We start from the raw sequence: 57,671 nt of genomic DNA on the forward strand, positions 1-57,671 counted from the left end.
GAAATAGCGACCGAGCCCGTTGTTCCCGGCCGGCGGCCATCTGGCCGCCGGCTTTTCTTCTTTTCCCGGCAGCGAAGGGACGACCGCGATGAACGGCGACTGGCGCCCCCACGAGATCACCGTCGAGGAGACGGGCACGCCCGATCTGGTCGGGTGGCTCGACGACCTCGGCCCCGAGAAGCTCGCCACCCTGCTCACCGAACGCCGGGGCCTGGTCTTCCGCGGCTTCGGCGTGACCCCCGGCTCGGTCGGCGCGGTGTTCGACCGGCTGGTGCCCGACCGGCTCGCGTACGTGCACGGGAACTCCCCGCGCACGCGCGTCGGCGGGAACGTCTACACCTCGACCGAGTATCCGCGGCAGTACACGATCTCCATGCACAACGAGCTCAGCTACGCCCACCGCTGGCCCACCCGGCTGGCGTTCTACTGCGAGAAGGCGGCCGAGCGCGGCGGCGCGACCCCGGTCGTCGACGGGGAGCGGTGGCTGGCCTCGCTGGACCCGCAGGTCAGGGAGGCGTTCGCGGGCGGGGTCCGATACGTGCAGAACCTCCACGACGGGTTCGGCTTCGGCAAGAGCTGGCAGGACACGTTCGAGACGGCCGACCGGGGCCTGGTCGAGGACTTCCTCCGCGAGTCGGGGGCCGAGTGGGAGTGGGGGCCCGACGGGCTGCGGGTGGTGCAGCTCCGCCCGGCGACCACGCGTCACCCGGTGACGGGCGCCGAGGTCTGGTTCAACCAGGCCGACCAGTGGCACCCGGCCGGCCTCGGCGACGAGACCTCGGCGGAGCTGTACGACATCCTCCCGCCGGAGGAGTTCCCTCAGTACGTGACCTTCGCCGACGGCACGCCGGTGCCGGACGCCCACGTCGAGCAGATCCAGGAGCGCGGGCTGGCCGCCGCCGTGGACGTCGACTGGCGTGATGGCGACGTGCTGCTCATCGACAACGTGCTGCTGGCGCACGGGCGGCGGCCGTTCGAGGGCACCCGCCGGGTGCTGGTGGCGATGTCGGGGGTCCCGGCCTAGACGGTCCGGGAGCCCGAGCCGTCGTCGACGCCGAAGGCCTGGGCGCGCAGCCGTTCCTCGGCGGTGTGCTCGATCCGGGACATCGCCGTGCGGAGGATCGGCGGGGCCATCAGCGAGGTCGCGATCGCCACCAGCACGATGATCGTGTACATCTCGGGCCCGAGCACGCCGAGCCGCAGACCCACCATCGCGATGATCACCTCGATGACGCCGCGGGCGTTCATGCCGGCGCCGAGCGCGAGCCCCTCCCAGTGGCTCAGCCTGCTGAGCCGGGCGCCCAGATAGGCGCCGGCGAACTTGCCCGCGACGGCGACGGCGAGCACCCCGAGCCCGGTGAGCAGCACGACCGGGTCGGCGAGCGCGGTGAGGTCCATCCGCAGCCCGGCGGTGGCGAAGAAGACCGGCGCCAGCACCGCGGCCACCATGGTCTGGAGCGGGGCGATGCGCTCCCGGTCGAGCGCGTCCGACCGGGAGATCACGATGCCGGCCACGAACGCGCCGAACACCGCCTCCAGGCCCATCGCGTGGGTGGCGGCGGCCGCCAGCAGCGTCATCAGCACGACGACGGTGACGAGCGTCCCGCTCCCCGGCGACCGCTGCGCGGCCCGCAGCAGGGCGGCGACGGGACGGCGGGCCAGCCCGGCGCCGAGCAGGACCACCACCAGCCAGACGGCCGGCAGCACGACGTCGCCCGCGCCCACGCCGGTCGTGGCCAGGGCCGCGACCACCGACAGCAGCATCCAGCCGACGATGTCGTCGACCATGACCGCGCAGAGGATGAGCTGGCCCACGTTGCGGTGCAGCAGCTTCATGTCCATCAGCGTCCGGGCGATCACCGGGATCGCGCTGACCCCCATCGCGACCCCCATGAACAGCGCGAACGTGAGCCGTTCCGCGGTGTCGGGGACGAGCGAGCCGGGCAGCGCCAGGCCGAGCCCCACCCCCGCCGCCAGCGGGACCGCGATCCCGGTCACCGAGATCCGCAGCGCGTCGCCGCCGCGCCGCCGCACCAGCGCGAAGTCCATGTGCACGCCGGTCAGCGCGATGAGCAGCAGCACGCCGAACTGGCCGACGGCGTCCAGCATGTACTGCTGGCCGGGGTCGTGCGGCAGCAGCCACTCGCTGACGGCCGGGGCGACGTGCAGCAGCACCGAGGGCCCGACGAGCACGCCGGCGCACAGTTCGCCGACCAGGGGCGGCAGCCCGACCCGCCGGGCGAGGCGGCCCAGCGCGAACGCGAGCAGCAGGAGGCCGCCGACCTGGAGGAGGAATAGCAGAAGCTGATGGGCGGGAATTGGCGGTATCGGCGCCGTCGGCATGGTCACCATTCCGTGGAAAAGGGCCGCGCATTTGGCGGACGAAGGAAGTGGAGAGCATTATCTTCATCGGCGATTGCCCAAATTCGGAAGGCGGCCGTGAATGAGCAGCTTAAATCACGAGGAATTCGATGTCGTCGTCGTGGGCGGCGGCCCCGGCGGTTCGACCCTGGCCACGCTCGTGGCAATGGCCGGGCATCGGGTGCTGATCCTCGAGAAGGAGTCGTTCCCGCGTTACCAGATCGGTGAGTCCCTGCTACCGTCGACGGTGCACGGCGTCTGCCGTCTCATCGGCGTCACCGACGAGCTGGCGAAGGCCGGATTCACTCACAAGCTCGGCGGCACATTCCGCTGGGGCGTACGCGACGAACCCTGGACTTTCTCGTTCTCCGTCTCCAGGAAAACCGCGGGCAGCACCTCCTACGCCTATCAGGTCGAGCGCATGAAGTTCGACCAGATCCTGCTCGACAACGCGCGGAGGAAGGGCGTCGAAGTCCGGGAGCGCTGCGCGGTGACCGACGTGACCGAGGACGACGGGAAGGTCGTCGGCGTCGCCTACACCGACGCCGACGGGACCGTCCGTCAGGTCGGCGCCCGCTACGTCGTGGACGCCTCGGGCAACACCGGCCGCCTCCACCGCCACGTCGGGGGCACCCGCGAGTACTCCGACTTCTTCCGCAGCCTGGCGCTGTTCGGCTACTTCGAGAACGGCAAGCGCCTGCCCGCCCCGCGGTCGGGCAACATCCTGTCGGTGGCGTTCGGCAGCGGCTGGTTCTGGTACATCCCGCTGAGCGACACGCTGACCAGCGTGGGCGCGGTCGTGCGCCGCGAGGACGCCGACAAGATCCAGGGCGACCCCGAGACCGCGCTGATGAAGCTCGTCGCCGAGTCGCCGCTGATCAGCGAGTACCTGAAGGACGCCACCCGGGTCACCACCGGCGAGTACGGCAAGCTGCGGGTCCGTAAGGACTACTCCTACTCGAACACCAAGTTCTGGAAGCCGGGCATGGTGCTCATCGGCGACGCGGCCTGCTTCGTCGACCCGGTCTTCTCCTCGGGCGTCCACCTGGCCACCTACAGCGCCCTGCTGGCGGCCCGCTCGATCAACAGCGTGCTGGCGGGCGAGGTCGGCGAGGCGCCGGCCTTCACCGAGTTCGAGAACCGCTACCGCCGCGAGTACAGCGTCTTCTACGAGTTCCTGATGTCGTTCTACGACATGCACGTCGACGAGGACTCCTACTTCTGGCAGGCGAAGAAGGTCACCTCCAGCACGCGCGGCGAGCTGGAGTCGTTCGTCGAGCTGGTCGCCGGGATCACGGCCGAGGAGTTCGACCTGAGCGACGCCGAGTCGGTGGCGCTGCGGTTCAAGAAGGGGTCGGCCGAGTTCGCCGAGGCGGTCGGCGAGTTGTCCGGCCGCGAGGAGGGCGCCGACATGAAGCCGCTGTTCAAGTCGTCGGTCGTGCGCCAGGCGATGGAGCAGGGCACGCAGGAGCAGACCCGGGCCATGCTCGGCGTGGGCGCCGACGCGCCGATGTTCCCCGGAGGGCTGGTGCCCTCGGACGACGGCCTGCGCTGGGCCGTCCCCGACACCGACTGACCCGGCCCGGCCGGATAAGGAGAGGGTTAACGTTGGCGGTCACCGTGCCGAAACCCCCCGTTCGCGATCCTCTAGGCATGAGGAGACTGATGCTCGCGGCGGCGGTCCTGGCCGTTTCCACGATCGGGCTCGCCGGCTGCGGAGACGAGCTCACCGGACGGTCGATGTCCCAGGCCGACCGCGACAAGATGGTGAAGTACGCCGAGTGCATGAAGGAGTACGGCGTCCAGGTGCCCGTGCCCGACCCCAACGGCGGACCGGCGATCGGCGGCGGCCAGACCGCCGACCCGAACGACCCGAAGGAACTCGCGGCCCGCGCGGCGTGTGAGCGGTTCGCCCCGCCCCTCGTCGCCGACCAGGCGCCGCCCGCCGGGGTGGTGGAACACGCGCTGAAGATGGCGGCGTGCCTGCGCGAGCAGGGTATTGCCGCGAAGGATCCCAAGCCGGGCGAGAACAACCTCACCCTTGAGGAGGGTGCCGCGGAGTCGCCCGACAAGCTGCGGGCCGCCTACGCCGCCTGCACCCAGAAGTATCCCGCCCCCGAGGCCTGACCAGCAGACGGAAGCCCGTCCCCCGATCGTGGGGGACGGGCTTTCGCGCGTCAGCGGGCGGGCTGGCGCATCGGCCGCAGCCGGGGCCGTTCGTCGGCCCGGTCGCCGGTCGCCAGCCACGCCGCGAGGGCGGCGGGGGTCGGCCGGTCGAACAGCTCCTGGATCGGGATCTCCTCGCCGAGCGTCACCCTGACCCGGCTGACCAGGCGAGTGGCCAGCAGCGAGTGGCCGCCGAGGACGAAGAAGTCGTCGTCGACGCCGACCGACGGCAGGCCCAGGATCTCCGCGAACGCGGCACACAGCGCCTCCTCGCGGGCGCCCGACGGGCGGGGGCCGGTGTCGGCCGTGACCCGTTCGGGCTCCGGCAGGGCGGCCCGGTCGAGCTTGCCGTTGCCGGTGAGGGGGAGGTGGTCCACCAGGACGACGGCGGCGGGCACCATGTGCCGGGGCAGGTTCTCGGCGGTGAAGTCCCGCAGGCCGCGCACGAGCCCGGGGTCGGCGCCGGCGGGCACCACGTACGCGACCAGGGACAGGTCCCCGGCCGGGTCGGGGCGGGCGACGACGGCCGCCTGCGCCACGGCGGGGTGGGCGGCGAGCACGGCCCGCACCTCGCCGGGCTCGACCCGGTGGCCGCGGATCTTGACCTGGTCGTCGGCCCGGCCCCGGTGCTCCAGCACTCCCCCGGTGGTCCAGCGGGCGCGGTCGCCGGTGCGGTAGACGCGGCCGCCCGACCCGAACGGGCTGGCCACGAAGCGTTCGGCGGTCAGGCCCGGCCGTCCGGCATAGCCGCGGGCGAGCTGCGCGCCGGCGACGTAGAGTTCGCCCTCGACGCCGGCCGGGACGGGACGCAGCGCGTCGTCGAGGACGTAGGCGGTCGTGTTGGGCACGGGGGTGCCGATCGGGACGGCGCCGTCGGCGGCGAGGCGGCCGGTGACGACTCCGATCGTGGTCTCGGTCGGGCCGTAGTGGTTGTGGACCGGCAGGTCCCCGGCCGCCTCCACCAGGCGCCGGGCCCAGCCGGGCTCGGCCGCCTCGCCGCCCAGGACGAGCGAGCTCTGCGGCAGCAGCCACGTCAGGTCGCCCGCCGCGCCGAGTGCGGCCAGGTGGGAGGGCACCATCTTCACGTGGTCGACCCGGTGGCGGGCCAGGTAGCCCGCGACCGCCACGGGGTCGGTGACGGTGCCGGGGTCCACGACGTGCAGCACCCCGCCCGTGGTCAGCGCCGCGAGGACCAGCGTGTTGCCCAGGTCGGTGACGAGCGGCTGGAGCAGCGCGTAGCGGGCGCCCTCGGCGCCCAGGCCCAGCCGGGGCGGCACGTGGGCGGCGTAGTTCGCCAGGTTGCCGTGGGTGACGGCGACACCCTTCGGGCGGCCGGTCGAGCCGGAGGTGTAGATCACGTAGGCCAGCCCTCCGAGGTCCGGGGCCAGGCCCAGCGGGGTGGCGGGCTGGGCGGCCACGGCGGGGTCGTCGACCGCGACCAGGCGGACCCGGCGGGTGACCGGCATCTCGTCGAGGACGTCGGCCGACCCCACGAGCACCACGGCCCGGCTGTCGGCGAGCACGGCGGCGGTCCGGGACACCGGGTGGGCCGGGTCGAGCGGCACGTAGGCGCCGCCCGCCTTCCACACGGCCAGCATCGCGGCGATCATGTCGAGGCCGCGCGGCAGGCACAGGCCCACCACCGACTCGGGGCCGACCCCGAGGGAGCGCAGGTGGCGGGCCAACCGGTTGGCGCGCTCGTCCAGGTCGCCGTAGCTCACCTGGTCGGGACCGCAGACGACGGCGACGGCGCCGGGGGTGCGGGCCGCCTGCGCCGCGAACGCCTCCGGCACGGTCGGCACGGGCCCGGCCGCGGCGGTCTGGTTCCAGTCGCCGACCACCCTTCGCCGCTCCTCGGGGTCGAGCACGTCCACGGAGAGGAACGGCGTGGCGGGGTCGGCGGCCAGCGCGCCGGTCAGGTTCTGGAGGCAGGTGCGCAGCAGGGCGTGGACGCGGGCCGGATCGGCCGGGGCGCGTGCGTCGACGGTCACCACGAAGTCGGCGCCGGTGTCGCGCACGATCAGCGTCACCGGATAGTTGGTGCGCTCGGTGGTGGCGCGGACGGTGACGCCGTCGAGGACGGGGACCGACTCCTTGATGAGCTGTTCGTGCTGGTAGTTGAGGATCGAGGTGAACAGCGGGCCGCCCGAGGCGATCCCGGCCGCCTTCTGGGCCAGCGCGAGCGGCGCGTGCTCGTGGTCGAGCAGGTCGGCCAGGCCGCTCCGGACCTCCGCCAGCGCCTCGGCCACGGTCCGGCCGCCGGCCCTGACCCGCAGCGGCAGCGTGTTGAGGAACAGGCCGGGCACCCGGTCGGCGCCCGCGCCGCCGTTGAGACGGCCGGTGAGCACGGTGCCGAACACGACGTCGTCGCGTCCCGCGAGGGTCGCCAGCACGCGCGCCCACGCCAGGTGGAAGACGGTCGCCGGGCTCGTGCCGAGACTTCTGGCGGCGGCCCGCACCCGGTCGGCCAGGGCGCCGTCGACCGGGCCGCCCGCCCGCGACAGGCCGCCGCCGTCGCCGCGCACGTCGACCAGCCCGTAGGGGGCGGTGGTCTCGGTGACGTCGCCGAGAAGGGCGGCGAAGTGGCGCTCGTGCTCGGCGGCGGGCGTCCCGAGCCGGGCCTGGGCGACCAGGTTGCGGAACGGCAGCGGCTCGGGCAGCGCGTCGCCCCGCCCTGCGAGGAAGGCGCGCACCTCGTCGAGCAGCAGGCCGACGGTGGTGTGGTCGCCCACCATGTGATGGATGCGCAGCAGGGCCCGCACCGGCCCCTCCCCGCCGGCCCGCACGCGCACGTGCATGAGCGGGGCCCGGTCGAGCGGCAGCCGCTCGGCCCGGCCGAGTTCGCCGGCGACCTCCTCGATCGGGATGACCGCCCGCCGCCAGACCACCTGGACCGGCTCGCGCAGCCCTTCGGAGACCACGGCGGTCCGGTAGACGTCGTGGCGGTCGACCACACGTTGCAGCGCGCCGAAGAAGGCGTCGAGCCGGTCCCGGGTGTCGAACTCCAGCACCACCGAACGGAGGTAGACGTCGGCGTCGTCGGTGAGGTGATGGAAGAGCATGCCCTCCTGGAGCGGGACGAGCGGGTAGACGTCCTGGACGTTGGCCGCGCCGCCGTCCACGGTGGCGACGACCCGGGCGATCTCATCCGGGTCGAGGTCGACGAGGGTGAGCATGCCGGGGGTGATCTCGCGAGCGCCCTCGGGGATGCGGTTGGGCGGCACCTCGACCGGTTCCGGCCCGGCGACCGCGGCGAGCTCGGCCGGGGTCGGGGTCAGGAACAGGGCGCGTACGGACACCGAGACACCGCGCACCCGCAGGTCCTCGACCAGGGTGACGGCCGTCAGGGAGTTGCCGCCCAGGGTGAAGAAGTCGTCGTCGGGCCCGACGGCGTCGAGGCGGAGCACCCGGGCGAAGGCGGCGCAGAGGATCTCCTCCTGCACGGTCGCCGGGCCCCGCCCCCCGCCCGGCCCGGTCGCGTGGCCGGGCGCGGGCAGCGCGGCGCGGTCGAGCTTCCCGTTGCCGGTCAGCGGCAGTTCGTCCAGCACGACGACGGCCGACGGGACCATGTGGGCGGGCAGGCGCGCGGACAGGTGGTCTCTGACCCTGTCGGCCAGGCCGTCGGGCTCGCCGCGTTCGCCCGGGGCGACGTAGGCGACCAGACGGGTCTCCCCCGGCGGGTCGTGGCGGGCGACGACGGCCGCCTGGCCGAGCTCGGGGTGGGTGGCGAGCGCGGCCTGCACCTCGGCGGGCTCGACCCGGTGGCCGCGGATCTTCACCTGGTCGTCGGCCCGGCCCGCGAAGGTCAGGCGTCCGTCGGCGCCCCAGCGGGCCCGGTCGCCGGTGCGGTACATGCGACCGGCGGGGGCGTACGGGCAGGCGACGAACCGTTCGGCGGTCAGGCCGGGCCGGTTCACGTAGCCCCGGGCCAGCCCCTCGCCCGCGACGTACAGTTCGCCGGTGACGCCGACGGGGACCGGGCGCAGGCGGTCGTCCAGGACGTAGACGCGCGCGCCGCCGATCGGGGAACCTATCGGGACCCGGCCCGCCGCCACGTCGTGGGAGGTGAGCCGGGTGGTCGTGACGCCGATCGTGGTCTCGGTCGGGCCGTAGTGGTTGTGCACCTCGCGGTCGCCCGCCTGGGCCAGCAGCCCGGCCACCCAGCCGGGCGCGGCCGCCTCGCCGCCGAGCACCAGCGTGCGGGCCGGGATCGCCGAGAGGGCGGCCAGGTGCGACGGCACCGCCTTGAGGTGGTCGATCCGGTGGTCGGCCAGGTAGCGGCGGACCTCGGCCGGGTCGAGCACGCTGTCGGGGTCGAGCACGTGCACCTCGCCCCCGGTGACCAGCGCGCCGAACAGCGTCGTGTTGCCCAGGTCGGTGACCTGCGGCTGGAGGAGGGCGTAGCGGTCGCCGGGGGCGGACCAGCCGAGCCGGTCGGGGACGGTCGCGAAGTAGGCCGCGAGCGCGCCGTGGGTGACGGCCACGCCCTTGGGCCTGCCGGTCGAGCCCGAGGTGTAGATGACGTACGCCAGCCCGCGCGGCTCCACCCCGGGGAAGGGCGCCGTGTCCGGTTCCGGCACGAGCAGGTCCTCCGCCGCGACGATCCGCGTGCGCCCCGCCGGGAGGTCGCTGATGTCCTTGCGCGGCGCGACGAGCAGCACGGCGCGGCTGTCGCGGAGCTGGAAGGCGACCCGGTCGACCGGCTGCCGCACGTCGAGGGGCAGGTAGGCCGCCCCGGCCCGCCACACGCCCAGGATGGCCGCGATCATGCCGGGTCCGGGCGGCAGGCCGAGCGCGACCACCGACTCGGCCCCGATCCCCCACTCGGTCAGACGGCGGGCCATGCCCTCGGCTCGGGCGGCCAGGGCGGCGTACGAGACGCGCTCGGCGCCGGAGACGACCGCGACGGCCTCCGGGGTCCGCGCGGCCCGGTCCCAGAACCGCTCGGGCACGCTCGCCGGGCCGGCGGGCAACGGGGTGTCGTTCCAGGTGACGAGGGTGCGCTCGCGCTCGGCGGCGTCGAGCGGATCGACCTCGCTCAGCCGGACGCCCGGCGTGGCGGTCACCGTGTCGAGCACCCGGAGGAACCGCTCGGTCAGCGACCGCGCCGTGGCGGGGTCGAACAGGTCGGCCGACGCGGTCACCGCGCCGGTCAGCCCAGCCGGGCGCGACCGCTCGTCGAAGGTCTCCGCCACCATGACGTCGAGGTCGAACTTCACCCCCGGTCGTGCTCCCGGCACCGTCTCCACGGCGATCCCGGGCAGGTCGAGCCGCACGTCACCGGCGTCCTGCATGGTGAGGACGACCTGGAAGAGCGGGTTGCGGGCGGCCGACCGGACCGGGGCGAGCTCCTCGACGAGCCGCTCGAACGGCACGTCCTGGTGGGCGAAGGCGCCCAGCGTCACCTCGCGCACGCGGGCCAGCACGTCGGTGAACGCCGGGTCGCCGCTCAGGTCGGTCCGGATCACCAGCGTGTTCACGAAGCACCCGACGAGGTCGTCGAGCGCGTCGTCGGCGCGGCCCGCCACGGCCGACCCGATCGGGACGTCCTCCCCGGCCCCCGATCGCGACAGCGCCACGGCCAGAGCGGCGTGCAGGACCATGAACGTGGTCACGCCCTCGGCGCGGGCCAGCCGGGCGATCCGCGCGTGCACCTCGGCGGGCACGTCGAGCGGCACGTCGTGGCCGCGGTGCCCGGCCACCTCGCCGCGCGGGCGGTCGACGGGCAGCGGCAGCTCCTCGGGCGCGCCCGCCAGCGCGTCGCGCCAGTGGGCGACCTGCTCGGCCAGCAGCCGTTCGCCGAGCAGGTCGTGCTGCCACAGGGTGTAGTCGGCGTACTGGACCTTGAGCGGGCGCCAGCGCGGCGCCCGTCCGAGGGCCCTGGCGGCGTAGGCCTCCGAGAGGTCCCGGGCGAGCGGGCCCATGGACCAGCCGTCGCCGGTGATGTGGTGCACCAGCACGACCAGCACGTGCTCCTGGGAGCCGACGCCGAACAACCACGTCCGCATCGCGGGCTCGGCCGACAGGTCGAAGGCGTAGGAGGCGGCCCGGGCGACGGCCTCGGCGACCCCGTCGGCCTCGACGCGCTCGAAGAGCGGTTCCCAGCGGGCGTCGGCCACGTCGAGCACCCGCTGCCACGGGTGGCCGTCCTCGACGGGGAAGACGGTCCGCAGGCTCTCGTGCCGGTCGACCACGTCGCGGAAGGCCAGGCGGAGGGCGTCGCGGTCGAGCTCGCCGGTCAGGCGGAGCACGATCGGCGCGTTGTACGTCGTCCCGCGCCCCTCCAGCCGTTCCAGGAACCAGAGCCGCCGCTGCGAGAAGGACAGCGGCAGCCGTTCGGGGCGCTCGCGGACGGCGAGCGGCGGCCGGGCGGGCGCGGCGGACGCGCCCAGCCGGGCGGCGAGCCCGGCCGGGGTGGGGGCGGCGAACAGGTCGCGGATCTCCAGGTGGACCCCGAACGCGGCGCGGACCCGCGAGATGACCCGGGTGGCCAGCAGCGAGTGGCCGCCGAGCTCGAAGAAGCCGTCGTCGGGACCGACCGGTTCGACGCCGAGCACCTCGGCGAAGACGCCGCAGAGCAGCTCCTCCTCCAGGGTCGCCGCCCGCCCCGGCCCGGCGCCGCGCACCGGCGCCGGCAGCGCGGCCCGGTCGACCTTGCCGCTGCGGGTCAGCGGGAACTCGGGCAGCACGACCACCACCGCGGGCACCATGTGCGCGGGCAGCCGCTCGGCCACGAACGCCCTCGGGTCGCCGGGGTCGTCACCGGTCACGTACGCGACCAGCTGCCGGTCGCCCGACTCGGCCTCCCTGGCGACCACCACGGCCTGGTCGACGCCGGGGTGGGCGGTCAGCGCCGCCTCGATCTCCCCCGGTTCGATCCGCAGGCCGCGGATCTTCAGCTGGTCGTCGGCCCGGCCCGCGAAGACCAGACCCGTCTCCGGGGTCCACCTGACCAGGTCGCCGGTCCGGTACATGCGCTCGCCGCCGGGCGCGGCGACGAACCGTTCGGCGGTCGGCCCGGGGGCCGCCAGGTAGCCGCGGGCCAGGCTGGTCCCGGCCACGTAGAGTTCGCCGGTCACCCCGGCCGCGACCGGTTCGAGGAAGTCGTCCAGGACGCGGAGGCGCGAACCGGCGACGGGGGTGCCGATGCGGGGCACGCCGCCCGCGGCCAGCGGCGCCGACATGGTGGCGCAGACGGTCGTCTCGGTCGGGCCGTACGCGTTGACGAGTTCCCGGCCGGGCGCCCACCGCGACAGCAGGTCGGGGGTGAGCGCCTCCCCGGCCGACACCAGCGTGCGCACGCCGGGCAGGTCGCCGGGGTCGAGCGCGGCCAGCACGGCCGGGGGCAGCGTCGCGTGGGTGACGGCGTGGCGGTCGAGGACCTCTTCGAGGCCGCGTCCGGGCAGCAGTTCGTCGGCGGGGGCCACCACGAGCGCCGCGCCGGTGCAGAGCGCCATCAGCGTCTCCCAGGTCGCCGCGTCGAAGCCGATCGAGGCGAACTGGAGCACCCGCGCTCCGGGGCCGGCGCCGAGCCGGGCGGCCTGGGTGGCGACCAGCCCGGCGACCCCGGTGTGCGACAGCGCCACGCCCTTGGGACGGCCGGTCGAGCCGGAGGTGAAGATCACGTACGCCAGGCCGGTCAGCTCGGCCGTGACGTCCGGCCGGTCCGCCGGGCGGGCCGCGATGGCCGCCGCCGTGGCCGGGTCGTCGAGGGCGATCGGGAGCACGCCGCGTACCGGCAGGTCGTCGAGGACGGCCGACTCGGTCAGCAGCACGACCGCGCCGCTGTCGGCGAGCATGCGCGCGGTGCGCTCCAGCGGCTGCCGGGGATCGATCGGCAGGTACGCCGCCCCCGCCTTCACCACCGCGAGCAGCGAGGTGACCAGGTCGGCGCCCCGGTTCATGACGACCGCCACGACCGACTCCCGGCGCACTCCGGAGGCCGACAGGTGGTGGGCGAGCCGGTTGGCGCGGGCGTCGAGGTCGGCGTAGGAGAGCGTGCCCGCGTCGGAGACGACCGCGGGGGCGTCCGGGGCGCGGTCGACCTGGGCGTGGAACAGCTCCGGCGCCGTCGCCCCCGGCACCGGGCGGGCCTCCTCCAGGGCGACCGCTCCCCCGTGGAGGCGGACGCGGCCGATCCGCTCCTCCGGCGCCGCGGCGCACAACCAGGTCAGCACCCGCACGAACCGGTCGAGGACGCGGTCGGGCGTGCCGGGCCCGAAGCGGCGGTCGTTGAGGTCGGCGCTGATCTCCAGACCGGCGCCGGGACCGCGGTCGTACACGTTGATCTGCTGGTTCCTGACCGGGCCGATGGTGTGGTTGCGGACCCTCGGCACGCTCGGGCCGAAGGCCGGGTAGTCGTAGCCGAGCATGTTGACGTTCAGGTCGAACAGCGCGGCGTGGCCGAGGTCCCTGGCCAGGTCCTCGTGGCGGTAGCGCTGGTGCCGCACCCCGGCCTTGATCGCCTCTCCGGTCCGCTGCACGAGTTCGGCCACCGTCAGGCCCGGTGCGAGGGCCAGCCGGAGCGGCATCACGTTCGTGGTGACCCCCGGGACCAGCCGCTCCTCCCGCCCGGCCCGGCCGAGCACGGGCAGCCCGAGCACGACGTCGCGGGCGCCGGTGTCCCGATGGTGGTAGAGGGCGGCGGCGGCCATGACCAGCCCGGCGAGGCTGGTCCTCAGCCGCCGGGCCGCGTCCCTGAGCCGCCCGGCCCTTTCGGAGTCGAGGTCGGTCGTGGCGCGCAGGCGGGTGCCGGGATGCGGCCGGTCGTCGGCGGGCCGCTCCTCGGCCCCGGCCAGGACGTCGAGCCAGAACCGCCGGTCGAGCGCCTGCTCGGGCGAGTCGCGGTAGGCCCGGTCGGCGGCGGCCAGCGCCGCCGCGGGCAGGGTGGGGAAGTCGGGCGGCTCCGCGCCGGCCAGCAGCGCGGTGTACGTCTCGGCGACCCGCCCGACCACGGCGGCGACCCCATGGCCGTCGAGGATGAGGTGATGCGGCCGGTGGTGCCAGATCACCCGGCCGTCGCCGAGGTCGAACACGGCGCAGCCGTACAGGGGGCCGTCCGCCAGGTCGACGGGGCGCTCGAGGTCGGCCCGCATCCACGCCGCCGCCGCCGCGAACGGGTCGGGCTCCCCCGACAGGTCGGCGACGTGGACCGGGATTCCGGCCGCGGGGTCGACCCGCTGGCGGGGTATCCCGTCGGCCACGTCGAACCGGAGCCGGTAGGCGTCGGTGCGGTCCATGACGTGGCGCAGCGCGGCCGCCAGCAGCCCGGCGTCCAGGCCGGCGAACTCCAGATATTCGCCGACATTGTAAAGTCCCGCGTCCCCCGCGACCTCCTGGGCGTACCAGAGACCTAATTGGGCGGACGTCAATTCCTGCGGCTCGGCGGTCATCGGCCCTCAGCTCTCTGCGCCGGCCGAGCGAAAATCGGCACGGCCCGTCCCGGGTCAAAAGAAAATATGCCGTACCCTATGGGCCGCCATCCTCGCCAGCGACGTTCTAGGACGTCAAGCGGCGTTCAACTGCCCCTGCGCTGTGGTTGAACATCGGCCTGCCACGAATAAGACTCCGGAAATACAATCCCGGAAAGCGCGAAAGCGAGGGGATATCACGTGGCCATGATGAATGGCCCGCGCATAGGCCCGATGCGGCTGGGCGCCGACGAGTCCATAGGTCGGCACAAGGTCAAACCCGGCACCGTCCGGCGAATTCTCTCTTACGCGTCGGCCTATCGGTGGTCGCTGGCCGTGGTGATGCTGGCGACCGCGGTGGACGCGGCGATCGTGGCGGCCGGGCCGGTGCTGCTGAAGACGATCATCGACGACGGCATCCTGCGGGGCCGCCACGACGTGGTCGTGGGAGTGGCGGCCCTCATCGCCGGGCTGGCGGCGGTGAACGCGCTGGCGATCTTCACGCAGACCCGGTTCTCCAGCCGGGTCGGCCAGGGCATCGTCTACGACCTGCGGTGCAAGGTGTTCGGCCATGTGCAGCGGCAGCCGCTCGCGTTCTTCACGCGGACCCAGACCGGCTCACTGGTCAGCCGGCTCAACACCGACGTCGTCGGCGCGCAGCAGGCGATCACCACGCTGCTGTCGCAGACCGTCTCGACCCTCCTGACGCTGGTCTTCGTGCTGAGCACGATGTTCTACCTGTCCTGGGAGATCACCGTCGCGGCGCTGGTGATGATCCCCGTCTTCCTGCTGCCCGCCAAGCTCATCGGGCGCAGGTTGCAGACGCTCACCCGTACGGGGATGGAGCTCAACGCCGACCTCGGCTCGATGATGAACGAGCGCTTCAACGTGTCGGGCGCGCTGCTCGCCAAGCTGTACGGCCGGACCGACCAGGAGCAGGGCGACTTCTCCGGGAAGGCGGCCCGGGTCCGCGACGTCGCCGTCTCGACCGCCGTCTACGGACGGCTGCTGTTCATCATCACCACCCTGATCACGGGCGTGACCACCGCCGTCGTCTACGGCCTCGGCGGGGTGCTGACCATCGGCGGCGCGTTCCAGATCGGCACGCTCGTCGCCATGGCCACCCTGCTGCTGCGCCTCTACGGCCCGGTCAACCAGCTCTCGAACATGCATGTCAGCGTGATGGTGGCGCTCGTCAGCTTCGACCGCGTCTTCGAGGTCCTGGACCTGCGGCCGCTGGTCGACGAACGGCCCGGCGCGCGGCCGCTGCCGGCCGACGCCGCTCCCGACGTCGCGTTCGAGGGGGTCTCGTTCGGCTACCCGGGCGCCGACGAGGTGTCGATCGCCTCCCTGGAGTCGGTCGCCCACCGGCAGCCCGAGCGGGCGGGCCGCCCGGTCCTCGACGAGGTCTCCTTCACCGCCCCCGCGGGCAGGATGACCGCGCTGGTCGGCCCCTCCGGCGCCGGCAAGACCACGATCACCCAGCTCGTCCCGCGCCTCTACGACGCCACCGAGGGCACGGTCCGCGTCGGCGGCCACGACGTGCGCGACCTGACGCTGCGCTCCCTGACCGACGCCATCGGCGTCGTCACCCAGGACGCGCACATGTTCCACGACACGATCAGGGCCAATCTCCTGTACGCCGCCCCGGACGCCACCGAGGAGGAACTGGTCGGCGCGTGCGAGGCCGCCAGGATCTGGCCCACGATCGCGGCGCTGCCCGACGGCCTCGACACCGTCGTCGGCGACCGCGGCTACCGCCTGTCGGGCGGGGAGAAGCAGCGGGTCGCGCTGGCCCGGCTGCTGCTCAAGTCGCCGCCGATCGTGGTCCTCGACGAGGCCACCGCCCATCTCGACTCCGAGTCGGAGGCCGCCATCCAGCGGGCGCTGAAGACCGCGCTGGCCGGCCGCACCTCGCTGGTCGTGGCGCACCGGTTGTCGACCATCCACGAGGCCGACCAGATCCTGGTGCTGAACGGCGGCCGGATCGAGGAGCGCGGCACCCACCGGGAGCTGCTCGCCGCCGGTGGGCTCTACGCCGAGCTCTACCGCACCCAGTTCGCGGCCGACCCCTCGATGAACGACACCAGCCGGGCGACGCCCTCGTCGATCTCGGCCGGGGACAGGTAGCTGGTCGACAACCGCAGCGCCCGCTCCCCGCCCCCCGCCGGGTAGAAGTACGACATGGGCGTCCAGATGACCCCGTACTCCTGCGCCGACCGGGTCAGCGCCGCGTTGTCGGCCGTGAACGGCACCTGGACGGTGAGGAAGAAGCCGCCCGAGGGCGTGTTCCAGCTGACCCCGAGCCGCTCGCGGCGGTCTTCCGGCAGGTGGCGGCCGAGGGCGGCGAGGGTGCGGGTCATGGTCTCGCCGTAGTAGGCGGCCGTCTCCGTGTTCAGGTCCGAGAGGCGGCCGCCGGTGGCCAGCAGCGCGCCGCCCACCGCGGCCTGGCTGAGCGGGGAGGTGTTCACGGTCACCATGCTCTTGATCTTCGCCAGCTCGTCGGCCAGCAGCCCGGTCGTGCCGTCGGGGCGCACCACCGGCTGGTCGGCCACGGCGAACCCGAGCCGGGCTCCGGGGAACAGGCTCTTCGCGTACGACCCCAGATGGACCACCCGCTGCTCGCGGTCGAGCGACTTGAGCGTGGGCTGCTGGGCGCCGGGGCTGACCAGCCGGTAGGGGCTGTCCTCCAGGACCAGGAGGCCGAGCCGTCCGGCCAGGGCGAGCAGCGCGTGCCGCTCCGCGAGCGACATGGTGACGCCGGACGGGTTGGAGTGGTCGGGGCAGACGTACACGGCCCTGACCCTGCGCCCGCGGGACCGCTCCTCCTCGGCGGCGGCCTCGATCGCGGCGACCGAGCCCTCCTCGACGGCGGTGAGCGCGACGTCCAGCAGCCGGGCCGCACCCGTGATGCCGACGTAGCAGGGGCTGACCACCAGCAGCACGTCGCGCGGGCCGGAGAACAGCGCCCGCAGCGCGAGGAACATCGCCTCCTGGCAGCCGACCGTCACGACGATCGACTCCGGCGGCACGTCGATGCCCTCGTCCACCCGGAGAGAGCCGGCGACGAGCTCCCGGATCCGCCCGGCGGTCGGGCCGTACTGGAAGATCGCGTCGCGCACCTGCGCCGGCGACCGCCCTTCGGCGGCCAGCTGGTCGAGGTAGCGCCGGATGTAGGTGAAGACCTGCTCGGTGTCGAAGAACCCGTCGTACGGGCGCCCCGGCGCGAACGACACGGCGTCGGGGTAGCGGAGCGTGACCTCGTTCAGGAAGTTCATCGTGTCCATGACCGGGTCGCCGACGCTGGCGTGCAGGTCCTCCCGGCGCAGCGGGCCGGTGAGCTGGACCGGCGCGGCGGGCTCGGCGGCGACCGGCCCGGCCGGGCCCGCGCGCACCAGTTCGGGCCCCACGTCGGCGATGGTGCGGACACCGGCGAGCGCCATCGTCTCGGTCACCTCGGCGAGCAGGACGGTCAGCACGTCGGTGACCCCCTCGGCCCCGCCGGTCGCGAGCCCGTGGAGGACCGGCCGGCCGAGGAGCACGCCGTCGGCGCCCAGCGCGAGCGCGGCCAGCACGTCACGGCCCCGCCGCACCCCTCCGTCGAGCAGGATCGGCACCCGCCCGGCGACCGCCGCCGCGACCTCCGGCAGCACGTCGAGCGTCCCGGGGGCGCCGTCGAGCTGCCGCCCGCCGTGGTTGGAGACGACGACGCCGTCCACGCCCGCCTCGACGGCGCACACCGCGTCGGCGTCGCAGAGCACGCCCTTGACCAGGATCGGCAGCGAGCTGACCGAACGCAGCCAGTCGATCACCGACCAGTCGAGGTCGGGCGCGAGTTCGGCCCGCGCGTGCGCGGCGGGGTCGGTGAACCCCGACCCCGGCAGGTTGGCGGGCCCGACCCCCTCGGGCAGCCGGAAGCCGTTGCGCAGATCGCGCAGCCGCCGCCCGAGGTGGGGGGTGTCGGCGGTCAGGACGAGCGCCTCGAACCCGGCGGCCTGGGCGCGTTCGACGACCGCACGCGTGACGGAGCGGTCGCGCAGGCAGTAGACCTGGAGCCACAGCGGCACGTCGGCCGCCGCGGCGATCTCCTCGAACGGGCGTCCGGCGAAGGTGCTCACCACGACGGGCACCCGGGCCGCCGCGGCGGTCCCCTGGGCGGTGGCGACCTCGCCCAGGGGGTGCGCGAGCGTCTGGAAGGCCAGCGGCGCGATCCCGACGGGCACGTCCCACGTACGGCCGAGGATCTTCACGGCCGTGTCGGGGTCACCGCCTCCGCGCAGGATGCGGGGGCGCAGCCGGACCCGTTCGAACGCCTCGACATTGGCCGCGACGGTCTTCTCCTCGCCCGCGCCGCCTTCGAGGAAATCCCATACCGGCGGTTCCAACCGGGCCCGCGCGGATTCCCGGAATTCACCGAGTGTCAATTTCATCGAAGTGTGCCTTTCGATTTCAGTCCGCCTCCTGCCGCCTGATGGCGTCATAAAGCGCGTGGATGTTGTTGCTGCCGAACGAGTTCGCGCCGCGGCGTTCGATCACCTCGTAGAAGAGGGTGCGTCTCGGGTGGGGCGACTGGGTGAAGATCTGGAGCATGATCCCGGCCTGGTCGCGGTCGGCCAGGATGTTGAGCTCGCGCAGCACCTCGACGGGCGTGCCGACGGGGCCGAGGCGGCCGGGCAGCATGTCGTAGTAGCCGCCGGGCGTCGACAGGAAGGTCACGCCCCGCTCCGCGCTGGTCCGCACGGCCGTCGCGATGTCCTCGGTCAGGAAGGCGACGTGCTGGACGCCGGCGCCGCCGTGCGCCTTCACGAACGCGTCGATCTGGCCGGGTTCGAGGTTCCCGTCGGGCTCCAGGATCGTCAGCGTCAGCCGGCCCGACGCGCTCTGCACGACGGTCGACTCCATGGCCTGCGTGCCCACCACGATCCGCTCCGCGTAGGTCTCCCCCAGACCGAAAACGCGCTGGTGGTAGTCGACGACGTCGGCCATCGTGCCGCCGGGGACGCAGATGGCGAAGTGGTCGACGGCCGAGAACAGCCCCATCCCCGAACGGCCGCAGCCGCTCTCGTCGACGAACGCCGCGAAGGCCCCGCCGGGCTGCTCGCGGGACACCAGCCGGTACGCCACGTCGCCGAACGCCGACACCGACGCGAACACCACCCGGGCGCCGGGCGGGCCCGACGTCTCCGGCGGCGACAGCGACGTGGCCCCCCGCCCGACCGCCTCGGCGTAGGCGGCCGCCGCGTCGGGCACCAGCAGGCCGATGACGCCCACGCCGTCGCCGTGGTCGCGGACGTACTCGGCGGCCCGGCCCTCGGTCCCGGCCGGGGAGGTGAGCAGCACCGCGATCCCGCGCTGGCGGAGCAGGATCGACTCCCCGCCGCCCGGATGGCCGCCGCCGCGGCCGCTGAGCGTGAATCCAAAACCCTCGCGAAGATAAGCCGCGGTTTTCTCCACGTCTTCCACGAAGAATTCGATGTGGTCAATCGCCTGAATGTCCATTCGCCGCCTCCGTCGGGCCGATTTAACTCGGGCCAAAACATTCAACGACAGGAATCGCGGCATCGTCCAACAATGCGAACGCGACGCTTGAACAGCGGAGATTTCCCGGCGGAATTCAGGCGGCCGGGAGGGTCACGGTGACCGCGAGCCCGCCCTCGGGTTGTGCCTGCGCCCTCACGACGCCGCCGTGGGCGTGCACCAGCGCGGCGACGATCGACAGGCCCAGCCCCGCGCCGTCGGCCGAGCCGGTCCGGTCGGCGTTGAGCCGCCGGAAGGGCTGGAACAGCTCGGCCACGCGCTCGGGCGGCACGCGCGGACCGCTGTTGCGGACGGTCAGCACGGCGTCAGAGGACAACTCGACCGTGACGTGGCCGCCGGGGTGGTTGTGCCTGATCGCGTTGTGCACCAGGTTGGCGGCCAGCCGCCCGAGCAGCACCTCGTCACCCGACACGACGACCGGTTTGGTGCGCACGTCGAGCGCCACGCCGTGGCGGACGGCCAGCGGCAGGTGGTCTTCGATGACCTGCTCGACAACGGTCTCCAGCTCGACCGGAAGGTGGGCGTCGAGGCCCCGCTCCCCCTGCGCGAGCACCAGCAGCCCCTCGATGAGCCGCTCGCTGCGGAGCGTGTTGCGCAGCAGTTCGGCGCGGATCCGGGCGACCTTCTCGGGAGTCGGGTCGGCCAGCCCGACCTCGATGGCGGTGCGCTGGATGGTCAGCGGCGTGCGCAGCTCGTGGGAGGCGTTGGCGACGAAGCGGCGCTGGCTGTCGACTGCCTGCTCCAGCCGGTCGAGCATCGCGTCGAAGGTGTCGGCCAGTTCCTTCAGCTCGTCGCGCGGACCGGTGAGCGCGATGCGCTCGTGGAGGGTCGACAACGAGAGGCGGCGGGCCGTGGTGGTGATGCGGTGGACCGGCCGCAGCAGCCGCCCGGTCAGCCAGAAGCAGACGGCGAAGGCGAGCACGGTGATGAGCACGAGGGTGACCACCGTGACGACGCGCTGCGAGTTGATCAGGGTGCGTTCGAGGTCGGCCTGGGCCTTGGCCAGCGCGGCCGGGTCGTGGAGCGGCGCGGTGCCGGGATTGCCCACGAAGGGCGAGTCCTGCACCTTCTGGCCGACGATGATCTGCTGGATCTGCTGGGCGGCGAGCAGCACCCCGAGTGCGACGGTCGTGAAGATGCCGCCGTACAGCAGCGTCATCCGGGCCCTGATCGACCCGCCCGGCCAGACGCGGCGCGCCTCCTTCACAGGCGGTACCCGCTTCCCGGGACGGTGGAGATGACGGGCGGGTCGCCGAGCTTGGCGCGGAGCTTGCTCATGGTCACCTTGACCACGGTGGTGAACGGGTCGGTGTGTTCGTCCCAGGCCCGTTCGAGGAGTTCCTCGGTGCTGACGACCGTGCCGCGCGCCTGCATCAGGACCTCCAGGACGGCGTACTCCTTGCGCGACAGCGGGAGGTAGCGGCCGGCGCGGTGGGCCTGCCGGCGGGCCATGTCGAGGGTGATGTCCTGCCACTGGAGGACCGGCGGCAGCGGCTGGCCCGCCCGGCGGGCCAGGGCGCACACGCGCGCCACCAGCTCGTCGAACGCGAACGGCTTGGCCAGGTAGTCGTCGGCGCCGAGGTTGAGGCCGCTGATGCGTTCGTGCACCGCGCCCGAGGCGGTCAGCATCAGGATGCGCACCGCCTCACCGCGCTGGGCCAGCTCGCGGCAGACGTCGTCGCCGTGCACCTCCGGCAGGTCACGGTCGAGGACGAGCACGTCGTACTCGTTCACCGACAGGCGCTCCAGCGCGGCGGCGCCGTCGTAGGCGACGTCGACCGCCATGGCCTGGTCGCGCAGTCCTTCGGCGATGAGGTCGGCCAGGACGTGCTCGTCTTCGGCCACGAGAATCCGCATGGCTTTCATTTCCCCACATCCGCGGTAAGACCGCGGTTAACGATCGGCTTCATTCGCCTCCGGGCGGGGGCTCGGTCGCCCGGTCCTCCAACCGGTCGGCGAACTCCGCCCACGCCGCCGCGCAGCCGTCGGCGAGCGTGGCCACGACGTTGGTCCAGTGGGGTGGCACCGCCGACAGGATGCGCTCCCAGGATCCCGCGTCGATGGTGTGCAGGTTGAGCAGGTTGAGGATGGCGCGCCCGTTCTCGCTGAACCGCAGCGCCGGGTCGGCCCGCAGCCGTGCCACCATGCGCGCGCGGTCGGGGGCGGTGAACTGCCCGAACAGGCTCGGCTCCGATGGAAGGGGCGGGGTCGGCGGCGGTGTGCGCTCCTGCGACCTGAGCAGGCCGTCTTCGCCGCGGGCGATCCGTTTTCGCACGTCGCGGGCGGTCTCCGGGGAGATGCCGGCGATCTTGGCCACCTGGCGCAGCGACATGTCGGGGTTGCTCCTGATGACCTCGCCCGCCCGCCGCCGCCCCTCCTCGGGGTCGGACCTGCGGACCCGGCCGTCCTGGCCGGTGCGGTCGAGCGTCACCACGTCGGCGTCGACCTGGAGCTGCGACCGTATCTTGGCGACCGTCGCGGGCGCGATGCCGGCGACCGAGGCGATCATGCGGTCGGACCAGTGGGGGTGGGTGAAGATGATGCGCTCGGCCGCCCGCTTGCGGTCCTGTTTCGACAGCGGCAGCCCGTGAGTGACGTTCGACTGCACGGCCAGGACGAACGCGTCGTCCTCGGCGCCGTCGAAGAAGACGACCGAGATCTTCTCCTCGCCACGCAGGCGTGCGGCCTTCAGCCGGTGGAAGCCGTCGATGACCCGCATCGTCGGGCCGTGCACCACGATCGGCGGCAGTGGGTTCTGCGCCTCGGCGAGCGTGTCGACGTGATCGAGGTCCTCCCCGCCCAGGCGCGGCGACCCCGTCGTCGTCAGGTCGTCGATCAGCACCTCGGTGACCGACGTCAGCTCCACGAGTCGTAAGTCCTGCTTCGTCACGCTTATCTCCCAGCATTCGCGTACTGGTCATCGGCGGGACTGCGAGGCATCAGCCCGAACTGCTGTGCCGGGGAGCTGACGTCGTGTCGTGCGCACGGCATGGTTGTCGCACACGACACGGCTGCTGACGATGGTTCCTGCGGCGGGACACGCGGCCGTGTCGGCCTGTCCCCAAGACGGTTCTGCCGCGTCGACAGAAGCTCGATCCTTGCTACCCCCGGCTTTCTCGAACCGCGCAGCGACGAACCAATCGCCCCGTCATTTGCGTCGCTTGGTGCAAATCCTCATGCATATTGTGCAGAGCCACACTACAAGTCAAGAGCCTCTTGACTACCGTGCGTGCGAGCGCCGCTACCTGGGCATACGACGCCGCGCTGTAATGCCGCGATCTGGCGCGTACGGAAAACCACTTGACTACGGTGTCCACGAGAGTGCCTGGACACTGTTCGATCGCACAACGACCGGGCGCCGCCGTCCAAGCGCGTGATTGCTCACTTGGACGTGAGGGGCAGGTTAGGGCGGTTTTGGCGGCCTTGATGACGGTCGCGACGGCTACTTATATTCGGCTGCGCGGCCGGCTCCCGACCGGCGAAATCACGCTTCCACACTCTCCGCGCTGGAGTGTCATTGGAGAATCCACGTCATCATCAGCTCGGTGTCATCGTCCACGACGACGCGGTGACGGTTCCGGTGGGCCTGCTCCGCCACGCCGACTCGCCCCGCCTCGACGGAGAGAACCACGACCACGTCCGCGCCCTCGCGGAGACCACCGGCGCGCTGCCGCCCATCCTCGTCCACCGCGCCACCATGCGGGTGATCGACGGGATGCACCGCCTGCGCGCCGCCATCCTGACCGGACGCCAGCACATCCCCGTCCGCTACGTCGACGGCGCCGAGGCCGACATCTTCCTGGCCGCCGTCCGCGCCAACGTCGAACATGGGCTGCCGCTCTCCCTCGCCGACCGCGAGGCGGCCGCCACCCGGATCCTGACCACCCACCCTCAGTGGTCCGACCGCGCCATCGCCGAGACCACCGGCCTGGCCTCCACCACGGTCGGCCGGATCCGGCAGCGCACCGCGACCACCCAGCCGGCCGCCCGCATCGGCAAGGACGGCCGGGCCCGGCCGGTCAACGCCGCCGCCGCCCGCCGCCACGCCGGGCGCCTCATCGAGGAGCAGCCGCACGCCTCGCTGCGCGACATCGCCGAACAGGCCGGCATCTCCCCTGCCACCGCCAAGGACGTGCGCGACCGCCTGCAGCGGGGCGACAGTCCCGTACCGGCGAAACTCACCCTGGCCGAGACCCGCGCGCCCGGCACCCACCCGCAGACCCCGACCGTCACCCGGCTCCTGCGCAGGGGCCGGATTCCCGACCCCGACCAGATCCTCCGCAAGCTGCTGCGCGACCCGTCGCTCAAGCTGACCGACAACGGGCGGCTGCTGCTGCGCTGGCTCAGCACCCACACGGTCAACACCCACGAATGGGAGCGCCTGGAGGACGAGCTCCCCACTCACTGCGTTCCGCTGGTCGCCGACCTCGCCGTGGGCCTGGCCTACGAATGGGCCCGGCTCGCCGAGACGCTGAAGGGCAGGGACCAGCGCGAGATGGCGTGACGGGACCTCGCGGACCCGTTCTGGCACTGCCAGGCATTGACAGGAGGAGAGCCGGCCCGACGGAATCGGACCGGCTCTCTTCTCATCGGTACGTCAGATCCGACGCCGAGTAGAAGCAGTTCGTCGAATCGGCTCCCGTGCCGACCTGGGTCGGCTCGTTGCCGCTGCTGTTGCCGTTGTACTTGCGGCAGATCACCATCGAGCGGCCCGAGTCGTTGACGATCGTCACCCCGGAGAACCGGGCCGTGTCGCCGTAGTTGACGTTGACGCCCGCCACGGTGCCGCCCGGCCGGGTCAGCGTGACGTTCCTGATGACGACGTCGCGCTGGTGCTGCGTGGAGCAGTTGCCGCACGAGCGGTAGAAGGTCCCGAAGTTGGTCGCCTGGAAGTTCTGGACCGTGAGGGTCCCGGCGCCGTTGTGCTGGAACACCTTGTCACCAGCGTACCGGGCGCCGCCGCCGTCCACGAGGAAGGCCGGGTCGCCGCTGCCCCGGAAGGTGGCGGCGTCCTCGCCGACGTCCTCCCACCAGACGTTCCGCAGCGTGCACGACCCGGAGCAGTGCACGCCGTCACCGGCGGGGGCGCCGATGATGACGTTCTGCAGGGTCGCGCCGTTGGCGAGCTGGAACACCGGGTCCTGGCTCTCCTCCTGCCCGCCGTCGCCGATGCAGCAGTAGCGCCGCATGCCGCCGTCGAGGGTGCCGGACACGGAGATGGTCCCGTTGACGCTGACCTGCCCCGTGGGGGTGGGCCAGCCGGTGGGCTGAGGTGTCGGGGTGGGGGTCGGCGTCGGGGTCGGGGTTCTCGTCGGAGTCGGGGTCGGGCTCGGGGTGCCGCCGCCGCAGGTCACGCCGTTGACGGCGAAGTTCGTCGGCGCCGGGTTGCCGCCGTTCCAGCTCGCGTTGAAGCCGAACTCGGCGGAGGCCCCGGTGGCGAGGGCACCGTTGTAACTCAGACTGGCCGCGGTCACCGTGCTCCCGCTCTGGGTCACGGTGGCGTTCCACGCCTGCGAGACGGTCTGACCCGCGGTGTACGACCAGGTCACCCGCCAACTCGAGAGCGGGTCGCCGGTGTTGGTCAGCGTGACGCCCGCGGTGAAGCCGCCGGGCCACTGCGACTGGACGGCGTAGGCCACCCGGCAGGCGACCGCCGCCTGCGCCGCCACCACCGTCAGGGGGACGACGGCCGCCGCGGCCGTCAGGACGAGTAGCGCCTTCTGGCGCCATGAGCGCAGCATGCTGCCTCCTGCTGCTCGGGAACGTAGGCGCCAGCATCCGCGCCCGGCCTCCCGTCACACCCGCAGCCCACGTCGTTCGCCCAGGTGGACGCTGAACGTTTCTGAAATCCGGTGCAGTCGCCGGCCGCGAGGCACTCGGTCAGCAGGTGCTCCTCGGCTCGAACCACGTCCGGGCCGGGTCCGTTCTGTCCAGAGGGAGCGTGAGGTCGCGGGGCGTCTCCGCGCACGCGGTGCCGGCGACGATCGCGGCAGCCGTCCACACTCCAAGTGATCGTTCTACTCGACGAACCTCAGGAGTGATCGTGGTGAAAGGTGGGGTGATCGCCGGTCTCGTTCTGCTGGTCGCCGCCGTGTGGTGGTTCGCCGGGGCGGACGAGCGCCGATTGCACGCTCAGATGGCGGAGGTCCTGGCACGCGGTGGACCGGCGGAGGAGCGGACCGAGAAGACCCGGCACGTCGAAACGGCCGTTCTGCTCCTGGACGGGCGGACGCTGCGGCTCTCGTTCGTTGGCGGAGCGCCGGAGGGCGAATGCGCCGAGGACTTCACGGGCAGGTCCGTCGAATCGCCCCGGGCCGTCGTGGTCGCCGTCGTCGACACGACGAGGTTCGGGTTCGGTGAACGCGCCTGCCCCGCCATCGGCTACCGCCGGACGCTGGACGTGACCCTCGACCGGCCCCTCGACGGTCGGGCGGTGCTCGACGGAGCGAGCGGACGCCCGATCGGCCTGCGCTCGTCCTCCCCGAGCCGAGATCTTGCTCCGACACCGTCATAACGGCTTTACTGGTGTTCATGATTATGCGGACCTGGCGCGGCTGGACCCGGAGAGAAGACGCCGACGCCTATGCGGACTACCTCATGGAGACCGGCCACCCCGGCTACGTCTCCACCCCCGGCAATCGGGGCGTCACCTTCACCCGCCGCGACGACGGCGACCGGACCGAGTTCTTCCTCGTCTCCCTCTGGGAGTCGTGGGAGGCCGTCCGCGCCTTCGCCGGGGACGAGCCGGGCGTGGCCGTCTTCTACCCGCAGGACGACCGTTACCTCGTCGACCGCGAGACGACCGTCGACCACTTCGACGTGTTCGCTCAGTAGATCGGCCGCCAGGGCACACCGATCGCGGCCCGGCGCCTTCGGCGGCGACGACTCGACTCTCTGGGGGTGACGAAAAAACCGGGCCCGCGCCGTCTGGCGCGGGCCCGGTCGGGTCGTACTGGGTCAGGCGGGAACGATGTTCTCGGCCTGCGGGCCCTTCTGGCCCTGCGTGACGTCGAAGCTCACGCGCTGGCCCTCCTGGAGCTCACGGAAGCCCGAGGCGGCGATGTTCGAGTAGTGCGCGAAGACGTCGGCGCCGCCGCCGTCCTGCTGGATGAAGCCGAAGCCCTTTTCCGAGTTGAACCACTTCACGGTACCGGTGGCCATATCAATTCTCCTTCGGGGTTGACCCGTGAGTCGCACGATTTGCGCGCCTCGCGTCGCCGTGATGATCACCCCGACCGGAAATTCGTCCGGAAATACAAAAGTGCCACCACCGATGCGTTTCATCGGTGAGGCACTTGAAGTCTTCGGGAACCACAACTGCAACTGAAAACGACAGTATCACGGTCCCCCCGGCCTTTATAACGGCGGTGCGGAAAAACCTGGGCCCCCGGTCGGCCAAACCGGATTGGGGGCGACTCCTGGCGAAAACCTGACTTTGCCCTGCGTGTCGCGGGGGCACGGCCCGGTGGAGCAGCCACTTTCCTGGCCGAGACGGGGGGATGGTGACGATGTCACCTGGGAACAGGAAGCCGGACGCGGCCCGCCGGGCGTTCTCCGAGCGCGACGACGGCTCCTACGCGACGTCCCTGCGCGGGCTCGAGCTGCTGCGCGAGCCGCTGCTGAACAAGGGCACCGCGTTCACGGCGGAGGAGCGCGGCGAACTGCTGCTCGACGGCCTGCTGCCGCCGGTGGTCGAATCGCTCGACCAGCAGGTGGCGCGCGTGTACGCGCAATACCGGGCGCAGCCGACCGACCTGCTCAAGAACGTCTATCTGGAGGCGCTGCGCGACCGGAACGAGACGCTCTACTACCGGCTGCTCGGCGACCACCTGCGCGAGATGCTCCCCATCGTCTACGACCCGACGGTGGCGCAGGCGATCGAGACGTACAGCCACGAATATCGCCGGCCCCGTGGGGTGTTCCTGTCGATCGACGACCCGGGCGGGATCGAGGGCGCCTTCGGCAACCTGGGGCTGGGCCCCGACGACGTCGACCTGATCGTCGCCTCCGACGCCGAGGAGATCCTCGGCATCGGCGACTGGGGCGTGGGCGGCGGCGCGGGCATCGCGGCCGGGAAGCTGGCCGTCTACACGGCGGCGGCGGGGGTCGACCCCGACCGCGTCATCCCGGTGGCGCTCGACGTCGGCACCGACAACGAGGGGCTGCTCAACGACCCCGCCTATGTGGGCAACCGGCATTCGCGGGTACGCGGGCGGCGCTACGACGACTTCGTCGACGCCTACGTGACGGCGGCGACCCGGATGTTCCCCGGAACGATGTTGCACTGGGAGGACTTCGGGCCGTCCAACGCCCGGCGGATCCTGGAGAGGTACACCGGCCGGATCTCCACCTTCAACGACGACATGCAGGGCACCGGCGCGATCGTGCTGGCCGCCATGCTGAGCGCGGTGAAGGTGTCGGGGCTGCCGATGCGCGACCAGCGGATCGTCGTCTTCGGCGCGGGCACGGCCGGGATCGGCATCGCCGACCAGCTCCGCGACGCGATGGTCCGTGACGGCCTCGACGAGGAGGAGGCCGTGCGCCGGATCTGGCCGGTCGACAAGCAGGGCCTGCTCACCGACGACATGTCGGGCCTGCGGGACTTCCAGGTCCCCTACGCCCGCCCGGCCGGCGAGGGCGGCGGCGGGCTCGAAGAGGTGGTGGCGCGGGTCAAGCCGACGATGCTGCTCGGCACGTCCACCGCCCACGGCGCGTTCACCGAGAAGATCGTCCGGACGATGGCCGCCGACGTCGAGCGGCCGGTCGTCTTCCCGATCTCCAACCCGACCGAGCGCATCGAGGCGATGCCGGCCGACCTGCTGCGCTGGACCGACGGCCGCGCGCTGGTCGCGACCGGGGTGCCGATCGACCCGATCACCCTGAACGGCGTCACCTACGTCGTCGGGCAGGCCAACAACGCGCTGCTCTACCCGGGCCTGGGGCTCGGCGTGATCGTGTCGCGGGCCCGGCGGGTCAGCAAGGGCATGCTCCAGGCCGCCGCCGAGGCGGTCGCCGGGCTGGTCGACCCGACCCTGCCGGGGGCGTCGCTGCTGCCGCAGGTCGACAACCTGCGCGAGATCTCCGCCACGGTCGCGGTCGCCGTCGCGAGGCAGGCCGAGCAGGAGCAGCTGGCCCGCACCACGCTGCGCGACCCGGTCCAGCAGGTGCAGGACACCATGTGGCACCCGCGTTACCGGCCGGTCCGGGCGAGGGAGCGGTGATGACGACGTACAAGGAGACCCGGACGGAGAGCGACTCGCTCGGCGAGATCCAGGTGCCGGCCGACCGGCTCTGGGGCGCGCAGACCCAGCGGTCGCTGATCCACTTCGACATCGGCGACGACCGCATGCCGAAGGCCGTCTACCACGCCTACGGCTACGTCAAGAAGGCCGCCGCGATCGTGAACGCCCGCGCGGGGCGGCTGCCGCAGTGGAAGGCCGACGCCATCGAGGAGGTCGCCGACGAGGTGATCGCCGGGAGACTCGACGAGGAGTTCCCCCTGTACGTCTGGCAGACCGGCTCCGGCACCCAGTCGAACATGAACGTCAACGAGGTGATCTCCAACCGGGCCATCCAGCTCCTCGGGGGCAGGCTGGGCACCAAGGACCCGATCCATCCCAACGACCACGTCAACATGGGCCAGTCGTCCAACGACACGTTCGTGACGGCGATGCACCTGGCCGCCGTGGAGGCGGTCGAGGGCGGCCTGCTCCCGGCGGTCCGCCGCCTGCGCGAGGCCGCCGCCGAGAAGAGCCGGCGGTGGGCCGACGTGGTCAAGATCGGCCGCACCCACCTGGAGGACGCGACCCCGCTGACGGTCGGCCAGGAGTGGTCGGGCTACGCCGCCCAGCTCGATGACGCCGCCGCCCACCTGGCGGCCACCGCGCGGGGCCTCTACCAGCTGGCGATCGGCGGCACCGCGGTCGGCACCGGCCTGAACGCGCCGCCGGGCTTCGCCGAGGAGGTCGCGGCCGAGATCGCCGAGCTGACCGGCCACCCGTTCACGGGCGCGGCCAACGCGTTCGCGGCGCAGGCGTCGTGCGACACGCTGGTGCGGGTGTCGGCGGCGATCAGGGCGCTGGCGGTGCCGCTGTTCAAGTTCGCCAACGACATGCGCTGGCTCGGCTCGGGCCCGCGCAGCGGCCTGCACGAGCTGATCCTGCCGTCGAACGAGCCGGGTTCCTCGATCATGCCGGGCAAGGTCAACCCGACGCAGGCCGAGGCGATGCTGATGGTCTGCATCCAGGTGATGGCCGACGACTCGGCGGTCTCCGCGGCGGGCGCCGAGGGCAACTTCGAGCTGAACGCGTTCCGGCCGCTGATCATCAACAACGTGCTCCACTCGGCCCGCATCCTGACCGACATGATCGACCACTTCCGCAAGTTCCTCGTCGCCGACGCCCGGCTCGACACCGGGAAGCTGACGGAGAACGTGGAGCGCTCGATCATGATGGTGACCGCGCTGAGCCCGGTGATCGGCTACGACAGGGCCGCCGAGATCGCCCACCGGGCGCTCGACGAGGACCTGACCCTGAAGGAGGCGGCGCTGCGGTCGGGGGTCGACGAGGCGCTGTTCGACCGGGTGGTCGTGCCGGAACGGCTGACCCGTCCGGGCACGGCGGAATGAATGCATTCACGCCGGAGCTGGCCCGCGTCAGCCCGTTCTTGACAACCTCTGACTCCACACCGGATGTTAACGCTAACAACATCTAGTGATGGGATCTTCCATGGTGTCTAGCGCCCGCCGGTTACTGACCGCCGCCGCGGTGACCGTGCTCACCGCGGCGGCGGGCCTCGTCGTCTCCGCGCCGCCGGCCCAGGCCGCCACCAGCCAGTTCCGGGGCATGAACTGGGCCGTGCTGGGTGACAACTTCAGCACCGGCACGCTGGTCGTGCAGGGCCTGAGCCAGTCCGACAACAACACGACGGTCCGCGCCAAGGCCAACTCGATCTACGACAGCATGGAATACGTGATGGGCGTCAACACCGTCCGGTTGCCCATCAACACGCACACCGTGGCCAACACGACCTGGTGGAACTCCTACCGCGGCGCCATCGACGCCGCCACCGAGCGCGGGTTCAAGGTCATCCTGGCCTACTGGGAGGACGGCGCCGCCTCCGGCGGCCGGATCACCAACCTCGCCGCCTGGAACTCGATGTGGTCCAGCGTGGTCGGCACGTACGGGTCGAACGGCAACGTCTACTTCGAGCCGATGAACGAGCCGCACGGCTACTCGTCGGCGGAGTGGCGCAACGTGGCGGCCAACTGGCTCGGCCAGCACACCGCGGCGCCGCCCGGCCGGGTGCTCATCGGCGGCACCGGCTTCAGCCAGGACCTGCGCGACATCTGCAACGACAGCCGCTTCAACGCGACGTTGTTGTCCTTCCACTATTACGCCTTCTTCTACAGCGCGATGACCTACGACGAGTTCCGCAGCCACATCCAGACGCGCCTGGGCACCTGCGCCTCCCGCGCGGTCGCGACCGAGTACGGCGCGCCGATGGCCACCAACCTCAACTACGGCGACCCGAGCAGCACCGACAACTTCGTGCGCTACCTGCGGGCCATGGCCCAGGTCATGCGGGACAACCAGATGGGCGGCACCTACTGGCCCGCCCTCGGCGGCAAGGTGACCGCGGGCCTCGGCTACGACCACTACTCGATGTTCGCCCTCACCGGCAGCGGCACCACCCTCCACCTGTCCACCCGCAACGGCCACGGCGCCAACCGGGTCCGGTACGGCTGGGGCGACGCGGTCAACGACTCGCCCCCTCCGTCGGCGTACCGGATCGAGGCGCGCCACAGCGGCAAGGCCATGGACGTCCAGCAGCCGAACACCAGCAACGGCGCGCGCGTCGGCCAGTACACCTACGCCGGCAACGCGTGGCAGCAGTGGCAGTTCCAGGACGCCGGCAGCGGCTACTGGCGCATCGTCAGCCGCCACAGCGGCAAGTGCCTCGACGTGGTGAGCGCCTCCACGGCAGACGGCGCCGAGCTCGTCCAGTACACCTGCGGCAGCGGCAACAACCAGCAGTTCCAGATGATCAGCAACGGCGGCTACTTCCAGCTCCGGGCCCGCCACAGCGGCAAGTGCGTGGACGTGCCGGCCTCGTCGACGGCCGACGGGGTGATCCTCAAGCAGTACACCTGCAACTCCGGCGCCAACCAGCAGTGGTTGCGCACGGGCGTCTAAAGGAGGTCGACCGCCTCACCGGGTTCGAGGGCGGCTCCAGCCGCGAACCCGGCCCGGTAGGCGGCGTCGCCGGCCAGGTCGCGGGCCGCCCGCTCGCAGGCGGCGCGGGCCGCGCGCAGGTCGGCCGAGCCCATCTGGGGCTGGCCGTAGTCGCGCCAGATCTGGTGGCCGAGGCCGAGCAGGCGGGCGGCGCGCACGCCGTCGCCCGCCAGCACGGCGATCTGCGCCAGGGTGTCGGCGCAGTTGGCCATGCCGAAGCTGTCGCGCAGCAGGCGCCGGGCCCGGAACGACCCGGCGGCCAGGGCGGCGGCCTCGTCGAGGCGGCCGAGGGCGAGGGCGGCGTGGCTGCCGATGTAGTCGCCCCATGAGCGGGTCCAGCGTTCGCCGAGCTCGTCGGTCAGCACGCGGTGCTCGGCGAGGGTCTGCTGCGCGCCGTGCGGGTCGCCGCCGTGCAGCTGGGCGAACGCGCGGGAGATGAGGAGCGTGAGCAGCCGGGCGGCCGGGCCGCCGGTCTCCCGGTGGCGGGCCACCGCCCGGCGGGTGGCCGACTCGGCGGCCTCGTGCTCGCCGGCCAGGGTCGCCGCGACCGCCTCCAGGTGCAGGGCGTAGACCAGCGCGTCGGTCGCCTCGGGGGTGCCCTCGCCGGAGGCGCGGGCCTCGACGGCGAGCCGGCGGGTGGCGGCCAGGTCGCCCTGGCCGACGGTGAGGTGCCCGCACGCCCACAGCGCCTTGGTGCGCTGCGGCGAGGGTCCCGGCGCGGCGGCCAGGGCGCGGTCGAGGTGGTGGCGGCCCTCGCGGAGCCGTCCGGAGGCGGCCCACAGCGGCCAGAGGGCGGCGGCGATCTCCAGCGCGTGCCCGGCCTCGCCCCAGGCCAGGCTCGATTCGAGCGCGACCCGCAGGTTGGCCTCCTCGGCGACGAGCCGGGCGCACCAGGCGGGCTGGTCGGGGCCGAACCACTCGGCCTCGAAGCGCAGGGCCAGCCGGAGGTAGTGGTCGCGGTGGGCGCGGGCGGCCCGTTCGCCGTCGTGGTCGCGCAGGCGTTCGCGGCCGAACGCGCGGATGGTGTCGAGCATGCGGTAGCGCCCGTCGGGCTCCCGGAGCACGATCGACTTGTCGACCAGCCCGGCGAGGGCGGCCCAGACGTCGCCGGTGCCGACGTGCTCGGCGGCGGGCAGGTCGAACGTGCCGGGGAAGACCGCCAGCCGGGCCCACAGGGCCTGTTCCGGTTCGGAGCAGAGCTGGTGGCTCCACTCGATGGCGGTGCGCAGCGTCTGGTGCCGGGCCTGGACGGTCCGGGTGCCGCCCAGCAGCGCGAACCGGGCGTCCACCCGTTCGAGCATCTCGGCGACCGTCATGACGCGCAGCCGTACGGCGGCCAGTTCGATCGCCAGCGGGATGCCGTCGAGGCGGTCGCAGAGCCGGGCGACCTGCTCGTGGCAGGCGGCGAGGTCGAACAGGCCGTCGACGTCGGCGGCCCGTTCGGCGAAGAGGGCGGCGGCGTCGCCGGGGCCGGCCATCGGGCGCACGGCGTAGACGCGCTCCCCCGGCAGGGCCAGCGCCTCGCGGCTGGTGGCCAGCACCCGGACGTCCGGCGCGCCGCGCAGCAGCGACTCCACCAGGTGGGCGCACGCTTCGACGAGGTGCTCGCAGGTGTCCAGGACGAGCAGGGCCCGCCGGTCGGCCAGGTGGTCGCGCAGTTCGTCGGCGGGCGGCCGGGCGTTCTGGCCCGCCAGCCCGAGCGCGTCGCTGACGGTCTCGGCGACCAGGCCCGGGTCGGTCAGGCCCGACAGGTCCACCAGCCACACCCCGTCGGGAGTGCGGGGCAGCAGGTCACGGCCGACCTGGACGGCCAGCCGGGTCTTGCCGACGCCGCCGACCCCGGTCAGGGTGACCAGCCGGGACTCCGCCAGCAGCCGGGCGACGTCGGCGGCCTCGGCCCGCCGTCCGACGAACGAGGTGGTGTCGGCGGGCAGGTTGCCCCGGGTGCGGGCCGGTGAACCGGGCCGCAGGGCCGGGTCGGCCTCGATGATGCGCTGTTGGAGCGCGGCCAGCGCCGGGCCCGGGTCGAGGCCGTGCTCGTCGGCGAGCCGGGCGCGCAGGTCGCGGAAGCTGTCGAGCGCCTCGGTGGGCCGCCCGGCGCGGTAGAGGGCCAGCATGTGGCATTCGCGCAGCCGCTCGCGCAGCGGGTGGGCCTCGACCAGCGGCCCGATCTCCCGGAGCGCGGCCTCGGTGTTGCCCAGGGCGAGCTCGGCCCGCGCGAGGTCCTCGACGGCGGTCAGCCGCTGGTCGTCCAGGCGGCTGCGGGCCGGTTCGACGAAGGCGCCGGACGCGTCGGCGAGGGCGGGCCCGCGCCACTCGGCCAGCGCGGCGCGCAGCGCGGGGGCCGCCTCCGCGGGCGGGAGGGTCCGGGCGTGTTCGGCCCGTTCCTCGAAGCGGGCCAGGTCGAGCGCGCCGGGCGGGACGGCGACGGCGTACCCGGCCGGTCCGGCGACCAGCAGGTCCTCGGCGCCGAGGTCGCGGAGCATCACTCTGATGGCGTGCACCCCCGACTGGATCTGCTGCCGCGCGGTCGCGGGCGGGGCGCCGCCCCACAGTCCTTCGGCGATGGCCTCGGCGGAGGCCGGCCGCCCCCGGTTGAGCAGCAGCAGGGCCAGCAGCCCGCGCCGCTGCGACCGGAGCACGGAGACCCGGTGCCCGTCCCGCTCCGCCCCGATGGGGCCGAGCACCGAAAAGTGCATGGATGCGCCGTCCGAGACCACTGTGGAGCAAATGTGTAGTGATCAGGTTAATGCGTGCATACAGCCGCTCGCGATGATCGTCCCGACCACCACGACTCTCACTGGGGGAACATCGTGCGCACCATCCTGACCAGGGCCCTCGCCGCCCTCGCCGCGACCGGCCTCGTCGTCGCCACCGCCGGGCCCGCCTCGGCCGCCACCTCCGAGATCAAGCTCCTGCAGGGCGGCACCACGGCGGCCGTCGTCTGGTACAACTCCGGCACCCACAACATGTCCAAGGGCCGCAACTCCTTCACCCTGCGGGCGGAGGGCCGCGTCACCTCGGCGACGGTCTACTACCGGACCAAGTGGTCGGAGGGCAAGGTCGCCCACCGGACCGTGACGACGTCCGGCGGCCGGGCGGCGGAGGTCAGCTTCAGCAGCAACCCGAACGACACCGACCGGCACTGGATCAGCTACTGGCTCTGCATGGTGTACTCCGGTACCACGCACTGCTCGGACCCCAGGACCGACTACGTCGACTAGCGGATCCGCTCCAGGATCAGGGGGTCGTCGAGGACGCGGTCGACCACCGTGCCGGCCGCTCCTCGCGACGCCGCCTCGAAGCCCAGCTGCGAGGCCATGATCGTGCACCGCCCCCCGGCCACGGCCCGCCGTTCGAGCTCGGCCTGGGCCGGGGGGATCAGCCGTTCGGCCAGCCGGGCGAAGTAGCCGCCGACCACGATCGCGCGCGGGTTGAAGAGGTTCACCAGGATCGAGCCGCCCAGGCCCAGCCAGCGGCCCACCTCGGCCAGGGCGTCGAGGGTGCGGGCGTCGCCCGCCTCGGCGGCCGACGCGATCGAGTCGACGCGGGCGTCGGGGTTGGCCGAGGTCGCCCCGGCGGGGTCGAGCGCCGCCAGCCCGACCTTCGTCTCCCAGCATCCGGTCCGGCCGCAGCCGCACCGCGCGCCGTCGGGGTCCACGAGCAGGTGGCCCGTCTCCCCGGAGAAGCCGTCGGCGCCGCGCAGCAACCGGCCGTCGACGATGATGCCGCCGCCCACCCCGACCTCGCCGGTCAGGTAGACCATGTCGGCGGTCCCGGCGGCCACGCCGCCCGCGTATTCGGCCAGGGCGGCCAGGTTCGCGTCGTTGCCGACCCCGACGGCCACGCCCAGTTCGGCGCCGAGCAGGTCGGCCAGCGGCACCTGCCGCCAGCCCAGGTTCGGCGCGAACGTCACCACGCCGCCGGAGACCAGCCCCGGCACGGCCACCACGACGCCCGCCAGCGAACCCATCTCGCCCGCCGCCCGGCGGGCCACCCGGACCAGTTCGGCCAGGCACGCCGACAGGCCCGCCCCGGCCGCGTCGAAGCCCTCACGGCAGGAGAACACGACGCGGCCGCCCAGGTCGGAGCCGTGGGCGGCCACGTAGTCGACGTTGATCTCCAGGCCGAGCGCCCCCACGCGGGAGCCGTCGAGGGCCACGTCACGCCGCGGCCGCCCGATGGCCCCCGTCATCGAGGTGCCCGCCTCCCGCACCAGGCCGAGCGACATGAGCTCGGTCATCAGGGAGGAGACGGTGGCGCGGTGCAGACCGGTCGCCTCCACCACGTCCGCGCGGGAGCAGGTCCCGTGGTCGCGCAGGTGCCGGAGCACGCGGGACAGGTTGTCCCTGCGCAGGGTGGCGCGGCCGGTCGTCACGCTAGTCCTGGGCCCTCCCGCCGGCCAGCCGGCTGATCATCAGGGCGATCAGGATGATGCCGCCGTACACGAGCTGCTTCCACTCGCCGGGCACGCCCTGGAGGGTCAGGATGTTCTCGACCAGGCCGATGACCAGGACACCGGTGAGGGCGCCGAGGATGGTGCCCTTGCCGCCGTCCATGCTGACGCCGCCGATGACGGCCGCGGCGAAGACCATGAAGATCCAGCCGACGCCCTGGTTGGCGCTGATGCCGCCGAGGCGGCCGGTCTCCAGGATCCCGGCCAGCGCCGCCAGGGTGCCGCCGATGACGAAGACCGCCAGCACGACCCGCTCCACGCGGATGCCCGCCGCCCTGGCCGCGTCGGCGTTGCCGCCGATGGCGTACAGGGAACGGCCGCCGCGGAAGTAGCCGAGGGCGGCCATGCCGATGGCGAACAGCACGCCGGTGATCCAGATGGCCGCGGGCAGGCCGAGCCAGACCGCGCTGCCGAGGTAGGTGAACGACTCGGGCAGGGCGAAGAGGCTCTTGCCGCCGGTCAGGCCGAGGTGCAGGCCGTGGACGACGATCAGCATCGCGAGCGTGACGACGAAGGCCGACAGCTGGTAGCGCAGGATGAGGAAGCCGTTGAAGGCCCCGATCAGGGCGCCGATGAGCAGGCACAGCACCACGGCCGACGCGGGCGGCAGGCCCAGGCCGAAGCCGCCGTCGCCGGTGGAGATGACGAGCATGACCGACACGGCGGGGGCCATGCCGACGATCGACTCCAGCGACAGGTCGAACTTGCCGGCGATCAGGATGAGCGCCTCGGCCAGCACGACCAGGGCCAGCGCCGACTGCTGCTGCAGCACGTTCGTCAGGTTGCCCATGGTGAGGAACACCGGGTCGATGAAGTACCCGACGATCAGCAGCACCACGATGACCGGCACCAGCGTCAGGTCGCGGAACCGGCTCAGCCGGAAGCCCGGCGAGGCGGCGGGCGCCGGAGCGGGGCCGGAGCCGTTCGCCGACGCCGCCGGGGTCTTCGGCAGTGTCGAGGCGCGGCGCCCCTGCCGATCACTCATGACTGACACCCTCCATAGCGGCCACGAGGTCGTTGTCCGACCATCCGCGTGGCACGTCCTTGATCACCCGGCCGTGGAACATCACCAGGACCCGGTCACAGATTCGCAGGTCGTCGAGTTCGTCGCTGACCAGTACGGCTCCCGCCCCCCGCTGCGCGGCGTCCTCGACCGAGCCGAGCAGCGACTGCTTGGCCTTGACGTCGACGCCGGCGGTGGGGTTGATGACGACCAGCGCGGCCGGGTCGTCGACCAGGGCGCGGGCCATCACGACCTTCTGGGCGTTGCCGCCCGACAGGTCGCCGACCGGCTGGTCGGGACCCTCGGTCTTGATGTCGAGCTCCTGGATCATGGTCCGGGCGCGGGCCCGGCGCCGCTCGGGCGAGACCATGCCGAAGCGGCCGAGCTTCCCGGCGATCGGCATGGTCGCGTTCTCGCCGACCGACAGCAGGGGCACGAAGCCCTCGTGGTGGCGGTCCTGCGGGACGAACCCCACCCCGGCGGCCAGCGCCGACGGGACGTCGCCCGGCTTGGGCCGCTTCCCGTTGATCGTGATGACGCCGCTGTCGGCGCGGCGCAGCCCGACGATGCTCTCGGCCAGGCCGACCTTGCCGCTGCTGCCCGATCCGGCCAGGCCGACGATCTCGCCGGCCCGCACGGTCAGGTCGACGTCGTGGTAGCGGCCCGCGGAGTTGAGGCCGCGCACCTCCAGGACGACCTCGGCGTTCGCGTCGACCGTCCGGGGCTTGGCCTCGTAGGTGACGGCGTGCTCGCCGGTCATCGCGGCCACCAGCGCGTCGTGCGGGAGGTCCGCGACGGTGCTGGTGACGATGTGGCGGGCGTCGCGGAAGACGGTGACGCTGTCGCAGACCTCGTACACCTCTTCGAGGTGGTGCGAGATGAACATCATCGTGACGCCCTTGTCCCGCAGGTCGCGCATGCGGTCGAAGAGGCGTGCGATGGCCGGGCCGTCGAGCTGGGCGGTCGGCTCGTCGAGGATGATGAACCGCGCGCCGAAGGAGAGCGCGCGGGCGATCTCGACGAGCTGCCGCTGCTCGACGCCCAGGTCGCCGGCGAGCCCCGAGGGGTCGACGTCGACGTGGTACTGGTCGAGGAGGGCGGTCGCGCGGGCGCGCATGGCGCGCCAGTTGATGACCCTGCCCTCGGTCTGGCGGTTGATGAAGAGGTTCTCGGCCACGGTCAGCGCGGGGATGATCGTGGACTTCTGGTAGACGCAGGCCACGCGGGCCTTCCACGCGTCGCGGTCGGCGAGCGGCGGGGCCGTCTCGCCCGCGAACCGGACCTCGCCGGCGTCGGGGCGCTGCAGGCCGGTCAGGATCGACACCAGGGTCGACTTGCCGGCGCCGTTGCGCCCGATCAGGGCGTGCGTCTCGCCCTGCTTGATGGTGAGGCCCGCGTCGTTGAGTGCGACGGTGGGGCCGAAGCGCTTGGTGATCCCGAGCGCCTCGACCGCCGCCGCGTTCGATGAGGTGGTCATCTAGCTGACCTGGTTGCCCCAGAGGTTGGGGTCATCCACGTTCTCCGCGGTGACCAGCGGCGCGGGCAGCTGGTCCTCCAGGCCGTTGGGGAGCTGGATGATGTTGCTCTCGTGGTCGGTCGGGCCGGGCTGGAACGTCTTGCCCTCGAGAGCGGCCTTCGCGTAGTAGACGGCGTACTTGGCGTAGAGGTCGGCCGGCTGCGAGACGGTCGCGTCGATCTCGCCGGCGCGGATGGCCTCGAACTCGGCCGGGATGCCGTCGTTGGACACGACGAAGATGTGCTTGGGGTCGTCGGGCTTGACCAGCAGGCCCTTGGCCTTCAGGACCTGGAGGGTCGGGGCCAGGTGTACACCGCCGGCGTGCATGTAGATGCCCTTGATGTCGGGGTTCTGCTCCAGGCGGGTCTGCAGCATGGACGCGGCCTTGCTGCCCTCCCACTCCGTCGGCTCCTCGAAGACGGTGATCCCGGGGAACTTCTCCTTCATGCAGTCGCGGAAGGCCTCGGCGCGGTCACGGCCGTTGATGGAGGCCAGCGCGCCCATCAGCTGCACGACCTTGCCCTTGCCGCCGAGCTTCTCGCCGAGGAACTCGCACGCCTTGGTGCCGTAGGCGCGGTTGTCGGCGCGCACGACCATGTAGACGTTGCCCTTGTCGGGGCGGGTGTCGACGGTGACGACCGGGATCTGCTTGCTCGCCAGCGAGTCGAGGGTCGAGGCGATGGCGCCGGTGTCCTGCGGGGCCATGATGATCGCCTTGGCGCCCTGGCTGATCAGCGCCTGGGTGTTGGCGACCAGCTTGGCGACGTCGTTCTGGGAGTTGGTCGGCGGCATCAGCTCGACGCCGTCCTTGGTGGCGATCTCGGGCACGTACTTGTTGTACGAGTTCCAGAAGTCGGAGTCGGCGCGCGGGAAGTCCACGCCGACCTTGCCTCCGCCGGCGGCGGCCGCGGGGGCCGACTCGCCGGGGTTGGCGCTCGCTGCGGTGTCGGGGGTGTCGGACGACCCGCAGGCCGCCAGGCCCAGGGCGAGCACGGCGGCGCTGGCGGCGACGGACAGAAGTTTCATGCCGATCGGCCTTTCAGGACGGGGGGGTGAGTGACGGCGGAGGTTCTGCGCGCCTCCGCCGCCGGGGAGCTCTGGGCCACTGCGCTGGTCCAGTACTGACCCCATGGATAGGTGAACGCGGCGAGCGACGCGGGTCGCATCGCCGAGCTGAATCCGGCTGCTTCGGGCGCCACGTAGCTGCCGTCCCGGATGACCACCGGGTCGACGAAGTGCTCGTGCAGGTGGTCGATGTACTCGATCACCCGGCCCTCCTTCGACCCGCTGACGGAGACGAAGTCGAACATCGCCAGATGCTGGACCAGCTCGCACAGCCCGACCCCGCCCGCGTGCGGGCAGACGGGGACGCCGAACTTGGCGGCCAGCAGCAGGATGGCGATGTTCTCGTTGACGCCCCCGACGCGCGCCGCGTCGAGCTGCAGGTAGGAGATGGCCTCCGACTGGAGGAGCTGCTTGAACACGATCCGGTTCTGCACGTGCTCCCCGGTGGCGACCGGGACGGGCGCGACCGCGCGTGCGATCGCGGCGTGGCCGAGGACGTCGTCGGGGCTGGTGGGTTCCTCGACCCACCACGGCCCGAACTCGGCCAGTGCCTTCACCCAGCGGATCGCGTCGGAGACATCCCATCTCTGGTTGGCGTCGATCGCGATCGGGTAACCGTCGCCGCAGACCTCACGGGCGATCCGCATGCGGCGGACGTCGTCGTCGAGGTCGGCGCCGACCTTCAGCTTGATCTGCGGGAATCCCTCGTCGAGGGCCTCCTTGCAGAGGCGCCGAAGCTTGTCGTCGTCGTAGCCGAGCCAGCCCGGCGACGTCGTGTACGCGGGATAGCCGTGCTCCCGCAGGGCCGCGATGCGGCCGGCCCGCCCCGGCTGCGCGGCGCGGAGGATCTCCAGCGCCTCGTCGCGGGTCAGGGCGTCGGTGATGTAGCGGAAGTCGACCAGGGAGACGATCTCTTCGGGGCTCATCTCGGCGAGCAGCAGCCAGAGCGGCTTGCCCTCGCGGCGGGCCTTCAGGTCCCACAGGGCGTTCATGACGGCGGAGATCGCCATGTGCATGACGCCCTTCTCCGGTCCGAGCCAGCGCAGCTGCGAGTCGCCGATGAGGTCCTGGTAGACGGCGCCCAGGTCGGAGCAGTCACGGTCGACGATGTGACCTTCGAGCGCCCTGATGGCGGCGGTCTGCACGTCGTTGCCGCGTCCGATGGTGAACGCGAATCCGTGTCCCTTCTCGTCCTCGCCGGTCCGCAGCACCACGTACGCCGCCGAGTAGTCGGGGTCGGGGTTCATCGCGTCGGAACCGTCGAGCTCCGCCGAGGTCGGGAACCGGATGTCGTGCGTCTCCAGGGAGATGACCCTCATGCGAGCTCCAGACACATCCGATTAACGTTAGAGACCGGCGCTACCGCCGGGCGGTCGTCTTCGAAAGCCTTTCGAGATAAAGATCCGATTAATTTGCGGACACGGTCACTCGGGTCACCGTGGACCGATCCCAGGTGGGATCAGAATTCCGCAGGTCGCCGCCGGGCGGAAGACCCCGCGGCCATCATCTCGGTTACTCTCCAGACATCCGATGTTTGGTTCTCAAGAAGAATGCCCCGCGTGTTACAGGCGTGTCAATAGCCGCAACCGGAAAGAGATCCGATGATTGCGAAGGGCCGCGGCCGACCTGACGGTCGGCCGCGGCCCTCGGGATGACCTGCCTAGACGCCGTAGACGTCGAACTCCCAGAGGGAGTAGCCGTACTGCGTCAACGCCCGCTGGGTCCCGTAAATACGGACGTATCGCCCGGTTCCGGTCACCGTGAGGTCGTCGACGCCGCCGTCGCTCGCGGTCTGGGTGTTCACGACCGTCCAGGAGCTGTTGTCATTGGAGGTCTCCACCCGGTACTGCCGCCCGTAGGCCGTCTCCCACTGGAGCCGGACCCGGGAGATCGACCGCGTCTGGCCCAGGTCCACGGTGATCCACTGCGGATCGGCGTAGAGGCTGGACCAGCGGGTGGCGGTGTTGCCGTCGACCGCGTTGGCCGCGACGTTCGCCCCGGCCTCCGTGCTCGACACCGTCACCGGTCTGCTCCGGGACAGCAACTGGGCGGTCCCGCCGGCCGGGGTGCCGTACACGTTCAGATCCCAGAGCGAGTAGCCGTACTGCGTGAGCGCGCGCTGGGTTCCGTAGATACGGACGTACCGCCCCGTGCCACTGACGGAGAGATCGTCCACTCCCCCGTCCGAGGCGGTCTGGTTCGACAGGACCGTCCAGGTGCTGTTGTTCGGGGAGACCTCCACCCGGTAGGCGCGGCCGTAGGCCGCCTCCCAGTTCAGCCTGATCCGGTTGACGTCGTAGGACGCCCCCAGGTCCACCGTGATCCACTGCGGGTCGGCGTAGAGGCTGGACCAGCGGGTGGCGCCGTTGCCGTCGACCGCGTTGGCCGCGACGTTCGCCCCGGCCTCCGTGCTCGACACCGTGACCGGCTTGCCCTGGGCGAGGTCGCCGCCTCCGCCGGAGACGGGCGTCGAGACGCCCGCGCCGGTGAAGGTGTAGCTGTCGACGTCGAACACGGCCGTGCCGGCCGGGCCCGAGAACGTCAGGTAGAGGTCGTGCGTGCCGGTCGGGGCGCTCACGGGAGCGGTCAGCTCCACGTAGTCGTCCCAGCCGCCGGTGTTCGGCACCGTGATCCTGGCGACCTCGGCGCCGGTCGGGCTGTCGTACCGGAAGGAGAGCGTTCCTCCGGCGTTGGCGCTGGAGACGCGGGCCTTGACCCCGGTGATGCCCTGGAGGTTCACCGCGTGGTGGCGCACCCACTCGCCGTTCTGGATGTCGCCGAGCCGCTTGCCGCCCTCGGCCTGGGCCTGATCGACGACGCGCGGGCCGTTGAGGGTGACGTAGTGCTCGGCCTGCCACTGCTTGGGCCACAGGGTGATCTCCCGCTCGCCCGTCAGCGGCACCGTGCCGGTGGCGCCGCGGTCGGTGTAGGAGGCCCTGATCACCCAGAACAGCACCGAGTCGGGACCGGCGTGCACCGGGCCGACGTCGAAGGAGGCGCCGCAGCCGGTGCCCTCGCCCTCCTCGTGGGCGTGTTCCTGGTGCCCGAGCGCGGCCCGCACGACCACGTTGGCGCACGGGATCGTGCCGTCCTGCGCGTCGGTGGCCGACGCGGAGGCCGTCAGGCGTTCGTCCCACGAGAACAGGCCGCCGTTGGGCAGCCCGCCGACGGTGACGACCGGCCGGTTGTTGCCGACCACGACCGTGACCAGGGTGGTGCCGGTCATGGTGCCGTCGCTGACGGTCAGCCGGGCTCTCTTGTCGCCGTTGCTTGTGTACGTGTACGACGGGTTCGCCGCCGTCGAGTCGGTGCTGCCGTTGCCGTCGAAGTCCCACGCGTAGGTCAGCGGGTTGCCGTCGGGGTCGTTGCTGCCCGCGCTGGAGAACTGCACGGTCAGCGGGGTGAGCCCGTTGTCGACGCTCGCCGTGGCGACCGCGACCGGCGACCGGCCGCCCTGCACGTAGTTGATCTTCACCAGGGCCGCGTCGGCCGCACCGGAGAAGTATCCGCTGCCGTATTCGAGCAGGTAGAGCGACCCGTCAGGGCCGAACTCCATGTCGATCGGGTGGACGAACGGCATCCCGGCGAGGACAGGTTCGATGATCGTCGGGGTGCCGGTGGCGGGGTTGCCGTTGCCGAACTGGACCTCCTTGATCCAGTTGCGGCAGTACTCGGTGATGATCAGCTTGTTGTCGTAGTACTGCGGCCACTTCACCGCGCTGTTGAGGTTGGGGTTGTAGTGGTAGACCTCGGCGTGGTTCGGCGAGCCGCAGCCGCCGGGCTGGTCGAGGGCCGGCCACTCCTTGCTGCCGCCGTGCTGCTCCCACACCAGCGCGCCCCGCGTCGGCGGCAGCTGCTGGAGGCCGGTGTTGCGCGGCGAGTTGTTGACCGGGCCGGTGCTGCCCCCGCAGGGGAACCAGCCCCGCGGCGCGTTGGCCGCGAAGTCCCAGTCGTTGTAGGCGACGTTCGGGCCGCCGCAGTAGGGCCAGCCGTAGTTGCCCGCGCTGGTGGCGCGGTTCCACTCGTCGTAGGCGGCCGGTCCGCGGTTGGCGACGGTCGCGCCGGCGTCCGGCCCGACCTCACCCCAATAAAGGGTGTTGCCGGCCTGCTTGTCGACCCAGATCCGGTACGGGTTGCGGGTGCCCATCACGTAGATCTCCGGCCTCGTCTGCGCCGTGCCGGGCGCGAACAGGTTGCCGGAGGGGATCGTGTAGGTGCCGTTGGCCTCGGGGTGGATGCGGTTGATCTTGCCCCGGAGGTCGTTGGTGTTGCCCGACGTCCGCTGCGCGTCGTACTGCGGGTTGCGGCTGGTGCGCTCGTCGATGGGCGCCATCCCCGCCGAGTCGCCACCCGAGTTGGTGTTGTCCCCGACGGCGAAGTACAGGTTCCCATTGCTGTCCCAGGTCATCGACCCGGCGGAGTGGCAGCACAGGTCACGCTCGGTCGGCCATTCGATGATCATGTCTTCGGTGGCGGCCGGGAGCGTGTTCGTCGAGGTGTTGAAGGTGAATCGGGAGATCCGGTTCACCAGCGGGGTCACCTTCGGCGAGTAGAAGAGGTAGACCCAGCGGTTGGTCGCGAAGCCCGGGTCGAGGGTGATGCCGATCAGGCCGTCCTCGAAGCGGGCGTCGAGCGGGAGGGTGAGGGCGACCGTCGTCGCCTGGGTGGCCGGGTTGTACAGGCGGACCTGGCCGCCGCCGGCGCTGGTGCCGCGGTTGATGTACAGCACCTTGCCGTCGGGCAGCACGGACAGTTCGATGGGCTCGCCCATCGACAGGCCGCCGTCGAGCCGGACCTTCTCGAAACCACTCGTGGGTGGCGGCGCCGCGTGAGCGGGTGCGGCGGGCACCAGTGCGACGACGATCAGGGCGAGCACGCCCAGGATCGCGCGCAGGCGCGGGATACCTGACATGGGATCTCCAGTGCAGGAGGGACGGGGACGGGACGGCGGCCCGTGGTCACCGAGAGCCGCCGATAGAGAACGCACCGGTGACCACCCGCCACAAGCGGTCACCGGCGCGCTTACTGCCCCTAGGGGTTGGTCACACAGGGATCAGGTCGAACTGCTCCCATGGGCCGATCGCGGCGCGGTTGGTGACGAGGTTCTGCGACCCGCCGCCCTCCGCGCACACGTATTGACTGTTCACGGTGGCCCGCAGGCTGATCGAGCCGTCGCCGTTGGTCACCACCGTGAAGCTCTCCCAGGACCCGGCCGAGGGCCGGTTCGCCAGCAGCGGCACGTTGCCGCCGCCCTGGTTCGTGACGTACTGGTTGTTCGCCACCGAGCGCAGGGCGATGTTGCCGCCGCCCAGGTCGACCCGGACGAACTGCTCGGTCGCCCCGGCGGTCGTCTTGTTGGCGATCAGCGGGGTGGTCGCGTTGGCGGCCGACACGTACAGGTTGTTGGCCCGCGACCGCAGCGTGTAGGTGTTCGCCGGGGTCGAGCCCGTGATCACCCGGAGCGCGTCGATCATGCCGACCGACGTGGTCTTGTTGACCACCCGGAGCGTGTGCTGGCCGCTGGACAGGCCGGTCTTGCTGTAGACGACCTGCTGCGCCTGCCGTGAGCCGCTCTGGTAGAGGTTCACGTTCTGCTGGAACACGTTGTCGATGTAGACGTCGACGTTGCCCATGTCGGAGAACCGTTCCGAGAGGATCTCGATGCCGGTGCCGGTGAACGTGTAGGTCGCGGCGGCGTTGACGGTGGTGCTGTGGTGGGTGTCGTCGTTGTAGTCGCCGTAGCCCCGGCCGGTGGTCAGGTGCCAGTTCGAGTCGTAGGTCAGCTCGGTGTTGTTCACCAGGCCGGGCGTGCCGGCGCCGTTGAGGCCGAGGGTGGAGGCGGTGCCGCTCAGCGACTTGGCCGCCTGGTTGGCGGTGCCGGTGAGCTGCGTGTAGCTGTAGGCGGAGAGCAGCTTGGCGGTGCGCTCCACCACGTAGGTCGTGTTGGCGGCGGTCGCGAAGCTGACCTCGGCGGCCGAGCTGGTCGTGATGATCGCGTTGTCGGAGGTGCGGCGCACGCGGACCTGCTGGGTGCCCCACGGGTTCACCACGGTGGCCTGCTTGCCGTACAGGGACTTGACGCCGACGTACTTGGTCTCGTTGCCCTCGCGCTCGGAGGACACGATGAAGCCGTCCTTGGCCAGCAGCGAGAACTTCCCGATGAACGAGGAGCTGCTCGGCGCCGCCGGGAAGACCCGGATCTTGTCGTTGTACGACTGCATCAGCGACTCGTTCATGGCCGACATGTGCACACCGTGGTACTCGAACACGCCGTTGGTGTTGCTGGTGAAGCTGTTCGGGTAGTTCTGGTAGCGCTGCGCCATGGTCTTCATGCCCGCGAAGGCCTGGTCGCCCAGCCCGAGCCGGGCGGCCTGGACCGCGTCGTTGGCCCACACGTTGCCGTAGGGGTGCGGACGCACGTTCCAGGTGTTCAGCGCCGTCGAGTAGTCGGGGAAGCCGATGCCCGTCAGGTTGTAGGGCCAGATCATCTCCGCCGACACGTTCTCGCCGTTGCGGGCCTGCGAGATCGGCGGCTGGTGCGGCTGGTAGGCGTTGTTGACCACCGAGTAGGGCACCAGGTTGTTCAGGATGTTCTGCAGTTCGGTGCGCAGGCTCGCGTCGACGCCGAGCTGCTGGGCCACCTGGATCGTCACGGGGAACAGGCTGCGGATCGCGGTCAGGTCGGTAAGGGCGTTCCGCACGTTCCAGTACGTCTCATGGGCGTTGGAGTTGGCGATGTAGTACTGGCCGGTCGAGGCGTCGCGCGACACGAAGCTCCGGTAGAACTTCGCCGCCTCGCGCATGAACGGGTAGGCCGTGTTCGCCAGGTAGGTCGCGTCGTTGGTGTACCGGTAGCGCAGGTACATGTTGTACGCGGCCTCGGCGGCGGTCGACATCGTGTTCTTGGTGAAGTCGCTGTTGATGGTGCCGCGCGCGTTGCCGTCCCAGCCGTAGGTCTCCGGCAGCCAGATGCCGTCGATGCCGTATCTGGTCTGCGTGTACGACTTCAGCGCGTTGTAGTTGCGCGAATGGAGGTTGTTGAACACGTCCATCAGATCGATGTGGTTGGACGCGTAGAACGAGTAGTACACGTGCCGCATGTTCCAGTACCAGTAGGCGTTGGACCATTTCGACTGGTCTCCGGTGGCACGGAAGACCCCGTTGATGAAGTGGAACGGGTAGTTGCCGTAACCGCCCGCGGCGACGATGTAGTTGCTCAGGTAGTAGAAGTTCTCGAGGTAGTCGTTGTCGGCGCTGCCGCCGTACTGGACGAACGACTTGCTCCAGAAGTCGTGCCAGAAGTTCTTGAAGTTGTTCAGCGTCGTGGTGATTCCGGCGCTCTTCACGTTGGTGAGCTGGTTGCGCGCCTGCTGCACCGAGTTGGCCGAGGGAGCGTTCTTCCGCGAGGCCGCGGTGAACCAGATCGTGTAGTCGCCGTCGGCGGTGATGCTGAGCCGGACGGTGCGCCCGTTGACGGTCGAGGTGGAGTAGTTCGCGCCCTCGACGGTGGCCGCGAAGGTGTAGCCGAACCCGTTGGCGTCGGTCTGGCCCCGGCTGAAGCCGGCGACCGAGGAGTCGTTGAACGTCGAGACCGTGCGCCAGGTGTTCAGGTCGGGGGTGTCGGCGATGTTCTGGACGGTGCTGGGGTCCCACAGGCCGAGGTCGACCGTGGTGGTGCCGAGCCCGCCCCGGCTGTCCTCGACGCGGATGCCCATGACCTCCGAGCCGGGCTGGCCGAGGATCGTCACGGTGCGGTTGTTGTCGTACTTGGTGGTCAGCGTGCCGTCGTACAGGTTGAGCCGCTGCTGGTAGGTCGTGTAGTTGCTGTCGAGGCCGGGGCTGGTGTTCAGGGTCAGCGTGCCGGCCGCGTAGGTCGACTGCTGGGCCAGGTCGGCGCCGGAGACCTGCATGGTCATGCCGTTCTGGCTCCAGACCATGGCGCCGGTCTTGCCGTTGCCGACCGTCAGCCCGTAGTTCGGGTTGGTGTTCGGCCGGTTGTACACGATGTCGTGCTTGGACAGGTAGCCCGCGCGATTGACGTTCAGGGCCCCGGCCGACTGGTCGAAGGCGTGGTCGGTCGTCGACGCCAGCGCGGGCGACGTCACCACTCCCCCGGCCGCGAGCCCGCCGACGAGCGCTAAGGCGGGGAGCGCTCTCAGAAATCTCATGTCATCGATCTCCTGGTCACCACAGCAGATTCAGGGGGTGCGTCCCTCTGGCAGGGGAGCCGCCGGGCCCCCTTACCGGCAATCGGCGACCGGTGTGAGACAGCCCGACGGCCCCTCTGCGCAGGCACAGGTCCGACTCACACTGTTACCAAGTCGGAACTGTCAGGCGCAGTTAACATTGGATGTCTTCGGGCGTCAATAGCGCCTTCCAACTTGAGCCGCCGGTCGAATCCGATCAAGAATCCCCGGACAGACCGGCGATCAGCTGCTTTTTATGTCGGATGCGAGAAGAAACTCCGTCGGACCGGTCCCAAATACCTCCGATGTCTTGAGATCGTTATCGTCCGTTGACGGTCTCCTGTCAGATGTGCAAACCTTTCGGAGCACCCGCACGCGAGTGGCTCCGCGTGCTTTCGAAATCCATCTTTCGGGCAGCGATCGGCGCACGCTCCCGCGAGCACAGTTGGGAGTCACGTATGCGCCGACTGCTCATGGCGCTCCTGGGGGCGGTCCTGTTAGGGAGCACGCTCTCTGCGGTGCCTACGGCCGCGAACGCGGCACCGCTCACGAAGGTCCTCGTCTTCAGCAAGACCGCCGGGTTCCGGCACGACTCGATCCCGGCGGGCCTCGCCGCGATCCAGCAGCTCGGCTCCGCCAACGGGTTCACCGTGACGGCCACCGAGGACGCCGCCCAGTTCACCACGGCCAACCTGGCGCAGTACCAGGCGGTCGTCTGGCTCTCCACCACCGGTGACGTGCTGAACGCGGCCCAGCAGACCGCGTTCCAGTCGTACATCGCGGGTGGCGGGGGCTACGTCGGCGTGCACGCGGCGGCCGACACCGAATACGACTGGTCCTGGTACGGCGGCCTCGTCGGCGCCTACTTCGCCAGCCACCCGGCCAACCAGAACGCCCTCGTCAGGGTCGAGGACCGGTCGAACGTGTCGACCTCGCACCTGCCGCCGACCTGGACGCGGCTCGACGAGTGGTACAACTACCGCACCAACCCCCGTTCGGTGGCCCGGGTGCTGGCCTCGCTCGACGAGTCGACGTACAGCGGCGGTTCGATGGGCGGCGACCACCCGATCACCTGGTGCCAGAACTACGGCGGCGGCCGGAGCTGGTACACCGGCATGGGGCACACCCAGGAGACCTTCGCCGATTCGAACTTCCGGCAGATGCTGCTGGGCGGCATCCAGATCGCGGCCGGGGCGCGGGCGGCCGACTGCCGGCCCGAGACCGGCTACACCCCGCTCTTCGACGGCACCCAGGCCAGCCTCGACCAGTGGCGGCAGGCCGGACCGGGCGGCTTCACGCTGGCGAACGGCACCCTGACCTCGTTCGGCGGCATGGGCCTGCTCTGGTATCCGGTGACCCCGTTCGCGAACTACTCGCTCAAGCTCGACTGGATGATGCCGGGCGACGACAACGGCGGCGTCTTCATCGGCTTCCCCGACCCCAACGGCGACCCGTGGCGGCCGGTCGACACCGGCCACGAGATCCAGATCGACGCCACCGACGCCGACCCGACCCGGACCACCGGCAGCGTCTACAGCTTCCGGGCCCCCGACACCGCCCTGCGGGACGCCGCGCTGAACCCGCCCGGCTCGTGGAACGCCTACGAGATCAGGGTGACCGGCCAGCGGGTCGAGATCTGGCTCAACGGCGTGAAGATCAACGACTACACGAGCACCCGGGCCATCCAGAACGGCCACGTCGGCGTCCAGAACGACGGCGCCGGGCTCGACATCAACTACCGCAACATCCGCGTCAAGGGCGAGACGACCCAGCCGCCGGCCACCGACCTCGCCCGGGGCAAGACGGTGACCGCCTCCAGCGTGGAGCCCGGCAGCGCCCACGCCGCCGCCAACGCGGTCGACGGCAACACCGCGACCCGCTGGGGCTCGGCCTACGCCGACCCGCAGTGGATCACCGTCGACCTGGGGGCGTCCTACAACGTCAACCGGGTCAGGCTGAACTGGGAAGCGGCCTTCGCGCGCCAGTACCGCGTGGAGGTCTCCCCCGACAACGCCACCTGGACGACCATCAACACCCAGACCGCTTCGGACGGCGGCGTGGATGACCTCACGGTCTCCGGCGTCGGTAGATATATCCGGATTTATGGCACTCAGCGCGCCCTCCCGGCCTACGGCTACTCCCTCTGGGACCTCAGCGTCTACGGCACCCCCGCCTCCGGCGGGCCGACGCTGCTGTCCCGGAGCCGCCCGGTGACGGTCTCCAGCGTCGAGCCGAACAGCGCCCACGCGGGCGCCAACGCGGTCGACGGCAACACCGCCACCCGCTGGGGCTCGGCCTACGCCGACCCGCAGTGGATCACCGTCGACCTCGGCCAGACCCGTTCGATCACCCGGGTCCGGCTCCAGTGGGAGGCCGCCTACGGCCGCGCCTACCGGGTGGAGACCTCCCCCGACAACGCCACCTGGACCACGATCTCGACCCAGACCGCGAGCGACGGCGGCGTCGACGACCTCACGGTCAACGGCACCGGCCGCTACGTCCGGGTCTACGGCACCCAGCGGGCCACCGCCTGGGGCTACTCGCTCTGGGAGCTCGACGTCTACGGCTCCTAGGAACATCTGAGCGGCCCCCCTCGTCTTGCGGGCGAGGGGGGCTTCCCCTTGTGCCCGGCACGCGGATCGGCCCTCCTCGTCTCACTGACGAGGAGGGCCGTCACCGGCACGGGGTCCGGGCCTGGCGACTCGGGCTCCGGACCCCGGCTGCCTCCGGTCTAGAAACCGGCGGTGATGCGGGTGAAGTCCCAGTTCGACTGGGCCACGCCCGAGCACGTCTCGCTCAGGCCGCCCGAGCAGGGACGGTCGCGGTTGACCGACCAGAAGGCCAGCCGGCCGAGGCCGCGGGCCCTGGCCCAGTCGCGGATCGAGGTCCAGGTCGCGACCGTGGTGACCTCGCTGTTGTCGGAGTAGCCGTTCATGCCCGAGATGCCCATGCGGGCGTAGGCCTGCGCGTCGGTGTAGCCCCAGAGGGACTTGAGCTGGTTCTTCAGCCCCTCGGACGCGCTGACGGTGGAGTTGTAGATGTTGGAGGCGCCGAAGTTGAACGGCATGAGGGTGTAGTTGTCGATCGGCACGTTGAGCGCGCGGGCCTGCTGGAGGAAGCGGGCCTCGGCGCCGGCGGGGCCGTTCTGGCCGGTGCCGATGGTGACGACGATCCGGATGTTCGGGTTGTTCTGCTTGACGATCTTGAGACCGTTGAGGATGCGGTCCTGGACGGTGTAGTTGCCCATCTCGTCGGTGTTCTCGACGTCGAAGTCGACCACGTTCGGGCCGTGGGCGTTGATGACCTGCTGCACGGCGCCGGCGAAGGCCGCCGGGGTGGAGCAGTTCGGGCCGAGCTTGTTGCCCGACCAGCCGCCGAAGGAGATCTGGACCTGGCCGCCCGCGGCCTTGATGGCGTTGATGGTCGACTGGTCGGTGCCGCCGGTCAGCGGGCGGGAGCCGTCCCAGCGCGGCACGCAGCCGCCGCCGGACAGGATGAAGGCCATCGTGAACGAGCGCACGCCGGTCTGGCTCATGATCGAGGTGGCGCTGGGCGGGCTGCCCCAGCCGAGGTAGAGGTAGGGCGTGCCGGGGAACTTGGCCGGGTTGCCGGGGTCGGGGTCGGGGTTGCCGCCGCCGGTCGGCAGGGTCCAGCGCTGGTTGGCGCCGGCGAAGCAGTCCCAGATCTGGAGCGGGGTGCCGTCGGCCGAGGAGTTGCCGGTGGCGTCGAGGCACTTGCCGAGGGCGCGCAGGGTGCCGTCGGACTGGGGGGTCCAGTTCTGGGCGGCGCTGCCGTTGCAGTCGTACAGCTGCACCCGCGTGCCGTTGGCCGTGCTGGCCGCGGCGACGTCGAGGCACTTGCCGAGGGCGCGGATGGTCTGGCCCTGGCCGGTCGTCCACTGCTGGGCGTTGGTGCCGTTGCAGGTGTAGAGCTGGACGGTGGTGCCGTTGGCCGGGTTCGCGGCGGCGACGTCGACACACTTGCCGCCGAAGCCGGTGATCTGCCCGACCGCCGCCTGGGCGGGGGCCGCGACGACACCGGTGAGCACGAGCGCGGCGGCGCTCAGCACGGCTCCGGCGCGCAACAGTAAGCGGAGGCGCATGGGGGGTCTCTTTCCGACGAGCGAGTACGGGAAGAGGAGAGCCGGCCGTTGCTTCTCCTCTTAAATTAACTCGGATGGAACACCCTCCTACAGACCCTTGTCAATAGGAAAGTTTCCGAATTAATTCACCCGCCGATGGCCTCGGAAAGCCCCCGAACTGCGGGAATGCGCTCTCCTGTCATCACCGCCCATCAAGAGTGTGGAGAAGTCTGGTCACTTCGACGCGCCAGGCGCTGTCGGCCGGGTACCACCTGGACCGGTCCGCGAGTGCGCGGGCGGCGTGGCCGGCGGCGTCCGCCCGGGCCCCTGTCCGGGCGATCACCACCCACGGCCGCCCGGGGTCGGCCCCGCCCCACCAGGGCCGGGGCCGCACCGAGAACAACCCGGCGGCCAGCCGTGCCGCCCGTTCGGCGTCGCCCGGCCGGTCGGCCGCCTGGTGCGCCTCGGCCGTCAGCAGCGCCGCCCGGATCTGCCGCCCGGCGTCGAGCGGGCCGCCGAGCGACCTGCACGCCTCGGCCACGGCCAGCGCGCGCTCCGCGGCGTCGGCCACGCTCCCCAGGCCGGCGCGCCCGGCCCGCGCCCCCGGTCCGGGCCCGTTCTCGGGCGTCTTCGCTCCCGGGCCGGCCCCCGCCGCCGGCCCGGGACCGTTCTCGTGCCCCGTCGGGGCGCGCACCGCCGCCAGCCGGGCGGAGGCTTCGAGGGCGCGGGCCTCCCAGGTGAGCAGGTGGTCGTCGCCCAGGACGGCCGCCCGCCGGCCGACCTCCTCGGCCGCCAGGCCCGCGGCCTCGGCGAGCGGGCGGCGGTCGTCCGGTTCGATCATCGGCAGGGTCAGCAGGGTGACGGCCAGGTCGGCGCGGGCCACGCCGGTCCAGTGGTCGTGGTGGCCGAGGATCTCGCGGCGGCGGGCGAGTTCGGCGCGCTGGGCGGTCAGCGCCCGCCGCAGGTCGTCGGGGCGGGCCCGGCGGGCCAGCCAGCGCAGGTGTCCGCTGGCGATCTCCATGGTGACCGGGTCGTCGGGGCCGAGGGAGACGCCCGCCTCGGCGTGCACGGCCGCCCAGGCGGCCACCGTCTCGTCGACCTGGCGGGTACGGCTCAGTTCCCGTTCGGCCGCCGCCGCGATGCGGAGCACGATCGAATGGGAGGCGCCCAGGTGGGCGCGGGCGCCGGCGAGCAGATCACCCAGTTCGGCCGCGGCGGACGGCCCGCCCGCGCGCACGATGGCGCGCAGGCGGGCGATCCAGGAGCGGTCGGCCGGCTGGGGCGGGCCGTCAGGCCGCACGGGGGCCGTTGTCACGTTCCCGTCCCTCCGTCCTGATGGCCGTGCGCAGCGCCTCGGCCGCGGCTTCGAGGAGATCGGCGGCGGCCCGCCGCTGCGGCGGGTCGAGCCGGGCCGACAACAACCCGACGACGGCGTCGGCGAGCGCGGGCAGCGGCTCGTTGGCGCGTTCCACGACGCGCGACTCCAGCGCGGGCCGGACCCCGTCGAGCACGACCTCCGCCGGCACGTGCAGCCCGCGCGTCGCGTCGATGATCACGTTCTGCAGGAGGCAGAAGACGTCGCGCGCGACGGCCCGGCGGCCGAAGACGGCCATCAGGTCCTCGACCGCGCAGACCGGCGGCTCCAGCCCGGTGGCCCGCAGCAGGCCCGGATGGTCGGCGGCGAAGTCGGCCACCGCCAGCACCAGGCCCTCGGCGGCGGCCATGCGGCCGCCCGGTCCTGATTCCAGCATCTGTAGCCAGCTATCGCGATAGGACCAGAACGTGTAGACCACGGTCTCGCGCGCCAGTTCGGTCAGCGCGTCGACCCGCCCGAAGCAGTCGGGCAACTCCCCGCCGTAGGCGGCCGCGAGCGAATGCCGCGCCCTCGGCCCCACGACCGTGTACAACGTGCTGGTCGAGCCCCCCGACACGTCCAGCACCTCCCTGCCGACCCGGCCACCGGCCTCGGCCACCTCGCGGCACGCCGCGTAGTAGACCGTCCTGGTCGCCCAGTGGCGCTGCCCGTGGCGGCTCCCCTGTAACAGGCGTTCCCGCCACCGGGCGGCCACGCTCCGGCGAGATTCCGTGAGTACGTCGGCCACGACCCCTCCCACCCGTATGGACGTATTCGAATTGTCGACAGAAGACTACAGCTGACTTAAGTACTTTTCACGACCTGATTCCTTTTGGTGACATTGGTGAGGATGTTCACCAGGTGTTCCGTGCAGAAAGACGGCCGATCGGCCAACACGGAGGGACCCAGGCCGAACCGTGCAAAAGTGACATGAATAGGATGCAATCCGACCTTGCACGGAAAGGCACCACGTGACTCCCCCAGCTCGCCACGGCGGCGCGATCATCTCGGCACTGGCGTCGGCGGGCATCGTGGTCTCGGTGATGCAGACCATCGTCATCCCGATCGTGCCCGAACTGCCGCGTTACCTCCACACCGACGCCGCCTCGGTCACCTGGGTGCTGACCGCCACCCTGCTCGCGGGCGCCGTCGCGACCCCGCTCACCGGGCGGCTGGGCGACATGTTCGGCAAGCGGCGGCTGCTGCTCATCTGCCTCGGGCTGCTGGTCGCCGGATCGGTGGTGGGGGCGCTCAGCTCCTCGCTCGTGCCGATGATCGTCGGCCGGGCCCTCCAGGGCTGCGCGGCCGGGGTGATCCCGCTGGGCATCAGCCTCATGCGCGACGAACTGCCCCCCGAGCGGCTCGGCGCCGCGATGGGCCTGATGAGCTCCTCCCTCGGCGTCGGCGGCGCCCTCGGCCTGCCGGCCGCCGCCGCCATCGCCCAGAACGCCAGCTGGCACCTGCTCTTCTGGGGCTCGGCCGCGCTGGGCCTGATCGCCATGGTCCTGGTGTGGACGCTGGTGCCGGAGTCGAGCGACCGCAGCGGCGGCCGGATCGACGTCCCGGGCGCGATCGGGCTGACCGCCGGGCTGCTCTGCCTCCTGCTGGCCATCACCAAGGGCGGCGACTGGGGCTGGGGCGGCCCGCTGACGCTGGGCCTGTTCGGCGCGGCCCTGGTGATCCTGGCCGTGTGGGGCTTCTACGAGCTGCGCCGCCCCGGGCCGCTGGTCGACCTGCGCACCTCCGCGCGGCGTCCGGTCCTGCTCACCAACCTCGCCTCGATCGCCATCGGCTTCGCCATGTACGCCCAGGCGCTCGCCATCCCGCAACTCCTCCAGCTGCCCGCCGCCACCGGCCACGGGCTCGGCCAGTCGATGCTCGTGGCGGGCCTGTGCATGGCCCCCGGCGGACTGGTCATGATCTTCGTGTCGCCCCTGTCGGCCAAGCTGTCGGCCTGGAAGGGCGCCAAGGTCTCGCTGATGACCGGCGCCCTGGTGTTCGCCGTCGGCGACCTCGCCGCGTTGTGGCTGCTGAGCGCCCCCTGGCAGCTCATCGTGGTCAGCGTGATCACCTCCACCGGCATGGCCCTGGCCTTCGCCGCCATCCCGGCCCTGATCATGGCGAACGTCCCGCACACCGAGACCGCCGCCGCCAACGGCCTCAACGCGCTGATGCGCTCGGTGGGCACCTCCACCGCCAGCGCGGTCGTCGGCGTGGCCCTGGCGCACATGACCCAGCCGTTCGCCGGGACCGTCGTGCCGACCCTTGACGGATTCAAGCTGACGTTCATCCTGGGAGCGGTGGCCGCCATGCTGGCAGCGCTGATCATGGCGTTCGTGCCGGGCCGGCGGCGAAGTGTGGCGTATGCCACCCCTACAAAAGAAGCGGCGGGTATGGCGGCCGGCCACGTTCACCGCTCCTCATAACCGGCATATCGTCCTCGTCAGCGGGGGATGTGGCCCACAAGGACACATCACCTGACCACACTGCGAGGACCGCGATGGATCCGCTTCTGCCCGCCATCCAGCAGATGATCGACGCCACCAACCGGGGCGACGCCGACGCCCTGCTGGGGGCCTTCGCCGAGGACGCCGTCGTCAACGACTTCGGCCGCACCTTCGAGGGGCGCGACCGCATCGCCGAATGGAACGAGCGGGAGAACATCGGCGCCCGCACCAAGATCGTGGTCACGGGGGCGCGCACCACGGGCGAATCGACCACGGTCGCGGTCACCGTGTCCGGCGACGGCTACAACGGGCCGGGCACCCTGACCTTCCGCACGCACGACACCCTTATCGACCGGCTTGACATCACTTGACGGACAGATCCGTCAAGTACCAAGAAAGGCTGGTGCAAGCGGAGGGTCTATCACTTGTTCGCGTACGAGAGAAAACGTACGAGAAGGAGCGCGGATGGCCCACGAGGGGGACCGCCAGGGACCGGGCACGGCGCTGGCGGCCGGGGAACACGCACTGCACGCGGAGGGGGATCTGCGTGCGGCCCGCCAGTGGTTCGAGCTGGCCTGGCGCCGGGCCGAGGGCGACGGCGACCACGAGGGGATGGCGCGGTCGGCCCTGGGGCTGGGCGGCGTCTGGGTGCACGAGCACCGCACGGCCGAGGCCGAGTCGACGGTGCGCACCCGCCAGTGGCAGGCCATGGCCGCCGCCGACCCGGGTTCCGACCTGGCCCGGCGGCTCCGCATCCGGCTGGCCGGCGAGGACGACTACCGCCACGGCACCCACCACGCGATCATGCGGGAGGTCGCCGAGGCCCGGACCGCCGGCGAGCCGGTCGCCCTGGTCGAGGCGCTCAGCCTCGCCCACCACTGCCTGCTCGGCCCCGACCACGCCCAGACGCGCCTGGCGCTGGCCAAGGAGCTGATCGGGCACGCCGGTCGCACGGGCCGTCCCGGCGACACGGTGATGGGGGTGATGTGGCGTACCGTCGACATGTTCTTGCTCGGCGACCCGCACGCCGAGCGCGGCCTGCGGGAACTGGAGGCCCTGCTCGACCGGAGCCCCCACCTGGCGGCCGGGTTCATCGCCAGCGCGATCCGGGTGATGCTGGCCATCCGCCAGGGCCGGTTCGCCCATGCGGAGAACCTCGCCACCGCCAGCGCCGAACGCGGCACCGCCGCCGGCGACCGCGACGCCGCGGGCTGGTACGGCGGCCAGCTCGGCACCATCCGCTGGTTCCAGGGCCGCATCGCCGAGCTGACCGGCCTGATGCACGACCAGGCCGACTCCCCCGTGCTGAGCGCGGTCGACAACAGCTACTTCGCGGGCCTGGCCATCGCCGCCGCCACCGCCGGGGAGGACCGCCTGGCGGCCGGCATGCTGGCCCGCATCCGGGGACGCGACCTCGCGGCCCTCCCCCGGTCGAGCTCCTGGCTCTTCACCATGTACGGCGTCGCCGAGACCGCCCACCTGCTCGGCGACGAGACCGCCTCGGCCGAGGTCTACGAACTGCTGAGCGACCACGAGGGCACCCCGGTGATCGCCAGCCTTGGCGTCACCTGCCTCGGTTCGGCCCACCACCCGCTCGGGGTGGCCAGCCTGACCGTCGGCCGCCTCGACCGCGCGATCGGCCACTTCCAGTCGGCCGTCCGGGACAACCTGGCCCTCGGCCACTGGCCCGCCGCCGTGTTGTCGCGCTGGCGGCTCGGCCACGCCCTGGCCCAGCGCCACGGCCCCGACGACGACGTGGCGCTGCGGGAGCTGGAACTGGCCACCAAGGAGGCCGCCGACCTGGGCATGGAGCTGCCGCCCCCGGTCACCCGCCGTGCCGGGGGCCCGGCGACGG

At 71.8% G+C, this 57,671-nt stretch carries 36 protein-coding genes (2 of these 36 only partly in view); 16 read left to right on the top strand and 20 right to left on the bottom strand.

Translation table 11 applies throughout. The annotated features are described in order from the left end of the window. Positions 1–7, top strand: partial view of an MbtH family protein gene (locus AW274_RS00750; protein WP_030455519.1) — the end only. The gene continues 206 nt to the left of window position 1, outside the view; only the last 7 of its 213 coding nucleotides appear in the window; its start codon lies off the left edge, out of view; it ends in the stop codon at positions 5–7. Positions 8–88: 81 nt separating this feature from the next. Beyond that, entirely contained in the window at positions 89–1,024 is a 936-nt protein-coding gene (locus AW274_RS00755) for a TauD/TfdA family dioxygenase (protein ID WP_062428322.1), read from the top strand. Here AW274_RS00755 and AW274_RS00760 read toward each other — a convergent pair. Further along, positions 1,021–2,343, bottom strand: coding sequence for a cation:proton antiporter (locus tag AW274_RS00760; RefSeq protein ID WP_232319922.1), 1,323 nt, complete (start codon positions 2,341–2,343; stop codon positions 1,021–1,023). The genes AW274_RS00755 and AW274_RS00760 overlap by 4 nt on opposite strands. Before the next feature lie 100 nt (positions 2,344–2,443). On the opposite strand from AW274_RS00760, the gene AW274_RS00765 reads away from it, so the two are divergent. Next, on the top strand, positions 2,444–3,937 hold the full coding sequence (locus AW274_RS00765; protein ID WP_062428326.1) for a tryptophan 7-halogenase: 1,494 nt from the start codon (positions 2,444–2,446) through the stop codon (positions 3,935–3,937). 77 nt (positions 3,938–4,014) lie between these two features. Then, positions 4,015–4,488, top strand: a complete 474-nt coding sequence (locus tag AW274_RS00770) for a hypothetical protein (protein WP_157519693.1) — start codon at positions 4,015–4,017, stop codon at positions 4,486–4,488. Positions 4,489–4,538: 50 nt separating this feature from the next. On the opposite strand, the gene AW274_RS00775 is transcribed toward AW274_RS00770, so the two are convergent. Continuing rightward, positions 4,539–13,919, bottom strand: a complete 9,381-nt coding sequence (locus AW274_RS00775; protein WP_062428330.1) for a non-ribosomal peptide synthetase — start codon at positions 13,917–13,919, stop codon at positions 4,539–4,541. Positions 13,920–14,144: 225 nt separating this feature from the next. Here AW274_RS00775 and AW274_RS00780 point away from each other — a divergent pair, with 225 nt between their 5' ends. Then, on the top strand, positions 14,145–16,067 hold the full coding sequence (locus AW274_RS00780; protein WP_083973864.1) for an ABC transporter ATP-binding protein: 1,923 nt from the start codon (positions 14,145–14,147) through the stop codon (positions 16,065–16,067). Here the strand turns inward: AW274_RS00780 and AW274_RS41655 are convergent. The 5 genes from AW274_RS41655 to AW274_RS00805 are packed head-to-tail and all read right to left on the bottom strand — an operon-like array spanning position 15,983 to position 22,365. Beyond that, positions 15,983–18,367: an aminotransferase class I/II-fold pyridoxal phosphate-dependent enzyme gene (locus AW274_RS41655; RefSeq protein ID WP_083973754.1), complete on the bottom strand. Its 2,385-nt coding sequence runs from the start codon at positions 18,365–18,367 to the stop codon at positions 15,983–15,985. The two genes, AW274_RS00780 and AW274_RS41655, sit on opposite strands and share 85 nt — an antisense overlap. Before the next feature lie 19 nt (positions 18,368–18,386). Further along, positions 18,387–19,499: a 4-hydroxyphenylpyruvate dioxygenase gene (gene hppD / locus AW274_RS00790; RefSeq protein ID WP_369408598.1), complete on the bottom strand. Its 1,113-nt coding sequence runs from the start codon at positions 19,497–19,499 to the stop codon at positions 18,387–18,389. A gap of 52 nt (positions 19,500–19,551) precedes the next feature. After that, positions 19,552–20,682, bottom strand: a complete 1,131-nt coding sequence (locus AW274_RS00795; RefSeq protein WP_232319923.1) for a sensor histidine kinase — start codon at positions 20,680–20,682, stop codon at positions 19,552–19,554. After that, complete coding sequence (locus AW274_RS00800) at positions 20,679–21,332, bottom strand: response regulator transcription factor (protein WP_062428334.1); 654 nt, start codon at positions 21,330–21,332, stop codon at positions 20,679–20,681. Before AW274_RS00800 ends, AW274_RS00795 begins: the two co-directional genes overlap by 4 nt. A gap of 49 nt (positions 21,333–21,381) precedes the next feature. Beyond that, positions 21,382–22,365, bottom strand: coding sequence for a ParB/RepB/Spo0J family partition protein (locus tag AW274_RS00805; RefSeq protein WP_232319924.1), 984 nt, complete (start codon positions 22,363–22,365; stop codon positions 21,382–21,384). Between the two features lie 678 nt (positions 22,366–23,043). On the opposite strand from AW274_RS00805, the gene AW274_RS00810 reads away from it, so the two are divergent. Then, on the top strand, positions 23,044–23,979 hold the full coding sequence (locus AW274_RS00810) for a ParB/RepB/Spo0J family partition protein (RefSeq protein ID WP_232319925.1): 936 nt from the start codon (positions 23,044–23,046) through the stop codon (positions 23,977–23,979). A gap of 82 nt (positions 23,980–24,061) precedes the next feature. Here the strand turns inward: AW274_RS00810 and AW274_RS00815 are convergent, their stop codons facing one another. Beyond that, on the bottom strand, positions 24,062–25,216 hold the full coding sequence (locus AW274_RS00815) for a pectate lyase (RefSeq protein WP_062428336.1): 1,155 nt from the start codon (positions 25,214–25,216) through the stop codon (positions 24,062–24,064). 302 nt (positions 25,217–25,518) lie between these two features. Here AW274_RS00815 and AW274_RS00820 point away from each other — a divergent pair, with 302 nt between their 5' ends. Further along, the gene (locus AW274_RS00820; RefSeq protein WP_157519694.1) at positions 25,519–25,989 is read left to right on the top strand and encodes a hypothetical protein; all 471 of its coding nucleotides are present in this window, start codon (positions 25,519–25,521) and stop codon (positions 25,987–25,989) included. Positions 25,990–26,006: 17 nt separating this feature from the next. Next, positions 26,007–26,309 (top strand): hypothetical protein, encoded by a 303-nt coding sequence (locus AW274_RS00825; RefSeq protein WP_062430065.1) that lies wholly within the window; start codon positions 26,007–26,009, stop codon positions 26,307–26,309. A 123-nt stretch (positions 26,310–26,432) separates the two neighbouring features. Here the strand turns inward: AW274_RS00825 and AW274_RS00830 are convergent, their stop codons facing one another. After that, positions 26,433–26,636, bottom strand: a complete 204-nt coding sequence (locus AW274_RS00830; protein WP_030455501.1) for a cold-shock protein — start codon at positions 26,634–26,636, stop codon at positions 26,433–26,435. A gap of 347 nt (positions 26,637–26,983) precedes the next feature. Between AW274_RS00830 and AW274_RS00835 the strand changes: the two genes are divergently transcribed. The 3 genes from AW274_RS00835 to AW274_RS00845 all read left to right on the top strand — a co-directional run bounded on the left by AW274_RS00835 (position 26,984) and on the right by AW274_RS00845 (position 31,669). Then, positions 26,984–28,696, top strand: coding sequence for an NAD-dependent malic enzyme (locus AW274_RS00835; protein ID WP_062430066.1), 1,713 nt, complete (start codon positions 26,984–26,986; stop codon positions 28,694–28,696). Then, complete coding sequence (locus tag AW274_RS00840; RefSeq protein WP_062430067.1) at positions 28,696–30,102, top strand: class II fumarate hydratase; 1,407 nt, start codon at positions 28,696–28,698, stop codon at positions 30,100–30,102. The genes AW274_RS00835 and AW274_RS00840 overlap by 1 nt, the downstream gene beginning before the upstream one ends. Positions 30,103–30,202: 100 nt before the next feature. Next, positions 30,203–31,669: an RICIN domain-containing protein gene (locus tag AW274_RS00845; RefSeq protein ID WP_198168966.1), complete on the top strand. Its 1,467-nt coding sequence runs from the start codon at positions 30,203–30,205 to the stop codon at positions 31,667–31,669. On the opposite strand, the gene AW274_RS42520 is transcribed toward AW274_RS00845, so the two are convergent. Further along, a complete protein-coding gene (locus tag AW274_RS42520) occupies positions 31,666–34,407 on the bottom strand; it encodes an ATP-binding protein (RefSeq protein WP_157519695.1) in 2,742 nt (913 codons plus the stop codon). The genes AW274_RS00845 and AW274_RS42520 overlap by 4 nt on opposite strands. A 114-nt stretch (positions 34,408–34,521) precedes the next feature. Here AW274_RS42520 and AW274_RS00855 point away from each other — a divergent pair, with 114 nt between their 5' ends. After that, positions 34,522–34,932: a hypothetical protein gene (locus AW274_RS00855; protein WP_062428344.1), complete on the top strand. Its 411-nt coding sequence runs from the start codon at positions 34,522–34,524 to the stop codon at positions 34,930–34,932. Here AW274_RS00855 and AW274_RS00860 read toward each other — a convergent pair. The 7 genes from AW274_RS00860 to AW274_RS00890 form a co-directional block, all read right to left on the bottom strand. Continuing rightward, positions 34,929–36,086: an ROK family transcriptional regulator gene (locus AW274_RS00860; RefSeq protein ID WP_063813046.1), complete on the bottom strand. Its 1,158-nt coding sequence runs from the start codon at positions 36,084–36,086 to the stop codon at positions 34,929–34,931. The genes AW274_RS00855 and AW274_RS00860 overlap by 4 nt on opposite strands. Position 36,087: 1 nt before the next feature. Further along, positions 36,088–37,149, bottom strand: coding sequence for an ABC transporter permease (locus AW274_RS00865; protein ID WP_083973756.1), 1,062 nt, complete (start codon positions 37,147–37,149; stop codon positions 36,088–36,090). Beyond that, positions 37,142–38,644: a sugar ABC transporter ATP-binding protein gene (locus tag AW274_RS00870; RefSeq protein WP_062428346.1), complete on the bottom strand. Its 1,503-nt coding sequence runs from the start codon at positions 38,642–38,644 to the stop codon at positions 37,142–37,144. The genes AW274_RS00865 and AW274_RS00870 overlap by 8 nt, the downstream gene beginning before the upstream one ends. Continuing rightward, positions 38,645–39,709 (bottom strand): sugar ABC transporter substrate-binding protein, encoded by a 1,065-nt coding sequence (locus tag AW274_RS00875; RefSeq protein WP_062428348.1) that lies wholly within the window; start codon positions 39,707–39,709, stop codon positions 38,645–38,647. After that, positions 39,706–41,067 (bottom strand): L-fuconate dehydratase, encoded by a 1,362-nt coding sequence (locus AW274_RS00880; protein ID WP_198168967.1) that lies wholly within the window; start codon positions 41,065–41,067, stop codon positions 39,706–39,708. Before AW274_RS00880 ends, AW274_RS00875 begins: the two co-directional genes overlap by 4 nt. A 341-nt stretch (positions 41,068–41,408) precedes the next feature. Next, positions 41,409–44,660 carry a galactose-binding domain-containing protein gene (locus AW274_RS00885; protein ID WP_062428350.1) on the bottom strand — a complete coding sequence of 1,084 codons (3,252 nt, stop codon included), beginning with the start codon at positions 44,658–44,660 and terminating at the stop codon, positions 41,409–41,411. Between the two features lie 130 nt (positions 44,661–44,790). After that, on the bottom strand, positions 44,791–47,916 hold the full coding sequence (locus AW274_RS00890; RefSeq protein WP_198168968.1) for a glycosyl hydrolase family 95 catalytic domain-containing protein: 3,126 nt from the start codon (positions 47,914–47,916) through the stop codon (positions 44,791–44,793). A gap of 476 nt (positions 47,917–48,392) precedes the next feature. On the opposite strand from AW274_RS00890, the gene AW274_RS38555 reads away from it, so the two are divergent. Beyond that, positions 48,393–50,507, top strand: a complete 2,115-nt coding sequence (locus tag AW274_RS38555) for a ThuA domain-containing protein (RefSeq protein WP_083973758.1) — start codon at positions 48,393–48,395, stop codon at positions 50,505–50,507. Between the two features lie 158 nt (positions 50,508–50,665). On the opposite strand, the gene AW274_RS00900 is transcribed toward AW274_RS38555, so the two are convergent. From AW274_RS00900 to AW274_RS00910, 3 genes are all read right to left on the bottom strand, one after another. Further along, entirely contained in the window at positions 50,666–52,036 is a 1,371-nt protein-coding gene (locus AW274_RS00900) for a chitinase (RefSeq protein ID WP_062428352.1), read from the bottom strand. 181 nt (positions 52,037–52,217) lie between these two features. Then, positions 52,218–53,330: a hypothetical protein gene (locus tag AW274_RS00905; RefSeq protein WP_157519696.1), complete on the bottom strand. Its 1,113-nt coding sequence runs from the start codon at positions 53,328–53,330 to the stop codon at positions 52,218–52,220. Beyond that, positions 53,305–54,117: a hypothetical protein gene (locus AW274_RS00910; protein ID WP_157519697.1), complete on the bottom strand. Its 813-nt coding sequence runs from the start codon at positions 54,115–54,117 to the stop codon at positions 53,305–53,307. The genes AW274_RS00905 and AW274_RS00910 overlap by 26 nt, the downstream gene beginning before the upstream one ends. Before the next feature lie 223 nt (positions 54,118–54,340). Here AW274_RS00910 and AW274_RS00915 point away from each other — a divergent pair, with 223 nt between their 5' ends. The 3 genes from AW274_RS00915 to AW274_RS00925 form a co-directional block, all read left to right on the top strand. Next, positions 54,341–55,795, top strand: a complete 1,455-nt coding sequence (locus AW274_RS00915; protein WP_062428359.1) for an MFS transporter — start codon at positions 54,341–54,343, stop codon at positions 55,793–55,795. Positions 55,796–55,869: 74 nt separating this feature from the next. Next, positions 55,870–56,187 (top strand): nuclear transport factor 2 family protein, encoded by a 318-nt coding sequence (locus AW274_RS00920; protein WP_062428361.1) that lies wholly within the window; start codon positions 55,870–55,872, stop codon positions 56,185–56,187. A gap of 94 nt (positions 56,188–56,281) precedes the next feature. Further along, a protein-coding gene (locus AW274_RS00925; protein WP_062428363.1) for a hypothetical protein crosses the window boundary here: on the top strand, positions 56,282–57,671 show its 5' portion. It continues 497 nt past the right edge of the window; only the first 1,390 of its 1,887 coding nucleotides appear in the window; it begins with the start codon at positions 56,282–56,284; its stop codon lies off the right edge, out of view.

The sequence above is a fragment of the Herbidospora daliensis genome (assembly GCF_001570585.1).
In the GTDB taxonomy this organism is placed as follows: Bacteria; Actinomycetota; Actinomycetes; order Streptosporangiales; family Streptosporangiaceae; genus Herbidospora; species Herbidospora daliensis.

Bases quoted from the DNA above. Each gene is read 5' to 3' on its own strand.
- AW274_RS00920 (WP_062428361.1), top strand. From the start codon at position 55,870: ATGGATCCGCTTCTGCCCGCCATCCAGCAGATGATCGACGCCACCAAC.
- AW274_RS00870 (WP_062428346.1), bottom strand. From the start codon at position 38,644: ATGACCACCTCATCGAACGCGGCGGCGGTCGAGGCGCTCGGGATCACC.
- AW274_RS00840 (WP_062430067.1), top strand. From the start codon at position 28,696: ATGACGACGTACAAGGAGACCCGGACGGAGAGCGACTCGCTCGGCGAG.
- AW274_RS41655 (WP_083973754.1), bottom strand. From the start codon at position 18,367: ATGAAATTGACACTCGGTGAATTCCGGGAATCCGCGCGGGCCCGGTTG.
- AW274_RS00775 (WP_062428330.1), bottom strand. From the start codon at position 13,919: ATGACCGCCGAGCCGCAGGAATTGACGTCCGCCCAATTAGGTCTCTGG.
- AW274_RS00900 (WP_062428352.1), bottom strand. From the start codon at position 52,036: ATGCGCCTCCGCTTACTGTTGCGCGCCGGAGCCGTGCTGAGCGCCGCC.
- AW274_RS00835 (WP_062430066.1), top strand. From the start codon at position 26,984: ATGTCACCTGGGAACAGGAAGCCGGACGCGGCCCGCCGGGCGTTCTCC.
- AW274_RS00815 (WP_062428336.1), bottom strand. From the start codon at position 25,216: ATGCTGCGCTCATGGCGCCAGAAGGCGCTACTCGTCCTGACGGCCGCG.
- AW274_RS00765 (WP_062428326.1), top strand. From the start codon at position 2,444: ATGAGCAGCTTAAATCACGAGGAATTCGATGTCGTCGTCGTGGGCGGC.
- AW274_RS00890 (WP_198168968.1), bottom strand. From the start codon at position 47,916: ATGAGATTTCTGAGAGCGCTCCCCGCCTTAGCGCTCGTCGGCGGGCTC.
- AW274_RS42520 (WP_157519695.1), bottom strand. From the start codon at position 34,407: ATGCACTTTTCGGTGCTCGGCCCCATCGGGGCGGAGCGGGACGGGCAC.
- AW274_RS00885 (WP_062428350.1), bottom strand. From the start codon at position 44,660: ATGTCAGGTATCCCGCGCCTGCGCGCGATCCTGGGCGTGCTCGCCCTG.
- AW274_RS00825 (WP_062430065.1), top strand. From the start codon at position 26,007: ATGATTATGCGGACCTGGCGCGGCTGGACCCGGAGAGAAGACGCCGAC.
- AW274_RS00875 (WP_062428348.1), bottom strand. From the start codon at position 39,709: ATGAAACTTCTGTCCGTCGCCGCCAGCGCCGCCGTGCTCGCCCTGGGC.
- AW274_RS00770 (WP_157519693.1), top strand. From the start codon at position 4,015: ATGAGGAGACTGATGCTCGCGGCGGCGGTCCTGGCCGTTTCCACGATC.
- AW274_RS00760 (WP_232319922.1), bottom strand. From the start codon at position 2,343: ATGCCGACGGCGCCGATACCGCCAATTCCCGCCCATCAGCTTCTGCTA.
- AW274_RS00830 (WP_030455501.1), bottom strand. From the start codon at position 26,636: ATGGCCACCGGTACCGTGAAGTGGTTCAACTCGGAAAAGGGCTTCGGC.
- hppD (WP_369408598.1), bottom strand. From the start codon at position 19,499: ATGCCGCGATTCCTGTCGTTGAATGTTTTGGCCCGAGTTAAATCGGCC.
- AW274_RS00880 (WP_198168967.1), bottom strand. From the start codon at position 41,067: ATGAGGGTCATCTCCCTGGAGACGCACGACATCCGGTTCCCGACCTCG.
- AW274_RS00845 (WP_198168966.1), top strand. From the start codon at position 30,203: ATGGTGTCTAGCGCCCGCCGGTTACTGACCGCCGCCGCGGTGACCGTG.
- AW274_RS38555 (WP_083973758.1), top strand. From the start codon at position 48,393: ATGCGCCGACTGCTCATGGCGCTCCTGGGGGCGGTCCTGTTAGGGAGC.
- AW274_RS00800 (WP_062428334.1), bottom strand. From the start codon at position 21,332: ATGCGGATTCTCGTGGCCGAAGACGAGCACGTCCTGGCCGACCTCATC.
- AW274_RS00780 (WP_083973864.1), top strand. From the start codon at position 14,145: ATGATGAATGGCCCGCGCATAGGCCCGATGCGGCTGGGCGCCGACGAG.
- AW274_RS00755 (WP_062428322.1), top strand. From the start codon at position 89: ATGAACGGCGACTGGCGCCCCCACGAGATCACCGTCGAGGAGACGGGC.
- AW274_RS00865 (WP_083973756.1), bottom strand. From the start codon at position 37,149: ATGAGTGATCGGCAGGGGCGCCGCGCCTCGACACTGCCGAAGACCCCG.